General features: G+C 38.5%; 54 protein-coding genes (2 of these 54 cut by a window edge). 53 read left to right on the top strand and 1 reads right to left on the bottom strand.

Translation table 11 applies throughout. The features are described 5' to 3' along the window. The 52 genes from AC6BKE_RS12670 to AC6BKE_RS12925 form a co-directional block, all read left to right on the top strand. Positions 1 to 372, top strand: the 3' portion of a protein-coding gene (locus AC6BKE_RS12670) for a GntR family transcriptional regulator (protein ID WP_036121324.1). 357 nt of this gene lie to the left of the window's left edge; only the last 372 of its 729 coding nucleotides appear in the window; its start codon lies beyond the left edge, outside the window; the stop codon is at positions 370 to 372. Between the two features lie 54 nt (positions 373 to 426). Then, the gene (locus tag AC6BKE_RS12675; protein WP_058843929.1) at positions 427 to 1,509 is read left to right on the top strand and encodes a BMP family lipoprotein; all 1,083 of its coding nucleotides are present in this window, start codon (positions 427 to 429) and stop codon (positions 1,507 to 1,509) included. 357 nt (positions 1,510 to 1,866) lie between these two features. Beyond that, a complete protein-coding gene (locus AC6BKE_RS12680) occupies positions 1,867 to 3,414 on the top strand; it encodes an ABC transporter ATP-binding protein (protein WP_089932014.1) in 1,548 nt (515 codons plus the stop codon). Next, positions 3,414 to 4,460: an ABC transporter permease gene (locus AC6BKE_RS12685; protein WP_036121315.1), complete on the top strand. Its 1,047-nt coding sequence runs from the start codon at positions 3,414 to 3,416 to the stop codon at positions 4,458 to 4,460. The genes AC6BKE_RS12680 and AC6BKE_RS12685 overlap by 1 nt, the downstream gene beginning before the upstream one ends. A 1-nt stretch (position 4,461) precedes the next feature. Next, complete coding sequence (locus AC6BKE_RS12690) at positions 4,462 to 5,421, top strand: ABC transporter permease (RefSeq protein ID WP_036121312.1); 960 nt, start codon at positions 4,462 to 4,464, stop codon at positions 5,419 to 5,421. A 175-nt stretch (positions 5,422 to 5,596) separates the two neighbouring features. After that, complete coding sequence (yfmF, locus tag AC6BKE_RS12695) at positions 5,597 to 6,868, top strand: EF-P 5-aminopentanol modification-associated protein YfmF (RefSeq protein WP_058843927.1); 1,272 nt, start codon at positions 5,597 to 5,599, stop codon at positions 6,866 to 6,868. Next, complete coding sequence (gene yfmH, locus AC6BKE_RS12700) at positions 6,865 to 8,166, top strand: EF-P 5-aminopentanol modification-associated protein YfmH (RefSeq protein WP_058843926.1); 1,302 nt, start codon at positions 6,865 to 6,867, stop codon at positions 8,164 to 8,166. The genes yfmF and yfmH overlap by 4 nt, the downstream gene beginning before the upstream one ends. Further along, entirely contained in the window at positions 8,163 to 8,891 is a 729-nt protein-coding gene (gene ymfI / locus AC6BKE_RS12705) for an elongation factor P 5-aminopentanone reductase (protein WP_036121304.1), read from the top strand. The genes yfmH and ymfI overlap by 4 nt, the downstream gene beginning before the upstream one ends. A 43-nt stretch (positions 8,892 to 8,934) precedes the next feature. Further along, complete coding sequence (locus AC6BKE_RS12710; protein ID WP_004224939.1) at positions 8,935 to 9,192, top strand: DUF3243 domain-containing protein; 258 nt, start codon at positions 8,935 to 8,937, stop codon at positions 9,190 to 9,192. A gap of 218 nt (positions 9,193 to 9,410) precedes the next feature. Further along, a complete protein-coding gene (locus AC6BKE_RS12715; RefSeq protein ID WP_008178931.1) occupies positions 9,411 to 10,196 on the top strand; it encodes a DUF3388 domain-containing protein in 786 nt (261 codons plus the stop codon). A gap of 16 nt (positions 10,197 to 10,212) precedes the next feature. Continuing rightward, the gene (locus AC6BKE_RS12720) at positions 10,213 to 11,142 is read left to right on the top strand and encodes a helix-turn-helix domain-containing protein (protein ID WP_170829781.1); all 930 of its coding nucleotides are present in this window, start codon (positions 10,213 to 10,215) and stop codon (positions 11,140 to 11,142) included. Between the two features lie 47 nt (positions 11,143 to 11,189). Continuing rightward, positions 11,190 to 11,768 carry a CDP-diacylglycerol--glycerol-3-phosphate 3-phosphatidyltransferase gene (gene pgsA / locus AC6BKE_RS12725; RefSeq protein ID WP_330493462.1) on the top strand — a complete coding sequence of 193 codons (579 nt, stop codon included), beginning with the start codon at positions 11,190 to 11,192 and terminating at the stop codon, positions 11,766 to 11,768. A 17-nt stretch (positions 11,769 to 11,785) separates the two neighbouring features. Beyond that, a complete protein-coding gene (locus tag AC6BKE_RS12730) occupies positions 11,786 to 13,045 on the top strand; it encodes a competence/damage-inducible protein A (protein ID WP_499856882.1) in 1,260 nt (419 codons plus the stop codon). Between the two features lie 158 nt (positions 13,046 to 13,203). Beyond that, a complete protein-coding gene (gene recA, locus AC6BKE_RS12735) occupies positions 13,204 to 14,268 on the top strand; it encodes a recombinase RecA (RefSeq protein ID WP_036121272.1) in 1,065 nt (354 codons plus the stop codon). A 560-nt stretch (positions 14,269 to 14,828) separates the two neighbouring features. Further along, positions 14,829 to 16,388, top strand: coding sequence for a ribonuclease Y (gene rny / locus AC6BKE_RS12740; protein WP_036121270.1), 1,560 nt, complete (start codon positions 14,829 to 14,831; stop codon positions 16,386 to 16,388). Positions 16,389 to 16,519: 131 nt separating this feature from the next. Continuing rightward, positions 16,520 to 17,302 (top strand): tyrosine-protein phosphatase, encoded by a 783-nt coding sequence (locus AC6BKE_RS12745; protein WP_499856883.1) that lies wholly within the window; start codon positions 16,520 to 16,522, stop codon positions 17,300 to 17,302. A gap of 20 nt (positions 17,303 to 17,322) precedes the next feature. Beyond that, a complete protein-coding gene (locus AC6BKE_RS12750; protein ID WP_101966486.1) occupies positions 17,323 to 18,480 on the top strand; it encodes an O-antigen ligase family protein in 1,158 nt (385 codons plus the stop codon). 68 nt (positions 18,481 to 18,548) lie between these two features. Next, a complete protein-coding gene (locus tag AC6BKE_RS12755) occupies positions 18,549 to 19,265 on the top strand; it encodes a YveK family protein (RefSeq protein WP_499856884.1) in 717 nt (238 codons plus the stop codon). After that, on the top strand, positions 19,265 to 19,963 hold the full coding sequence (locus AC6BKE_RS12760) for a CpsD/CapB family tyrosine-protein kinase (protein WP_036121265.1): 699 nt from the start codon (positions 19,265 to 19,267) through the stop codon (positions 19,961 to 19,963). Before AC6BKE_RS12755 ends, AC6BKE_RS12760 begins: the two co-directional genes overlap by 1 nt. A gap of 15 nt (positions 19,964 to 19,978) precedes the next feature. Next, entirely contained in the window at positions 19,979 to 21,058 is a 1,080-nt protein-coding gene (locus tag AC6BKE_RS12765; RefSeq protein WP_230593792.1) for a glycosyltransferase, read from the top strand. Continuing rightward, a complete protein-coding gene (locus tag AC6BKE_RS12770; protein WP_342535388.1) occupies positions 21,015 to 22,214 on the top strand; it encodes a glycosyltransferase in 1,200 nt (399 codons plus the stop codon). Before AC6BKE_RS12765 ends, AC6BKE_RS12770 begins: the two co-directional genes overlap by 44 nt. 19 nt (positions 22,215 to 22,233) lie before the next feature. After that, positions 22,234 to 23,763 (top strand): oligosaccharide flippase family protein, encoded by a 1,530-nt coding sequence (locus AC6BKE_RS12775; RefSeq protein ID WP_499856885.1) that lies wholly within the window; start codon positions 22,234 to 22,236, stop codon positions 23,761 to 23,763. Beyond that, complete coding sequence (locus AC6BKE_RS12780; RefSeq protein ID WP_231745012.1) at positions 23,745 to 24,755, top strand: glycosyltransferase family 2 protein; 1,011 nt, start codon at positions 23,745 to 23,747, stop codon at positions 24,753 to 24,755. The genes AC6BKE_RS12775 and AC6BKE_RS12780 overlap by 19 nt, the downstream gene beginning before the upstream one ends. Positions 24,756 to 25,160: 405 nt before the next feature. Continuing rightward, the gene (locus AC6BKE_RS12785; protein ID WP_058843922.1) at positions 25,161 to 25,958 is read left to right on the top strand and encodes a TIGR00282 family metallophosphoesterase; all 798 of its coding nucleotides are present in this window, start codon (positions 25,161 to 25,163) and stop codon (positions 25,956 to 25,958) included. 178 nt (positions 25,959 to 26,136) lie between these two features. Further along, the gene (locus AC6BKE_RS12790) at positions 26,137 to 26,403 is read left to right on the top strand and encodes a stage V sporulation protein S (RefSeq protein ID WP_004224903.1); all 267 of its coding nucleotides are present in this window, start codon (positions 26,137 to 26,139) and stop codon (positions 26,401 to 26,403) included. Positions 26,404 to 26,665: 262 nt separating this feature from the next. Beyond that, entirely contained in the window at positions 26,666 to 28,405 is a 1,740-nt protein-coding gene (locus AC6BKE_RS12795; RefSeq protein WP_036121251.1) for a 2-oxoacid:acceptor oxidoreductase subunit alpha, read from the top strand. After that, positions 28,405 to 29,271, top strand: coding sequence for a 2-oxoacid:ferredoxin oxidoreductase subunit beta (locus AC6BKE_RS12800; RefSeq protein WP_058843921.1), 867 nt, complete (start codon positions 28,405 to 28,407; stop codon positions 29,269 to 29,271). Before AC6BKE_RS12795 ends, AC6BKE_RS12800 begins: the two co-directional genes overlap by 1 nt. Positions 29,272 to 29,488: 217 nt before the next feature. Then, positions 29,489 to 30,196, top strand: coding sequence for a lantibiotic protection ABC transporter ATP-binding protein (locus AC6BKE_RS12805; RefSeq protein WP_499858307.1), 708 nt, complete (start codon positions 29,489 to 29,491; stop codon positions 30,194 to 30,196). A 1-nt stretch (position 30,197) separates the two neighbouring features. Next, positions 30,198 to 30,926, top strand: coding sequence for a lantibiotic immunity ABC transporter MutE/EpiE family permease subunit (locus tag AC6BKE_RS12810; RefSeq protein ID WP_330493467.1), 729 nt, complete (start codon positions 30,198 to 30,200; stop codon positions 30,924 to 30,926). A 3-nt stretch (positions 30,927 to 30,929) separates the two neighbouring features. After that, on the top strand, positions 30,930 to 31,685 hold the full coding sequence (locus AC6BKE_RS12815; protein WP_499856886.1) for a lantibiotic immunity ABC transporter MutG family permease subunit: 756 nt from the start codon (positions 30,930 to 30,932) through the stop codon (positions 31,683 to 31,685). 10 nt (positions 31,686 to 31,695) lie between these two features. After that, positions 31,696 to 32,355: a response regulator transcription factor gene (locus AC6BKE_RS12820; protein ID WP_058843918.1), complete on the top strand. Its 660-nt coding sequence runs from the start codon at positions 31,696 to 31,698 to the stop codon at positions 32,353 to 32,355. Further along, positions 32,346 to 33,719, top strand: coding sequence for a sensor histidine kinase (locus AC6BKE_RS12825; RefSeq protein WP_499856887.1), 1,374 nt, complete (start codon positions 32,346 to 32,348; stop codon positions 33,717 to 33,719). The genes AC6BKE_RS12820 and AC6BKE_RS12825 overlap by 10 nt, the downstream gene beginning before the upstream one ends. A 199-nt stretch (positions 33,720 to 33,918) precedes the next feature. Next, the gene (locus AC6BKE_RS12830) at positions 33,919 to 34,296 is read left to right on the top strand and encodes a 2-oxoglutarate ferredoxin oxidoreductase subunit beta (RefSeq protein WP_230593789.1); all 378 of its coding nucleotides are present in this window, start codon (positions 33,919 to 33,921) and stop codon (positions 34,294 to 34,296) included. A 241-nt stretch (positions 34,297 to 34,537) separates the two neighbouring features. Continuing rightward, a complete protein-coding gene (locus AC6BKE_RS12835) occupies positions 34,538 to 35,626 on the top strand; it encodes an ABC transporter substrate-binding protein (protein ID WP_499856888.1) in 1,089 nt (362 codons plus the stop codon). Further along, positions 35,616 to 36,452 carry an alkaline phosphatase family protein gene (locus AC6BKE_RS12840; RefSeq protein WP_036121228.1) on the top strand — a complete coding sequence of 279 codons (837 nt, stop codon included), beginning with the start codon at positions 35,616 to 35,618 and terminating at the stop codon, positions 36,450 to 36,452. Before AC6BKE_RS12835 ends, AC6BKE_RS12840 begins: the two co-directional genes overlap by 11 nt. A 72-nt stretch (positions 36,453 to 36,524) precedes the next feature. After that, on the top strand, positions 36,525 to 37,370 hold the full coding sequence (locus AC6BKE_RS12845; RefSeq protein WP_170829782.1) for an ABC transporter permease: 846 nt from the start codon (positions 36,525 to 36,527) through the stop codon (positions 37,368 to 37,370). Further along, the gene (locus AC6BKE_RS12850; protein ID WP_141903508.1) at positions 37,367 to 38,152 is read left to right on the top strand and encodes an ABC transporter permease; all 786 of its coding nucleotides are present in this window, start codon (positions 37,367 to 37,369) and stop codon (positions 38,150 to 38,152) included. Before AC6BKE_RS12845 ends, AC6BKE_RS12850 begins: the two co-directional genes overlap by 4 nt. After that, entirely contained in the window at positions 38,149 to 39,150 is a 1,002-nt protein-coding gene (locus tag AC6BKE_RS12855; RefSeq protein WP_036121224.1) for an ABC transporter ATP-binding protein, read from the top strand. The genes AC6BKE_RS12850 and AC6BKE_RS12855 overlap by 4 nt, the downstream gene beginning before the upstream one ends. After that, on the top strand, positions 39,147 to 39,929 hold the full coding sequence (locus tag AC6BKE_RS12860) for a DeoR/GlpR family DNA-binding transcription regulator (RefSeq protein ID WP_036121221.1): 783 nt from the start codon (positions 39,147 to 39,149) through the stop codon (positions 39,927 to 39,929). Before AC6BKE_RS12855 ends, AC6BKE_RS12860 begins: the two co-directional genes overlap by 4 nt. Then, positions 39,929 to 40,942 (top strand): histidinol phosphate phosphatase domain-containing protein, encoded by a 1,014-nt coding sequence (locus tag AC6BKE_RS12865; protein WP_036121217.1) that lies wholly within the window; start codon positions 39,929 to 39,931, stop codon positions 40,940 to 40,942. The genes AC6BKE_RS12860 and AC6BKE_RS12865 overlap by 1 nt, the downstream gene beginning before the upstream one ends. Before the next feature lie 568 nt (positions 40,943 to 41,510). Continuing rightward, positions 41,511 to 42,779: a carboxylate--amine ligase gene (locus AC6BKE_RS12870; RefSeq protein WP_342535391.1), complete on the top strand. Its 1,269-nt coding sequence runs from the start codon at positions 41,511 to 41,513 to the stop codon at positions 42,777 to 42,779. Between the two features lie 203 nt (positions 42,780 to 42,982). Then, on the top strand, positions 42,983 to 44,527 hold the full coding sequence (gene miaB, locus AC6BKE_RS12875; protein WP_058844647.1) for a tRNA (N6-isopentenyl adenosine(37)-C2)-methylthiotransferase MiaB: 1,545 nt from the start codon (positions 42,983 to 42,985) through the stop codon (positions 44,525 to 44,527). Beyond that, on the top strand, positions 44,528 to 44,965 hold the full coding sequence (locus AC6BKE_RS12880) for a YlbF/YmcA family competence regulator (protein WP_058844648.1): 438 nt from the start codon (positions 44,528 to 44,530) through the stop codon (positions 44,963 to 44,965). A 135-nt stretch (positions 44,966 to 45,100) separates the two neighbouring features. Then, entirely contained in the window at positions 45,101 to 45,748 is a 648-nt protein-coding gene (gene cotE / locus AC6BKE_RS12885) for an outer spore coat protein CotE (RefSeq protein WP_170829783.1), read from the top strand. 128 nt (positions 45,749 to 45,876) lie between these two features. Then, entirely contained in the window at positions 45,877 to 48,447 is a 2,571-nt protein-coding gene (mutS, locus tag AC6BKE_RS12890) for a DNA mismatch repair protein MutS (RefSeq protein WP_499856889.1), read from the top strand. Positions 48,448 to 48,466: 19 nt separating this feature from the next. Next, a complete protein-coding gene (gene mutL, locus AC6BKE_RS12895; RefSeq protein WP_499856890.1) occupies positions 48,467 to 50,329 on the top strand; it encodes a DNA mismatch repair endonuclease MutL in 1,863 nt (620 codons plus the stop codon). Positions 50,330 to 50,347: 18 nt separating this feature from the next. Beyond that, a complete protein-coding gene (gene glpK, locus AC6BKE_RS12900; protein ID WP_271912546.1) occupies positions 50,348 to 51,841 on the top strand; it encodes a glycerol kinase GlpK in 1,494 nt (497 codons plus the stop codon). Positions 51,842 to 51,859: 18 nt separating this feature from the next. Beyond that, positions 51,860 to 53,506 (top strand): glycerol-3-phosphate dehydrogenase/oxidase, encoded by a 1,647-nt coding sequence (locus tag AC6BKE_RS12905; RefSeq protein WP_036124680.1) that lies wholly within the window; start codon positions 51,860 to 51,862, stop codon positions 53,504 to 53,506. 3 nt (positions 53,507 to 53,509) lie between these two features. Beyond that, a complete protein-coding gene (locus tag AC6BKE_RS12910) occupies positions 53,510 to 54,427 on the top strand; it encodes an alpha/beta fold hydrolase (RefSeq protein ID WP_141903518.1) in 918 nt (305 codons plus the stop codon). Further along, positions 54,414 to 55,316 carry a tRNA (adenosine(37)-N6)-dimethylallyltransferase MiaA gene (gene miaA, locus AC6BKE_RS12915; RefSeq protein ID WP_342504047.1) on the top strand — a complete coding sequence of 301 codons (903 nt, stop codon included), beginning with the start codon at positions 54,414 to 54,416 and terminating at the stop codon, positions 55,314 to 55,316. Before AC6BKE_RS12910 ends, miaA begins: the two co-directional genes overlap by 14 nt. Positions 55,317 to 55,413: 97 nt before the next feature. Next, positions 55,414 to 55,644: an RNA chaperone Hfq gene (hfq, locus tag AC6BKE_RS12920; protein WP_036124674.1), complete on the top strand. Its 231-nt coding sequence runs from the start codon at positions 55,414 to 55,416 to the stop codon at positions 55,642 to 55,644. A 95-nt stretch (positions 55,645 to 55,739) separates the two neighbouring features. Next, complete coding sequence (locus tag AC6BKE_RS12925) at positions 55,740 to 56,042, top strand: rhodanese-like domain-containing protein (RefSeq protein WP_036124673.1); 303 nt, start codon at positions 55,740 to 55,742, stop codon at positions 56,040 to 56,042. A gap of 545 nt (positions 56,043 to 56,587) precedes the next feature. Here AC6BKE_RS12925 and AC6BKE_RS12930 read toward each other — a convergent pair. Further along, on the bottom strand, positions 56,588 to 56,983 hold the full coding sequence (locus tag AC6BKE_RS12930; protein WP_499856891.1) for a hypothetical protein: 396 nt from the start codon (positions 56,981 to 56,983) through the stop codon (positions 56,588 to 56,590). A 288-nt stretch (positions 56,984 to 57,271) separates the two neighbouring features. Here AC6BKE_RS12930 and AC6BKE_RS12935 point away from each other — a divergent pair, with 288 nt between their 5' ends. After that, positions 57,272 to 57,671, top strand: the 5' portion of a protein-coding gene (locus tag AC6BKE_RS12935) for a DMT family transporter (RefSeq protein ID WP_499856892.1). Its footprint extends 455 nt past the window's final position; the window shows 400 of its 855 coding nt (coding positions 1–400); it begins with the start codon at positions 57,272 to 57,274; the stop codon falls past the right edge of the window.

The raw sequence follows: 57,671 nt of genomic DNA on the forward strand, positions 1-57,671 counted from the left end.
TTCCAATGTGATGGCGACGATAAAATACTCACGATTGAACGTGTCAGAACAGCGGATGGTGAGCCAGTAGTTTACTGCATAGACAGGCTACCCGCAAGCTTCCTGCCAACTGACTTTGTCGAAAAAAAAGAAGTTTCACTGTTCTCTGCTTTAGAGCAATCAGGCAAAATTCATGTAGCCTATGCTGTAACTTATATTGATCCAATTGGGTATCATGAACAAGCCTCACCGATTTTAAATTGCGGACGTGAAACAGCTCTTTTAGTGTTAAAGCAGTTGCATTACGATGACCATGATCAAGTAGTGCTCTATTCAAAAAATTATTTCCGAGCTGATAAATTCAGCTTCCATGTAGTTCGTAAACGGGTGTAGAACATTTCTAAATTTTTTTCCTGCTAATTACAATACCTTTGGGGGGTTAATTAAATGAAAAAACGTAAATTTGGTTTAGTATTAACATCAGTATTAGCGGCAAGTGCTATTTTAGGTGCTTGTGGTACGAAAGACGACGAAAAACCTGCAAAAGACAATGACAATGCTTCAGGCGGCGACAAAACAGAAGAAACTTTCTCAGTAGCAATGGTTACTGATGTAGGTGGCGTTGATGACAAATCATTCAACCAATCTGCATGGGAAGGTGTACAAGCTTACGGTAAAGAGCACGGCTTATCAAAAGGTGATGGTTTTGATTACCTACAATCAAAATCAGATGCAGACTATGATTCAAATTTAAATGCATTACTACGTCGTGACTTCAATTTAATTTTCGGTATTGGTTATATGATGGAAGATGCAATGGCTGCAATTTCTGAGGAAAATCCAGATGGCCAATTTGCAATCATTGATGCTGAAGTAAAAGCAGACAACGTAGTATCAGTAATGTTCAAAGAGCAAGAAGGTGCTTTCTTAGCGGGTGTAGCGGCAGCGAAAATGTCTAAATCAGGTAAAATCGGCTTCGTAGGTGGCGTAGATATCCCAGTTATTAATCGCTTTGAAGCTGGATTCCTTGAAGGGGCAAAAGCTGTAAACCCAGATATCATCATCGAAGATAAATACACAGGTGCATTTGATAAAGCGGATGTTGGTAAAATTACAGCAAGCGGTATGTTCTCATCAGGTGTCGATGTAATCTTCCACGCTGCTGGTGCAACTGGTAACGGTGTATTCTCTGAAGCAAAAGAACGTAAGAAAAAAGATCCAGAGGCAAACATTTGGGTAATTGGTGTAGATGCTGACCAATACGAAGAAGGTAAAGTAGACGATAAAACAAACGTAACATTAACTTCAATGTTAAAAGGTGTTAATACAGCAGTAGTAGATATTTCAAATAGAGCAAAAAATGGTGATTTCCCAGGCGGAGAAACACTTACTTATGGTTTAGCTGAAGACGGTGTTAAACTTGCAGATTCACGCGGTGCGATTCCAGAAGATGTACAAAAAGTAATTGATGAATATAAAGAGAAGATTGCTAAGGGTGAAATCAAAGTTCCAGAAAAAGTGGAAAAATAATTCAACTCTTGATCATCATAAGGGACTTTTAGAAGGACCTTATGATGATTTTTCAATCTATCGTTATATTTAGATTATTCGCAATACTCTATTTAACTAGATTTATAGGAATCTTATAGAGGTAAATCATGATGGTAATAAGTTAATAGAAGAAAGGTTTCTAACGATGACCTTTCCTGTATTAATTTAGCAAAACAACTACCTCTATAGGTGGGTTTAGATCAAGCAATAATTCTAGCCTCTGGTAGAAATTGACTACTGGACGTATGGCTTATCTGTACCATCAATCATGTAGCAGCAGATACTATACGCTAAGGCAAAAATACTTAATAAGTGCCTATTAAGGGAGTGACAATTTTGGAATATGTGATTGAGATGCTTGGAATCCGTAAAGAATTCGGGAGTTTCGTGGCGAATAATAACATCACCCTCCAACTGAAACAAGGCGAAATCCATGCATTGCTTGGTGAAAATGGTGCAGGTAAATCGACTTTGATGAACGTCCTTTTTGGTTTATATCAACCAGAGGGTGGCGAAATTCATGTTCGTGGGAAGGCTGTAAAAATTACAAACCCGAATGTTGCCAATGATTTAGGAATTGGCATGGTGCATCAGCACTTTATGTTGGTAGAAAACTTTACGGTTACAGAAAACATTATTTTAGGCACGGAGCCTACTAAAATGGGGATTGTCAATATAAAAGATGCGGCGAAGAAAGTACACGCACTTTCTGAAAAATATGGATTGGATGTTGATCCAAATGCCAAAATCGAAGACATCACAGTTGGTATGCAACAACGTGTTGAAATATTAAAAACATTGTATCGTGGTGCCGAAATTTTAATTTTTGATGAACCCACGGCTTCATTAACACCACAAGAGATTACAGAATTAATTCAAATTATGCGTCGACTGATTGCAGAAGGTAAATCTATTATTTTAATTACGCATAAGCTAAAAGAAATTATGGAAGTTTCAGATCGTGTGACGATTATCCGTAAAGGAGAAGGGATTGGCACTGTTGTAACCGCTGCCACAAATCCTGATCAATTGGCTGAAATGATGGTTGGCCGTCAAGTTGAATTTAAAACAGAAAAAATTGACGCAAACCCAACTGAAGAAGTGCTATCGATTGAAAAGTTGGTAGTAACGGATTACCGAGATATTGATAAGGTAAAAGGTTTGAACTTAAATGTTCGCAGAGGTGAAATCGTAGGTATAGCTGGTATCGATGGTAACGGTCAGTCCGAATTAATCGAAGCCATTACAGGACTACGTAAAATCAAAAGTGGGACAGTTAAGTTAAATGGCAAAGATATTACCAATATGAAGCCTCGTAAAATTACAGAGGAAGGCGTCGGTCATATCCCACAAGACCGTCATAAGCATGGTTTAGTGTTAGATTTCCCGATTGGTCATAATATTGCACTGCAAACGTATTACCAATCTCCAATTGCAAAGGGCTTTGTCATGGATTATAAAAAAGTGTCGGAGAAAGCTCGTCAAATCATTGAAGAGTATGATGTGCGTACAGGTAATGGTGAAATGACACCGGCTCGTGCATTATCTGGAGGTAACCAACAAAAAGCTATTATCGGTCGTGAAATCGACCGTAATCCAGATTTATTAATTGCTGCTCTACCAACACGTGGACTTGACGTAGGGGCTATTGAATTCATTCACTCTCGCCTCATTGAGCAACGTGATAAAGGAAAAGCCGTTCTGTTAATCTCATTTGAATTAGATGAGGTCATGAATGTATCGGATCGTATTGCTGTTATTTATGATGGACAAATAGTAGATGAGTTAAATCCAAAAGAAACAACAGAACAAGAGCTAGGCTTACTTATGGCAGGGCAAAGTAAAAAAAATAATAAGCATGATGCGAAGGAGGGGAACGACTAATGTCAAATCGTGTCATTAATCTACTCGTTCCTATCATCTCTATCATTATCGGTTTAATTGTAGGGGCTATCGTTATGGTAGTCAGTGGCTATGACCCAGTAGAAGGTTATATTGCTCTTTGGACAGGTATTTTTGGAGATTCATATTCAATTGGGAACACAATTCGTCAAATAACACCTTATATTTTGGCAGGTCTTGCAGTAGCATTTGCATTCCGCACAGGACTGTTCAATATTGGGGTTGAGGGTCAGCTGATTTTAGGTTGGCTAGCAGCAGCTTGGGTAGGATACGCATTTGAGCTACCTAAAGTCATTCACTTACCATTGGCATTACTTGCTGCTGCAGCTGCAGGTGCATTTTGGGCCTTTATTGCAGGTTTCTTAAAAGCGAAATTTAAAGTCCATGAAGTTATTGCGACAATTATGCTCAACTATACTGCGCTTTATATTGCCAACGCAGTGATTAAAAAATTGTCCGATGGAAGCTTTAAAACAGAACGTATCCATGAATCAGCTTCTTTACGTTCTCCGTTTTTAAGAGAGCTTACAGACAATTCAAGTCTTCACTATGGGATCATTGTTGCACTATTAATGGTAGTAGTTATGTGGTTCATTTTAGAAAAAACAACACGTGGATACGAGCTAAAAGCAGTAGGCTTTAACAAAAATGCTGCCGATTATGCAGGTATGAGTGTTAATAAAAATATTATTTTAGCGATGACGATTTCAGGAATGTTTGCAGGTCTTGGTGGTGCGATGGAAGCTTTAGGTACATTCCAAAACGCATCTATTAAACCTGGCTTTACAGGAATCGGTTTTGACGGTATCGCCGTTGCGCTACTTGGTGCGAATACACCACTTGGGGTAGTGTTTGGAGCATCACTATTCGGTTCATTAAAATATGGTGCATTAAATATGCCAAATGCTGCGGGTATTCCAGAAGAAATCGTATCAATTATCATCGCATTGATTATCTTCTTCGTCGCATCAGGCTATATTATTCGAGTAGGCTTGCAAAAGCTGAGCAAGAAAAAGGAGGGACAATAACATGAGCTTTTTAGAAATGTTATATTTCATCATCCCTTCAGCGATTCTTTATGCAACACCTTTGATTTTTACTGCTATCGGTGGAGTATTCTCTGAACGCTCTGGTGTAGTCAACATCGGGCTAGAAGGCTTAATGATTGTTGGTGCTTTTGTTGGTATTTTTGTCAATTTAGAATTCGCTTCGTCATTAGGTGTGGCAACGATTTGGGTAGCGATGTTAGCAGCTATGATTATTGGTGGGATTTTCTCTCTTTTCCATGCTGTTGCTTCGATCTCTTTCCGTGCCGATCAAACAGTTTCAGGTGTAGCCATTAACTTACTTGGCTTAGCTGCTACAGTTTTCTTAGTTAAAATGATTTATGATAAAGGTCAAACGGATATGATTACACGTCCAATCGACCGTTTCGGTATTCCTTATTTAGAGGATATTCCATTCTTTGGTCCTTTATTGTTCCATGATGTTTACAGCACATCTATTTTAGCATTTGCGGTAGCCATTGGTGCTTGGTTTATTATCTATAAAACACCATTCGGCTTGCGTTTACGTGCTGTAGGTGAACACCCAATGGCGGCGGATACAATGGGGATTAATGTTAATAAAATGCGCTATATTGCCGTTGTTATTTCTGGGGCATTAGGTGGTCTTGGTGGTGCAGTCTATGCACAAACAATTACACATGACTTCTCGCATGCAACAATTGCTGGACAAGGTTTCATGGCCATTGCCGCTATGATTTTCGGGAAATGGCATCCAATTGGTGCATTAGGAGCAGCCTTATTCTTCGGTTTAGCGCAAACATTAAGTATTGCAGGAAGTCAAATTCCATTCATCGAGAATGTACCAGCCGTTTATCTGCAAATTTTACCATACGTCTTAACAATCCTTGCATTAGCAGGCTTTATTGGTAAAGCGAATGCTCCAAAAGCAAGTGGACAGCCTTATATTAAAGGTAAACGTTAAGAAAAATGAATCAAAAAGACTGAGTGAACGATGCTCAGTCTTTTTTTACATATGAAATTGGTGTATTTTTTAATTTTTCCCATACATACTTTGGATTCTTTTTGCAATTATAGACAATAGACATGTATAGTATGTGTAGTACATCGTTATATTAAGAAGGATAGGAGGGTTTCATATGTTTAAAACAATACCTTTTGCAAAAGGTGTCAATTTGCATATCCGACAAACAACCCAATTTAAAACCGTAAATTTTTCGATTAAATGGAGAAGAGCATTAACTGCTAAAAGTGCATCGGAACGTACAGTGTTAACCAATGTACTACAGCATAGTAATGCTAAATATAAAACAACTGCTGCTTTCCGTAGCTTTTTAGATGATTTATATGGTACTGTTTTATATTTTGATACATCAAAACGAGGTAATGAACATACGGTGCTAATGAATGTGGAGACTGTGAATGATCATTATCTAGCAAATACAAGTGTCTTAAACGACGTACTTGGTTTATTGCACACAGCTATTTTTGAGCCTAATTTAGAAAACGGTGTCTTTAAGGAATCGATTGTAGAACGGGAGAAGAAAACAGTCATTCAACGGATTGAATCTATTTTTGATGATAAATCTCGTTTTGCTCAGTTCCGTTTACAACAAATCTTGAGACCAAACGAGCCTGCATCGATTTCGGCTAATGGTAGCGTAGAAGAAATTCAAAAAATTACGCCTGCTTCTTTATTTGAGGCATACCAATCCATGCTCGCTAACGATAAAATAGATATTTATGTTGCTGGAGACATTAATGAAGAGGAACTTGTAGCGAAATTAAAAAAAGCGCTACCATTTAATGATCGCACACCAGAGGAAGTGCCAGCAGTATTACCACAACAGCATCCTGACAATGATTACGTAAGAGAACAGCATGAAATGAAACAAGGTAAGCTTCATATTGGCTTTAGCACGCCTATTCGATTTGGAGATGCTGATTTTGCTAAAATGCAGATTTTTAATGGCATTTTTGGAGGCTATCCTCATGCTAAATTATTTATGAATGTGCGTGAGAAAGAGAGTCTTGCTTATTACGCATCAAGCTCCTATGCATCGCATTACGGTCTTCTGTTTGTTGTTTCTGGGATTGAAGCTAAAAATGAAGAAAAAGCATTGTCTTTAATTAAAGAACAACTTGCTGTCATGCAGGCTGGAGACATTACAGATTTAGAGCTGGAGCAAACAAAGGCTATGCTGACAAATCAGCTAAAAGAGTCCTTGGATTCTGCGCGTGGACAAATTGAAATTTTTGACCAATATAAAGATTTACCTGAGGAATTCTCTGTTGAAGCCTGGGCAAATAAGTGGAAAGCTGTAACAAAGGAAGACGTTGTTGCAATGGCTAAGCAAGTGCAGCTTGAAGCGGTCTATTTCTTATGTGGAAAGGAGCAAGCCGCACAATGAAAACAATTGAATTTAAACAACTAGATGAAACACTTTACTATGAAAAACTAGACAATGGCTTAGATGTATATATTTTACCAAAAAAGGGCTTTTCCAAAACATTTGTAACATTTACAACAAAGTACGGCTCTGTTGATCGTACGTTTGTACCAATCGGTGAAACGGAAAGTATTACAGTGCCAGATGGTATTGCACACTTTTTAGAGCATAAAATGTTCGAAAAAGAAGATGGTGATGTTTTTCAAAAATTTAGCGAATATGGTGCTTCGGCGAATGCCTTTACGTCGTTCACACGCACAGCTTATTTATTTTCATCTACTGACAATATATATAAGAGCACAGAAACTTTATTGAATTTTGTGCAAGAGCCATACTTTACAGAAGCTACTGTCAACAAAGAAAAAGGAATTATTGGGCAAGAAATTACGATGTATGATGATCAACCAGACTGGCGTCTATATTTTGGTACGATTGAAAATATGTATCATCAACATCCTGTAAAAATTGATATAGCAGGAACGATTGAATCGATTGACGGCATTACAGCAGAGCATTTATATACGTGCTACAATACGTTTTATCATCCTTCAAATATGTTATTATTTGTCATTGGCGCTGTAGAGCCAGAGGAAATGATGACTTTTATTCGTGACAATCAAGGTAAAAAAGAGTTCCCAGAGCCAACACCAATTCAACGTTTCTTTGATACAGAACCAACAGACGTAGCGATTAAAGAACGTACATTAAATATGGATGTACAAAAGCCGAAAATTTATGTTGGTTTGAAAGCAAAGGATACGAATTTATCAGGACAGGATATGTTAAAGCATGAGCTGTCTGTTCAAATCGCGCTTGAACTTATTTTTGGCCGTACATCTAATTTTTATGAACGTGTCTATGAAGAAGGTTTAATCGATGAGACATATGCATTTGATTTTACGTTAGAAAATGGCTTTGGTTTTGCCATGATTGGTTCGGATTCAGCAGAGCCTGATAAATTGGCCCAAGCGATAAAAGAAGAATTAGTGAAATATGAGGGGAATAGCCAATTGGATAGTGCTGGTTTGGAACGTATAAAACGTAAAAAAATTGGCTTCTTCCTACGAGCATTAAATTCGATTGAGTTCATCGCAAACCAATTTACACGTTATTCCTTTAATGATATGAATTTGTTTGATGTGGTACCAGTTCTTGAAACATTAACAATAGAGGATTTACACAAAGCCTTTACTTCTATTCAAGGAGAATCCCAACAAACAGTCTTTAAAATTTTGCCAAGCAAGCAGGGAGCACAGTGAAAAAATTTGCCCTTGTTTTAGGCGCATCAGGTGAGATTGGTCGTGCCATTTGTCAAAGTCTTGCAGAAGATGGATGGTCCATCTATGTGCATTATTCGAATAATAAAAATGCGGCACATAAATTATGTGATTCGCTTTCTAAAACCTTCCCTGCACAAGAGTTTATGCTTGTGCAGGGGGATTTTTCTATTTTAACAGGAGCGGAAATGGTAGCCGCGCAAATTTTTAATGTGCAGGCCATTGTCTTTGCAAATGGGCAGGCACATTATTCGCTGCTCGAAGATACAACAGTGGAGGATATGGATGCTTTATGGCGTGTCCACGTTCAAAATCCAATGCGACTGACAGCTTTACTATCTGAGAAACTGCGTAAGCATGAGGTGAGCTATGTATTATTCATTGGCTCCATTTGGGGAGAGGCTGGCTCAGCGGGTGAGGCACTTTATGCAACCGTTAAGGGAGCACAACATGCTTTTGTCAAATCCTATGCAAAAGAAGCGGCACTATCCCGTATTCGAGTAAATGCTGTTGCTCCAGGGTTTATAAATACGTCAATGAACAGCCATTTAAATCAAGAAGAACTTAATTATATTTTAGAAGATATTCCTTTAGGTACCATTGGTCAGACAAAGGATGTAGCTGAAATGGTACGTTTTTATTTGTCTGGTAAAGCAGATTATGTGACAGGACAAATCATACGATTAAATGGCGGTTGGTACATATAATATTCTTTTTTGCACATACTACATGTGTAAAGGAGGAGGAAATATGACCATTTTAGAAAACTGGCAAAAATGGACATCGTTTTTAGGACAAAACGTTATGCAAGCTGAATCGAGTGGTATGCCGAAGAAAATGATTCAAACGGCTGCTGTCCAAATTGGGGAATATTTAGCGACAAATGTCGATCCTAAAAACGAACAAGAGCGAGTGCTGTCGGATTTATGGGGCGTTGCCTCTGAAGATGAGAAGCATGCATTAGCGAATTGTGTCATTAAGCTTGTACAAAATAAGCATGTGCAGTAAATAAAAGAGGAGAGCCAATCTCCTCTTTTTTTCTATATAAAAAAGCTATTTATCTACGAAAAAGGGAACGTATGTAAGCCTAATCTACATGCATCAAAAAAAATTAGTAAATAACGCCGTAATTCCATGTATTCTAACTTTCCATTACATAAAAAATCAGCTATGATGGAACTTATAAAGGATTTTTTACGTTAACTAATAGGAAGGGAACGAGTGTGTTGAGCGATTGGTACTTTGAATATGAAATTCAGGTGAATCGCCCTGGATTATTAGGAGATATTGCTTCACTTTTAGGGATGCTTCGTGTCAATATTATATCAATAAATGGTGTCGATGAGGACCGACGTGGTATGTTAGTGCATACAGACAATGATGAGGCGATTGAACGTTTTCGTACAATTGTTTCGACAATGGAACATATTAACGTAACCAAATTTCGACAACCAAAACTTCGTGACCGCCTAGCTATTCGGCATGGTCGTTATATTCCTCGAGATGCAGACGAAAAAAACACTTTCCACTTCGTAAGAGACGAACTTGGTATTTTAGTCGATTTTATGGCAGAGCTTTTTAAAAAAGAAGGACATAAGCTAATTGGTATTCGTGGTATGCCACGCGTTGGAAAAACTGAATCCATTGTAGCTGCAAGTGTTTGTGCCAATAAAAAATGGATTTTCTTATCGTCTACAATGATTAAACAAACTGTTCGTAATAAACTTGTGGGAGACGAATTTAGTCGTAACAATATTTTTATTTTAGATGGTATTGTGACTCGGCGTTCATCTGATGAGCGACATTTGCAATTAGTGCGTGAAATGATGAATATGCCTTGCATTAAAGTTGTTGAGCATCCAGATATGTTTGTGCAGCATTCAGAATATAAAATAGAGGATTTTGATTATATCATTGAATTACGTCATCACACGGATGAAGAAATTACTTATGAAATAATGGAAAAAAATCACATGTCCGAATCCGATTCATTTGGAGGATTTAATTTTTAATTTGATGTTAAAGTAGGTGTTATTAGTGGCAGAATTAGGTACTCGACTGAAAGAGGCGAGACTGTCTAAAGGCTACAGCTTAGACGATTTACAAGAAATAACGAAAATTCAAAAGCGTTATTTAGTAGGAATTGAAGAAGGCAATTATTCCATTATGCCTGGTTCGTTTTATGTACGAGCTTTTATTAAGCAGTATGCAGAAGCTGTTGGTTTGAACGCAGAGGAAATTTTAGAGACTTATAAAAAAGAACTACCGAGTACTCCAAATGACCAAGTAAGTCAATCGATGACGAATAGTCCAAGTAGAAGAAAAGTTACGAAAGGCCCTTCGAATAAAATGATGGAGGCTATGCCAAAAATCATTGTAGCTTTATTTATCGTTGTAATCATTGTGGCCATATGGATACTATGGCAATCTAAAAATAGTTCAGGGACAAGCGAAGTAGAAAATACTACTCCTGAAATGGAATATGATACTAATATTCAACCAATTGATAGTGAAAAGGATAAAAAAGACAAAGAAAATAAAGATGCACAGAAAAAAGATAAAGAAGATACAAACTCTACAGAGGAAACACCAACTGATGAAGATCAAACTGATCAAACAGAAGAGATGAAGCAAACAATTTCCGCGGGGACGGTTGAGGCGGATGGGGCGACGACTTCTTATACCTTAACAGGTACAGATACAATGAAAATTAAAATCGAAGTATCAGGTCCTACATTTGTGGGTATTCGCAACCAACAGCAACAAGAATTATTAACGGACACACGTGTCTATAATGCTGGAGAAGTAGTTGAGTTTGATGCTACAACACAAAACTATGTACGTGTCCGTCTTGGTAATTCAACGCAGGCTAAAATCTATATTAATGACGAACTTCTACCGTATGCACAGCAGATTGTAACGCAAAATATCGTCATCAATTTCAATAAAGAACAGTAGTCATCAGGTGATGGCTACTTTCTTTCATCATGAAAGGTGTTAGAAAAATGAACATTCCAAATAAAATTACCATCTCTCGAATTTTGCTTATTCCATTTTTTGTCATTGTGATGATGTTTGATTTCCACTGGGGAACTTTGACACTATTTGGCGCTGAGATGCCGATCCACCATTTTATAGGTGCACTTATTTTTATCTTTGCTTCAACAACAGATTGGGTGGATGGTTATTATGCACGTAAGTATAATCTTGTGACAACATTTGGGAAATTTTTAGATCCCTTAGCTGATAAATTACTGGTTTCAGCAGCCTTCATTTTAATGGTAGAACTTGATATGGCACCTGCCTGGGTAATCATCATTATTATTAGCCGTGAATTTGCCGTAACTGGCTTACGTTTGATTTTGGCAGGTGAGGGAGAAGTTGTTGCTGCTAATCAGCTCGGTAAAATCAAAACTTGGGCACAAATTGTAGCGATTGCAGCTGCTCTTTTACACAATACAATCTTTACACTGTTTGGTATTCCATTTGATACGATCATGCTCTATATTGCATTGTTCTTTACGCTTTGGTCTGGGTGGGATTATTTCTATCTAAATCGACGTGTTTTACTTGAGTCTAAATAAGAAAGGTCTTGTGAATCATGAATGCTGAAATTCTTGCGGTTGGCTCAGAACTATTATTAGGTCAAATTACGAATACAAATGCGAGATTTATCTCAAGTCAATTATCCGAGCTTGGTATCAACGTTTTTTATCATACTGTAGTAGGCGATAATACGAAACGTTTAGAACAGGCTATTGAAGTGGCGGAGACTCGTGCCGATTTAATTATTTTTTCGGGAGGACTTGGACCTACGAAAGATGATTTAACGAAGGAAACGATTGCTCGTCATCTTGGTGTTTCGCTTGAGTCTGATGATGTAGCATTAACGTATATTGAGCAATTTTTTGCCAAACGAGGACGTCCAATGACGGAGAATAATCGGAAACAGGCATTAATTTTAGCTGGCAGTGAAGTGCTAGCCAACCACCATGGAATGGCGCCAGGTATGATTTTCACAAAAAATGACCGCACCTATATTTTACTTCCAGGACCACCAAAAGAGCTGGAACCTATGTTTCAATTTGAAGCGAAACCAAAGCTTGCTGCGATGCTTAATGATGGAGGGATCATTGCATCACATGTGATGCGTTTCTATGGGATTGGTGAAGCAGAGCTTGAAGTACGAGTTCAAGATATTCTAGATGCCCAAACAAATCCTACAGTTGCCCCACTTGCCTCTGATGGAGAAGTAACATTACGTGTTACAACTAAAGCGGCTACAGAGCAGGAAGCTCAACAGCTTATAGCTACAAAGGTTGCTGAGATACAGGCACTTGTGGGAGATTATCAATATGGTGTAGATGACGACTCTCTTGCCTCTAAAACGGTAGAAATGCTACTTGATAATCAGTTAACCATTGCTGCCGCAGAAAGTTTAACAGCTGGGTTATTTCAATCTGAGCTTGCGGAAATTCCTGGGGTAGGCAATGCACTGATTGGTGGCGTTGTTACCTATGCTGCTGATGCAAAGATAAAACAGCTTGGCATTTCAAAAGAATTAATTGATACACATGGTGTCGTTAGCAGTGAGTGTGCGGCGGCAATGGCAAGTGCTGTTCGCGAAAAGTTTGCTACTAATATTGGAATTGGTCTTACAGGAGAGGCTGGTCCGACAGCGCATGATCACCAGCCAGTAGGTACGGTTTGGATTGGTATTGCTATCAATGATGAGGAGCCACTTACTTATTTACTGCATTTATCAGGCATGCGAAATACAAATCGACTACGTGCGGTGAAATTTACATGTCATTATTTAATGCAGTTTTTAGAAGAACGCGGTTATACAAAACGATATTAAATAGAGTGAAATAGAAATTTGGGTAGAGGAAAACTATCCAAATTTTTATTTTGAAGAAAAATCGAATAAATGTTCGCTTTTTTCTTGCGCGTTTTCTTAAAAACAAGTATAGTAGAGATAGATAAAAACAGTGAACAGTTTTCGAAGGAGGAAAATGAATGAGTGATCGTAAAGCAGCCTTAGAACAGGCTCTAAAACAAATTGAAAAGAATTTTGGTAAAGGTTCCATCATGAAACTTGGTGAAAGAACCGATTTAGAAATTGCGACATCTTCAAGTGGTTCGCTAGCACTTGATGCAGCATTAGGCGTAGGTGGTTATCCACGTGGACGTATTATCGAAGTATATGGTCCTGAATCATCTGGTAAAACAACAGTTGCTCTACATGCTATTGCAGAAGTGCAGGCAACAGGTGGACAAGCAGCATTTATCGATGCAGAGCATGCATTAGACCCAATCTATGCACAAAAATTAGGTGTTAATATTGATGAGCTATTATTATCACAGCCAGATACAGGGGAGCAAGCACTTGAAATTGCAGAAGCATTAGTGCGTAGTGGTGCTATTGATATTATTGTTATTGACTCTGTCGCTGCCTTAGTGCCAAAAGCAGAAATTGAAGGCGATATGGGTGACTCTCATGTCGGCTTACAAGCACGTTTGATGTCCCAAGCATTACGTAAGCTTTCAGGTTCGATTAATAAATCAAAAACGATTGCTATTTTCATTAACCAAATTCGTGAAAAAATTGGTGTCATGTTCGGAAACCCAGAAACAACACCAGGTGGACGTGCGCTGAAATTCTATAGCTCTGTCCGTTTAGAAGTGCGTCGTGCAGAAGCAATTAAACAAGGTAATGATATTGTTGGTAACCGTACAAAAATTAAAATTGTTAAAAATAAAGTAGCGCCACCTTTCCGTACAGCTGAGGTAGATATTATGTATGGAGAAGGAATTTCTAAAGAAGGCGAAACAGTTGATTTAGGTGTAGAATTAGATATTGTGCAAAAAAGTGGTTCTTGGTATGCATATGGTGACGAACGTCTAGGTCAAGGTCGAGAAAATGCTAAACAGTATTTAAAAGAAAATGTCGCTGTTTTAGAAGAAATCGCTAATAAAATTCGAGCTTCTTATGGTATCGCGGCTTCTTCTTATACAATTGCAGCACATGATGAAGAAGAGATGGATGACGAATTAATGTTGCTTCTTGAAGAAGAAAAATAAACGATTGCATTGTTCCCGCTTTATTTAAGGGGACAATGCATTTTTTTGTCTATAATCTTCAATTTTTACACATAATAAGAGAGAGGCTCTAAGCCTTAGACGTGTTATTTCTAATGTACTGTTTTTATGGTAATTGTTTTGAAGGTGAATTTTTTTCTAGTGTAAAAGTAATAGGGAAAAAATTCACTGAATGGATAGGACTTACTTTTTTTTATCCGATGGGGCGAGCAGACGCCTGACTAACCTTGACAGAGTTTGAGGCTAGCTATACAATTAAATATGTATAATTTCTGAATTATGACTTTAAATAGGCAGTACATTTTGTCTTCATTTAGCAAATGTTTATAGTGAAATGGACATTACACTTTTTAAGATTTCCTTGTTATGGGTGGTTGTTGTTCCTTTTCAATAGATGTCTAAACACCTACTGAATGAAGCGAAAGCTTTGGCTAATAAAACGGATTTTGCACAAGTAAAATCTAGCACATTTTTGCCAAAGTGACATAGATGTATGCGCCGACTGAAACTGTAATACCCAAATAGCAAGAGGAGGTGTTCATATGGATGGAATTACTATCATCTCCGCTTTGCTTGGACTCATCGTTGGTGCCGCTGTTAGCTATATCTACATGAAAAAAGTGAATGACTCAAAAATCACTGGTGCTAAACATGTCGCTGAAACAATCGTTGAAGAAGGAAAACGAGAAGCGGAGGCAATGAAGAAAGAAGCACTACTTGAAGCCAAAGATGAAACTCACAAATTTCGTACTGAAGCCGAAAATGACATTCGTGAACGTCGTTTAGAACTTCAAAAACAAGAGAACCGTTTATTGCAAAGAGAAGAGAATCTTGATCGCAAGGATGATGCTCTAAATAAGAGAGAAGCAAGCTTAGAGCGTAAAGAACAAGCTCTAGCTGAAAGACAACAGCATATTGAACAGATGGAGAGCAAAGTGGATGAGCTCGTTGCATCACAGAAAACAGAGTTAGAACGTATTTCTGCTTTAACTAGAGAAGAAGCTAAATCAATTATCCTCAATGAAGTAGAAAAAGAACTGACAACTGATATAGCTGTGATGACGAAGGAAGCTGAAACACGTGCAAAAGAAGACTCAGATAAAAAAGCACGTGAAATTTTATCATTAGCACTACAACGCTTTGCTGCAGATCACGTAGCAGAAACAACTGTCTCTGTTGTGAACTTGCCGAATGATGAAATGAAAGGTCGTATTATTGGTCGAGAAGGCCGTAATATCCGTACTTTGGAAACGTTAACAGGCATTGATTTAATTATTGATGATACGCCAGAAGCCGTTATTTTATCAGGCTTTGACCCAATTCGCCGTGAAACGGCTCGACTTGCACTTGAAAAACTTGTACAAGATGGTCGCATTCACCCAGCTCGCATTGAGGAAATGGTGGAAAAAGCTCGTCGTGAAGTGGATGAACAAATTCGCGAAACAGGTGAGCAAACTACATTTGAAATTGGTATTCATAACTTACATCCGGATTTAATGAAAATTTTAGGCCGCATGAAATATCGTACAAGCTATGGACAAAACGTCCTAAAACATTCAATTGAAGTCGCACATTTAGCAGGATTACTTGCTGCTGAACTTGGTGAAGATGTAGCATTAGCTCGTCGCGCAGGTTTATTACATGATATTGGGAAAGCAATTGACCATGAAGTTGAAGGTAGCCACGTTGAAATCGGTGTGGAATTAGCAACGAAATATAAGGAACATCCAGTCGTTATTAACAGTATTGCTTCGCATCATGGTGATACAGAAGCAACATCTGTCATTGCGGTATTAGTCGCAGCAGCTGATGCATTATCAGCAGCTCGTCCAGGAGCACGTAGTGAAACACTTGAAAACTATATCCGCAGACTTGAAAAGTTAGAGGAAATTTCAGAAAGCTATGATGGCGTAGAAAAATCTTATGCAATTCAAGCTGGACGCGAAATTCGAATTATTGTACAACCTGAAAAAATTGATGATTTAGCCTCCCATCGTCTTGCGCGAGATATCCGCAAACGTATTGAGGAAGAATTAGACTATCCAGGTCATATTAAAGTAACAGTCATTCGCGAAACACGTGCTGTGGAGTACGCGAAATAATATTGAAAGTTAGAGGTTTCTTTAGATTCATATCTAGAGAGCCTCTTTTTTACTTTCAGTAGAGTCATGTTTAAGGAGCCCTTATCATAAAAAAGAACAAGGCTATATTTTGATTAACGATGAAAGATGTGATGATCCTGATTGATCTCCATGCACATGTATTATACGGTGTAGATGATGGACCCCAAAATGAAAGAGATTCCTTGAATATGTTAAGGCAAGCTGCTAAAGAAGGAATTACAGAAATCATTTGTACATCCCATGCCATGCACCCACAATATCATGTCCCATATAAAAAAGTCGAAGAGCGAGTCAAGAGTTTACAACAATTGTTACAGCATGAGCAAATACCAATTACACTCCATACTGGCCACGAAATACGCTTACATGATGAGCTTCCTACACTACTTCAGCAACAACAGCTCCATACATTAGCAAAGTCCAACTATATTTTATTGGAACTTCCTTCTAGCACTATCCCCGCCTATACGGTAGAGATGATAAGACAATTAAAAATAGCGGGTTATAAACCCATTTTGGCCCATCCTGAACGAAATATGGCTATTAGAGAAAATCCAAAAAAGCTGAATGCCCTCATTCAACAAGGGGTGTTTACACAATTGACGGCGGGTAGTTTAACCGGATTGTATGGTAAGGAAGTACAGCGATTATCACTTGCTTTAGTGAGGGCCAATTACATTCATATGATAGGCTCTGATGCCCACGATCTACGCACAAGATGCTTTTATTATCAAGCAGCACTGCAATATCTGGAGAGAAAGAAAGAGGGAGATTCGATCAATCGCCTCTTAACGAATAATGCAAGCATTTTAGCAAATAAGCCAATTTTGCCACTCGAATTGGATGATATGGCTTTAAGGAAACGATGGTATTTCTTTCATATGTCTTTGTAGGATTTGAGCGTGACAATCACATGAAAATATTCTACACATTAATGTTTAGCACACTTATTTTTATGAGTCTCATGCAGCCAGTCGCTGGTATTTATCATAAATTATCTTTAGTAATCGGCTTGTTCATCATAGTGATATCTGTACTCCTGCATAAAAAAATACATATTCACAATGTACAAGCCTGTGTTTTCTTTAGTCTGTATACATTTTTTTGTGTCATAGCAGCAGGTATGAATCAGGACATGATTTTATTGAAAAACAGTTTACAATTGATGTGCCTGTTTATAGCTGTTTCTATTTTTTTTAATGATCTTGTGAAAGCACAAGTATTAGAAATCGTGTTAAATAGTGTGCTAATCGCCTATATCCCATTTTTAATGCTATGTTTTCAGCAAGCACATTATATGTTTGAAGCTTTTGCTGGTGTATTTGAAAATCCAAATACAATGGGGTTTTCTATGATTGGTTTAGTGATAGTAGTATTAATGAAACTGTATAACGTGACAATACAGATGTTACATGGGCAACAAAAGGTAAAATACATGCTGTCTTTTATACTTTATACGGTCGTCTATTTAATTAGTTTGTATGTTATTTTGCTATCAAATGCGCGTACATCATTATTAACCGTTGCTCTTGCCACAGTTGTTGTCATGGTTTGGATTGTTAAAAGCATGAACAAAACCTTCCTGCCCTTCATAAAGTTGGTCACATTGTTTACATGTTTAGGTGTAGTTGTAGTAATGGTGATGATGAAAATGGACATGATGCAAGAGGCGGTACAAAGTATTCTATTAAAAATGGAGAAAAAATCTACGAACATAACAGATGGTCGCCTTGAAATTTGGCAATATGTTTTTGAGCATTTTCATTTTTGGGGACACGGTGTTGAATCATTGTGGTCTATAGGTGTTTCCCATGCACATAATACATTGATTAATATTTTACAGGAGGCAGGCTTGCTGGCACTGGTTAGCTACTGTTTGTTTCTTTTTGCCATTGCCAAGGGTTATCGTCAGATGAATGAACAGCTTATCGTTTTTACAGCCTTGGTCGTGGTTGCCGTATTAGGGGTTTCTACATTTGAAATACTTTATTTTAATATGCTTCATCTCCTTGTATTTGTTGTAAGTGGAAGTATGAGGGATAGGGGCAAAAGCGCGACTTTGTCCGAATAACCAGTAGGCTTGTTTAATATACTTTATTAATATTGTGCACGATTTGCCTATTAGGAGGGGATCCATTTGTGAATGAAGAAATGACAATACAAAGTCTCATAAAAGTATTGCTAAAACGCTGGTTCTTCATCCTCATGCTCATGATTCTATCTATGGGCATCGCTATATTGATAAGTTATTATATTCAAACGCCGATATATGAAGCGGAAACGCAATTATTGGTCAATCAAAAAAGCTATGAAAATCAGCAACTAGTAGGTGCACAAAATGTTGATACGGATCTGCGACTCATTAATACGTACAATGTGATTATTAAAAGTCCTGTTATTTTAGCGAAGGTTATTGATGTACTGTCACTTGATACGACACCAAATGAATTAATGAAGCAAATTGAGGTTTCAAGCGCCAATAATTCTCAGGTGGTGAATATTCGCGTACAGGATAAAGATGAAGAGAATGCAGTGAAAATCGCCAATTCAATTGCCGAAGTGTTTAAAGAGGAAATTCCTGTCTTGATGCATGTAGACAATATTAATATTCTTTTTGTTGCCCAAAACAGTGAGCAGCCAGTACCAGTAAAGCCAAATAAAATGCTGAATCTTATTATAGCTGCTATTTGCGGCTTCGCTTTGGCTATTGTGCTAGCGTATTTTTTAGAAACGATTGATAGGACCATTAAAACAGAGCAAGATATCGAGGAGATTTTATCATTACCAGTGATTGGGGTCGTCAGTAATATCGAATTACAGACGAGAAAAAAACTGAGGGTCAGGGGGCCATCCTAATGTTTTTTAAGAGAAAAACAAAGAAAATACCAATGGCTCGAAAGCTGATCACCGTTTCCGATATGTCGTCGATTCCATCAGAGCAATATCGAACAATTCGCGCAAATATTAAGTTTTCACAGCCTAATCGAGATGTGAAGACGATTTTAGTAACCTCTTCCATTGCTGGCGAGGGAAAATCTACAAATGCGGCGAATATTGGTGTGGTATTTTCGCAAGAGGGTAAAAGCGTGCTGATTGTAGATGCTGATATGCGTAAACCTACTTTGCACCATACGTTCTATCTAGACAATATTTTAGGGCTTTCCTCAGTATTATCACGGCAATCTGCACTACAAGAGGTGATTCAAGAAACTTTCGTCGAAGGAGTAGATATCATTTCGAGTGGGCCAATTCCTCCCAATCCGACAGAGTTATTAGCTTCAGAAACAATGACCTCCCTTCTGGCTGAAGTGAAAAATATATACGATATCATTATTTTGGACGCACCACCGTTACTTTTTTTATCGGACGCACAAATTTTATCGAATAAATGTGATGGCACCCTTTTAATTGTCAATACAGGGGCGGTTGGGCAAGCAGACGTTATCAAATCGAAGTCAATCTTAACAGTTTCTAAGGCCAATATTTTAGGTGTTATCTTGAATAACTATAAGATCAAGGGCAATACGTACGAGCATTATTATGGCAAAGAATAAGGATGGAAAATAGCTTTGAAAAAAATTTTGCATATTATTCCAACAACAGATTTCGGCGGTATTACATCGATGGTTGTCGACATTTGGACGAATACGAATAAATCAATGTACCATTTTGATTTTCTATCGTTTAATAAAGGGCAATACCATGAGACATTAGTTCAACAGGGCTCCAAGATATTTTACGAAACATACATTACCCAGCAAGGACCACTTGCTTATATGAGGAAACTTTATCGAATCCTAAAGCAGCAACAATATGACGCAGTTCACGATCATACAGGCTATCGAGCAATCTTTACATTGCTGGCAGCTCGTTTAGCGGGTGTTCAATGCCGTGTTTTACACAGCCATACGAATGTTGCTGAGGAGTGGAACAATAAGATTATGTTAGCATTGTTGAAAAGACTAAGTGTTTACAATGCAACGAAATTGGTGGCATGTAGTCAAAAGGCGGGGGAATTTTGCTTTAGTAAAAGGCCTTTTGAAGTAATAGCAAACCCAATTGAACTTCAAAAAGTAAAATGTATATCATTTGAAGAGAGAAAAAAATGGAGAGAAGAACTAGGGATAAAAGATGATGAATTAGTGTTAGGGCATATTGGACGCTTTGTACCAGTGAAAAATCATTCTTTTTTAATTGAACTCTCCGTCTATTTAAAACAGCGGGGTATCCCTTTTCAACTATTTTTGATAGGGGATGGGCCTTTAGAGCAAGAAATTCACCAGCTCGTCCAACAAAAAAATGTAGAGGACTGTGTACGATTTTTAGGACAGCGTGCAGATATACTCACGCTCCTTCAACTCTTTGATAAATTTCTCCTGCCATCACACTTTGAGGGCTTTGGGATTGTCCTTTTAGAGGCACAAGTTTGCGGGACACCTGCTATTGTTTCTTCCTCTTTACCGAGAGAAGTAGATTTACATATTGGTTTAGTGCATTATCTAGATCTACATGGAGAGATTGATAGTTGGCTTCAGGCCATTGTAACTCAGAATGGTCAAGTGGATCACCAAATGATTCATGACCATATCAAAATGAAAGGACTTGATGCACAAGCGATTGCAAGCAAATTATGCACGCTCTACATATAACGAAACTACATCGAAGGATGAGACTATTCAAAAGAAGATTAAAATTACGCATATCATCACGACCATTGGCCTTGGTGGAGCAGAGGCCATGCTTTATCGTCTCTTAGAAAACATGGATCGGGATAGTTATGAGGTAGAAGTCATCTGTTTAACGGAGATGGGAACGTATGGTGAGTTAATAAAAAAGCAATTAAATATTAAGGTAACGATATGCGATCTGCGTAGCAATCGTGTCAACGCATTTATGAATTGCTATCGTTTATGTCAAGAAAGCGACATTATTCAAACATGGATGTATCATGCTAATTTACTAGGATATATCCTAGCGATATTGCTAAAAAAGAAATTAATTTGGGGAATTCACCATAGTAATCTCAATAAACAAGATAATAAACGCCGGACAATTTTTATTGCCAAGCTTTGTGCAAAATTGTCAAAACGTGTAGATGCTATTATTTCATGTGGACCAAAAGTAAAAGAAATCCATGAAGCGATTGGCTACAGTGGTAAGCAGCATCGTGTCATTGTTAATGGCATCAACACAGATCAATATCAGCCAAGCACGAAGAGGCAATATTTTGTAGAACAATTTGACATCATCAATCAACCCATTTTATTGCATGTTGGCAGATGGGACCCATTAAAGGATTATGAAAATTTGATGGCTAGTGTAAAAAAGCTAAGGCAGCAACGGCAAGATTTTTATTTGTTTTTAGTAGGCTTTGAAATTGATGATGCCAATAGGGATTTACTACAACTGATTGAGTCGGCCCAGTTAGAGGAAGTGACGTTCTTATTAGGCAGTAGAGAGGATATTCCACAATTAATGGCAGCAGCTGATGTATTCGTTTTATCCTCAGTAGGAGAGGGGCTACCGAATGTGCTAGTGGAGGCATTGGCAAGCGGCACATGCTGTGTCACAACGAATGTTGGAGATTGTGCTTATTTGGTCGGGAATAGTGGTGAGGTTGTAGCTGCCAAGGATGCAGAGGCTTTAGCAAGTGGAATTAATACGGCTTTAAATTACAGTTCACGGCAATATGCACAAAAAGCGAACCTTGGTCGTGAACATGTGTTAGCAAATTTTCAAATTCAACAGGTTGTTGCGCAATATCAATCATTATATCCAGCAATTCTAAAGGAAAGTCCATCCTAACTAATAGAAAGGTGTGCTCATGAAAGAAATAAAGATTGGAGCCATTCTTTCTTATATAACAATCGGCTGTACAATGCTCTCTTCACTCATTTTCACACCTATTATGATATCACTCCTTGGTCAGAAAGAATTTGGTCTATATTCCTTAATGATTGTACTTGTAGGTTATCTCTCCATTTTAGATTTGGGGTTAGGTAATGCTATTGTACGCTATATTGCTAGAAATCGAGCAGCAGCAGATCCAACATTAGAAGCAGCATTAAATGGATTTTTTCTGAAATTATTTGTTGGTATCGGCTGTCTTACTTTATTAATAGGATTTTTCTTATTTTCTCATGTGGATATTATTTTTGGGCAAAGCTTATCTGGGGAACAATTAGAAAAGGCCAGGTTAATGGGCTTTATAATGACGATTAGTTTAGCAATGCAATTTCCGCTAGGTGTCTTCACTTCCATCTTACAAGCATATGAAAAATTTATTTTTATTAAATTAACGACATTATTACAGGTGATTGTGCAGCCCCTGACAATGTTGTTTTTTCTTTTACAGGGAACAGATGCGGTGACATTGATCTATATTATTGCTATTTACAACATACTTTTTTTACTGTTAGATGCCATTTATTGCATGAAGGTGCTGTCCATCCAATTCACATTTAGTCTCCAAAATACAACTCTCATAAAGGAAATTTTCATCTATTCATTTTTTATTTTTATTACTGTGATAGTTGATAAAATTTATTGGCAAACAGATCAAGTGTTATTAGGCATATTTAAGGGGACCGAGGATGTTGCCATCTATGCAGTAGCGATTCAAATTGTGTTGATCTTTATGTCACTGGCTTTAGCGATTAGCGGATTGTTTTTACCTCGTATTTCTATGCTAGTGACAAAAGAAGATGGCTTAGTAGAAATAAATCAGCTATTCGTAAAAGTTGGCGCGATTCAATTTTTAGTTGTGGGCTATATATTAGGGGGCTTTTTTCTTTTTGGTCAAGAGTTTCTAGTATTATGGCTAGGTCAAGAGTTTATTGCCATTTATGCGATTGTCCTCATTATTATGGTGCCGTTTAGTATTGATCTCATACAAAATCTAGGTCTTAATGTGTTGAAGGCAAAAAATTTGTTTAAATTTAGAACCATTTTATTAATCATTGTTGCCGTTGTAAATATTTTTGTATCAATACCGGCTATTTACTTTTATGGCAAAATCGGTACCGCGATTGTTACAGCTTGTTCATTATTTATTGGAAATGTAGTGATTATGAATACGTATTACCACAAGAAAATTGGCTTGGATATCTTTAGGTTTTGGCGAACTATTGGCAGGCTAGTACTGGCCTTTGTTGTTGCTATTTGCTGTAGTGAACTTTTATGGGAACTAACAAAACCTTCAGTTACTTGGCTATCTATTAGCCTATCTATTTTTTACTACACGCTACTGGCAGGTATCAGTCTATTTTGTATTGCTTTGACGAAAAAACAAAAATCAAAGTGGCTAGAGCTTTTTCGTAAAGGAGGCGCAATATTTTGGCGTCCAAAATCTTAGTGAGCGTTATTGTACCTGTTTACAATGCTGAGCCCTATTTGGAGAAATGTTTAACAAGCATTTGTCAGCAAACATTAAAGGATATTGAGATAATTGTCATTAATGATGGCAGTGAAGATCAATCATTAACGATCTTACAAAAGTTTGCACAAATTGATGCACGTATGACCATTTTTACGAATGCCAATAGTGGTGTTAGTAAAGCAAGAAATGTTGGAATAGACCATGCCAACGGTCAATATGTTACCTTTGTTGATGCAGATGATTGGCTAGAGCTAACGATGCTTGAAGAATTGTATCAAGCATGTAAGCTGACAGGCTCTGCTATTGCAAAATGTGATTTATTTTGGCAAGCAGCGGAGGGCAGCAGGTCGTTATATTATCCATCCAACAGCTACTGTACTTACAGTGCCATTGATTGTTTACACAAATTATTTACTGAAATAGGGGAAACACATTTTGGTTTTGCCAGCTGTAAATTGTATAAAAAATCCTTTTTAGATTTCCATAGGCTACGGTTTGATGAAGCGATGAGCTTTGCAGAGGATACAGTGTTTCTGACAAGGGCTGTCATACAAAATCAGTCCATCTGTTATGTTCCAAGACAGCTTTATTATTATAATGTGACGAATGAAAGCTCCTTAACAAAAAAAGCCATGGTCCATTTACGACACAATTATGATGTATTGTATAAAAAGCTTTTGAAGGAATTACAGGATGGCGAGGTTTATGCGGAAGTGAAAAATAGCTTTCTGAATTACCAATTGGAGGGGCTATTGATTATTCTTCATCAAAGTGCTACTGCACAAGAGATGAAGTATGAGATTCAATCCTTTTTAAAGGCTTATCCAGACGTATTAAAGGTTAAGTTAATGAAACGAAAGATGAAACAAATTGTTTTTTTAAAGCTTATCAAAAACAATTGGCTTACACTATCTTCAACACTAATTTATTTAAATGTGAAAAAGCATCAAGTGATTTCGCGTTGTTAGATTGATCTTGATTTAGCCGATGTTTTTTGCAATGAAGACGCCAACTGAAATAGGGAGACACCAAAAGGAGCAATAACGGTGTGACCAATATCATGTTGCTCCAAGGATACTGGCGGAGGTTATTGATATTGAAGAAAGCCTGCACGATGCAGGTCAGTTAATTGTTGTCACAGGTCGTGACGGTCTTAGGTTAACTTCTACTTGTTAGCTCGAAAAAATCTGGAAGCATTGTTTATCTGCGCAAAAGCGAAGTATCAGCGGCAATTACGCGGAGGCGTAATTGATATTTTATTTTGCGTAATCCTCCTCCTAGCGTTACAATTAGTGATGGTATTCAGGTGCGAAGTTAAAGTCTCTGAAGCATAATGATATAGAGGCGTAATGGAAAGAAAGAGTGGTTAAAAAATGAAGGTTTTATTTATTGGCGATATTGTAGGTTCAATTGGTCGAGATGCGGTGGAAAAATATTTACCTCGCTTAAAAAAGAAATATAATCCAGACGTTGTCATTGCCAATGGTGAAAATGCTGCGGCAGGACGTGGCATTACTCATAATATTTATAATAGCCTGCTACAAATAGGTGTAGATGTAATTACAATGGGTAATCACACATGGGACAATAAAGATATTTTCGATTTTATCGATGATGCGGATTATTTAATTCGTCCTGCTAACTTTTCAAGTGAGGCACCTGGTAAAGGTATGGTGCAAATTTCTAAAAACGGTGTGACATTATCTGTCATTAATTTACATGGTCGTGTATTTTTACCTCCTCATGAGGACCCATTCGCAATGGCAGATAAGCTAATTGAGGAAGCCCGTCAAACGTCACCACTTGTTTTCGTAGATTTTCATGCGGAAGCGACTAGTGAAAAGATTGCCCTTGGCTGGCATTTAGATGGCAAGGCTTCTGCGGTTGTGGGGACACATACACATGTACAAACGGCCGATGCAAGAATTTACCCGAACGGCACAGCCTATATTACGGATGTAGGTATGACAGGTCCATATGATGAGGTTTTAGGCATGACGAAGGATAGTGTCATTTATAAATTCCAAACAAATATGCCATCCCGTTTTGAAGTACCAAAAAAAGGACGAGAGGTTTTAAGTGGTTTCTTTGTAGAGATGGATGATCGAACAGGGAAAGCTACTGCCTGTGAACGCATTTATATAAATGAAGATTATCCGTTTCAAGGATAAATAAGTCGAAGTATGTTGGTTTACGACTCTTTTGCTGTGGATACAGGTTTATTTGTGAAACTAGTCTATTTCCGTTTTGCGGAGCATAAAATGTGCTACGGACAATAACTTGAGGTCCAAAAAGGGGGACATGAGTTGTTGAGCGTAAACACTATTCGCGAAACGGGGAGGAATAATTGTGGATTCATTAAAAGTATCATCACGCTCTAATCCAAATTCAGTTGCAGGTGCATTAGTCGCGGTAATCAGAGAAAAAGGGCAGGCAGAAATGCAAGCAGTTGGGGCAGGTGCACTTAACCAAGCCGTAAAAGCAGTGGCCATTGCACGCGGATTTGTAGCGCCAAGTGGCACAGATTTAATTTGCGCACCGGCGTTTGCCGATATTTTAATTGCTGGTGAAGAACGTACAGCCTTGAAGCTGCTCGTGGAAAAACGTATTCGATAAAAAAGTAATGAACTAAAATGCCTTGTCACATAATAACGTGGCAAGGCATTTTTTCGTTTTCCTGTTTACATATGATACATGTCACTTGAAATAAGGGTGTGGTTTTGCTTGGATTTGAAAATTACAACTTTATGAACAGGATTTTCAGTCAAAGGTCTGATTTTCGCCTAAATCGTTGAGAAACAATAGTGCAGAAGGTTTCTTCGTGTTAAACTTATGAAGGAAAAATAATAGTACACATTGGATTTAAGGAGTTGTTGACATGTTACATCAGCTTTCATGGAAAGTCGGTGGGCAACAGGGTGAAGGGATTGAGAGTACAGGTGAGATTTTCTCAATGGCAATGAATCGTCTAGGCTATTTCCTATACGGTTATCGTCACTTCTCTTCTCGAATTAAAGGTGGCCATACGAATAATAAAATTACAGTTCGTCCAACAGAAGTGCGTGCGATTGCGGATGATTTAGATATTTTAGTGGCATTCGATCAGGAAACAATCGATGTCAATTATAAAGAGCTCACAGAAAACGGTGTTATTTTAGCGGATGCAAAATTTGACCCAGTCAAACCAGAAGATTCAAAGGCACCATTATTTGCTGTTCCATTTACAGAAATAGCAGCAGAGCTTGGTACATCGTTAATGAAAAACATGGTAGCCATCGGAGCAACAGCGTCATTGCTTAACCTAGAGGATGCAGTGTTCCAAAATGTTGTCGATGATATTTTTGGGAAAAAGGGCGAAGAGGTCGTTCAAAAAAATATGGAAGCTATTACACGTGGTCGTCAAATTATGAATGAGCTTTTGGGTGAACGTGTAGGCCAATGGGAGCTTGCACCTGCAGATGGCAAACGTCGTATGTTTATGATTGGTAACGATGCAGTGGCACTTGGTGCATTAGCTGCTGGGACACGCTTTATGGCAGCATACCCAATTACGCCAGCTTCTGAAATTATGGAATACTTAATTAAGAAGCTACCAAAATTCGGTGGGACAGTTATCCAAACGGAGGATGAGATTGCTGCGGCAACAATGGCAATCGGAGCTAACTTTGGTGGTGTACGTTCCTTTACTGCTTCAGCAGGCCCTGGTCTTTCATTGATGATGGAGGCAATTGGTCTTTCAGGTATGACAGAGCAACCATTAGTAGTAGTAGACACGCAACGTGGAGGCCCTTCAACTGGACTACCAACAAAGCAAGAACAATCGGACTTAATGGCTATGCTTTACGGAACACATGGAGAAATCCCTAAAGTAGTCATTGCGCCTTCAACAATGGAGGAAGCATTTTTTGATACAATCCAAGCATTTAATATTGCAGAGGAATTGCAATTACCAGTTATTTTAATGACAGATTTACAATTGTCTCTAGGAAAACAATCGGTAGAACCGTTTGATTACGATAAAATTGAAATCCGTCGAGGTAAAATTGTGATTGATGACCTTGATGAAGCTGTCGATAAAGCCTACTTCAAACGCTATGAAGATACTGAAGATGGGATTTCACCTCGTGTTTTACCAGGTACATTGCACGGTATTCACCACGTTACAGGTGTTGAACATGATGAAACGGGGAAGCCATCTGAGGCAACGGGCAATCGTCAAACACAAATGGATAAACGCTTCCGTAAATTAGAGAGTTTGAAATTTGATAACCCTGTCTTTGTCAATGCACCACATGAGGAAGCGGATATCTTATTAGTAGGCTTTAACTCAACAAGAGGAGCTATCGAGGAAGTGCAAGAACGACTTAATGCGCAAGGAATGAAAGTGAATCATGCGCATATTCGTTTAATTCACCCATTCCCATCTGCGGAAATGGCACCTCTTGTAGCACAAGCGAAAAAAGTGATCGTTGTAGAAAATAACTATACGGGTCAATTGGCTAATATTATGAAGATGAATATTGGTGGTCACGATAAAATCGCGACAATCACTAAATATAATGGTACGCCATTCTTGCCAGGTGAATTAGAAAATCGTGTGAAGGAGTTGACTCGCTAATGGCAACATTTAAGGATTTTCGTAATACAGTGAAACCAAATTGGTGCCCAGGTTGTGGAGACTTCTCTGTACAAGCAGCTATTCAACGTGCTGCAGCAAATGTCGGAATTGAGCCAAATGAACTTGCTGTGATTTCAGGAATTGGTTGTTCAGGACGTATTTCGGGCTATATTAATTCTTATGGATTCCATGGTATTCATGGTCGTGCACTACCGATTGCTCAAGGATTAAAAATGGCCAATCGTGATTTACATGTCATCGCTTCTGGTGGTGATGGTGATGGATTTGCTATCGGTATGGGGCATACAATTCATGCAATCCGTCGTAATATTGATATTACGTATATTGTAATGGATAACCAAATTTATGGTTTAACAAAAGGTCAAACATCGCCACGTTCTGCTGCTGGATTTATTACAAAATCTACACCAGGTGGAGCGATTGAACCATCGTTGAAACCATTAGAGGTAGCATTAACAAGCGGTGCAACATTTGTGGCACAAGGCTTCTCTACTGACATTAAAGAGTTAACAGCTTTAATCGAAGCTGGTATCAACCATAAAGGCTTCTCATTTATCAATGTCTTTTCACCTTGTGTAACGTATAACAAAGTGAACACATACGATTGGTTTAAAGAGAATTTAACAAAACTAGCGGATGTAGAAGGCTATGATCACAATGATCGTGGTATGGCAATGCGTACAGTGATGGAGCATGAGGGCTTAGTAACAGGTGTTATTTATCATGATACGGAAACAACATCGTATCAAGAAAAAGTACCTGGCTACTCAGAGCTACCATTAACAGATATCGATATTAAAATGAGCGAAAATGATTTCAATGATTTAGTAAAAGAATTTATGTAAAAATGATAGAATCAAAGCATTTGGAATGAGAGGACATTCCAAATGCTTTTTTTATATGCTTTAGTAAGGAATCGCGAGTAAAAGCCTAGCTACGGCGAGTATTTAGAGATGAATCGCGAGTAAAAGCACAGCCACCGCGAGTATTTGATATTGAATCCTTATAAAATCCTTATAATTGTTTTTTACACTAAGGTCATCGAAAGGATGATGACTAATGATGAAAGATTTAATATTGAAGACTGAAAATCTTAATAAGTCGTTTAAAGGGCAAAAAATTGTGGATAATGTATCGTTAGAAATCCAACGTAATACAGTCTACGGTTTACTTGGACCAAACGGAGCGGGGAAATCCACAACATTAAAAATGATGACAGGTATGTTACGACCAAATGCTGGAAATATCATTTTTAATGGACATACATGGACACGAAATGATTTACAGGACATCGGCGTGTTAATTGAAACACCTCCCCTGTATGACAATTTAACAGCAACGGAAAATTTACAAGTTCGCACGATAGCGTTAGGTCTACCGCAAAGTCGTATTGAAGAAGTATTAAAAATTGTAGATTTAACGAATACAGGAAAAAAACGGGCGGGGCAGTTTTCCTTAGGTATGAAGCAACGATTAGGTATAGCGATTGCGCTGCTAAACAAGCCAAAGCTGTTAATTTTAGATGAACCTACAAATGGACTGGATCCGATTGGTATACAGGAGCTTCGTCAGCTTATTCGCTCATTTCCAGAGCAAGGTATCACCGTTATTTTATCTAGTCATATTTTGTCTGAGGTGGAACAGGTCGTGGATGACATTGGCATTATTGCTGATGGCAAGCTTGGCTATCAGGGACCGGCACCACAAGGTCAGGAATTAGAATCACTGTTTATGCAGGTTGTAGCTACCAATAGAAAGGTAGGTTACTAGCATGATAGCCATAATGAAAGCGGAAAAATTAAAATGGAAACGAACATTTATTGCCAAACTACTTTGGCTTACGCCCCTTGTGACCTTACTGATAAGTGCCGTGCTGATGGGTGGCGTGTATTTTCAAACAGGTGCTTATAACTGGTGGTATACTATGCTACTGCCAGGTGCACTGACGATTTGCTGTGCCTTAGTGGTCGAAAAGGATAAAAAAATAAAATACCATAGTATTCTTGCTTTACCACTGGATCTTAAAAAGATTTGGCTAGGAAAAATAGTATCATTAAGCATATGGCTTCTTTTGATTACGATTATTTTCTTTGGGGGAATCACGGCTGGGGGCAGGCTATTCGGTCATAGTTTACCAATAGCGAGCAGTTTACTAAGTACTTTTGTTATTTTCCTGACGTTTTTGTGGCAAATACCTTTATGTCTTTTCCTAGCAGCTAAATTAGGCACCTATTTAACCATCTTACTCAATGTAGTAGCCAATATCTTAGGGATTGTTGCCTTTGCGGATGGGGAACTATGGTATTACTATCCATTTGCAATTGGTGCACGTTTATTATGTTCAACACTTGGCATATTACCAAACGGTCTACCAGTACCACAAGGCAGTCCTTTATTGGATAAAGGCGTTATACTTCCGGGCTTACTGATAGCACTAGCTTGGTTTATGATGATTAGCTTTCTTACTGCGAAGTGGTTCCAAAAAAGGGAGGCGAACTAGCGGATGGACATGTTACGATTATTGAGAGTGGAATGCCTTAAAACAAAACGAACACCTTTTTTGCTGACACATATACTTGTCCCCCTTGCTATTTCTGGGCTATTTCTAGCCTACTACTCCTATTCGCCATGGGATTTTCAAGGAAAAGTAACTGCCTATTTTCAGGGGGTAGCTTGTGGGCTACCGATTATTATAGGATTAGTATGTGCTATGGCATCTGAGCAAGAAGCAAACGCTGGTCGTTTCCAAGGCATGCTAGCTACAACAAACATAAAAATAAAGGCATACATGAGCAAGCTCATCTTATTATTATTGTTTAGCTTTGGAGCCATCTTTCTATCTATAGCTATTTTTAGTTTTGGCTTTAGAGAATTATTACATGAAGTAGATTTGAGCTATTCATTTTATAGTATGGCTGCTTGTATTCTATTCGGCAGTCATGTGATTTTCTATATGTTACATTTATTTGTAAGCCTCCAATTTGGTAAAGGCGCTTCGATTGGTTTAGGTATTGTAGAAGCGCTGTTGGTCGCCCTATTGCTTACAGGCTTAGGGGATCGTATTTGGCCCTTTTTACCTTATGGATGGAGCGGTCATTTTGTTTCATTATGGATTTTAACATCGATGGGAACCGATTTAACATTGCTCGAAACAAGTATCCAAACTGGCATAATGGCGTGCTTAGGGGGTATCCTATTGACTTTTGCGCTGTCTTGTTTATGGTTTTGGAGATGGGAAGGTAGAGCATCTGAAAATTAGAGGGTGAATTATGGCAAATATATTAGTAGTGGATGATGAAGTAGATATTTTAATGTTGATAAAAAATGCACTTTATAAAGATAATCACTTAGTAACCATTGTGTCCAAACCGACAGAAGTAGGAAAGATGGATTTAGGTTCCTTTGATTTAATTTTGCTTGATGTGATGATGCCTATTATGGATGGCTTTACATTATGTGGGCAAATTCGGCATGCTGTAGATTGTCCGATTCTTTTTCTTACAGCTAAATCCTTAGAAGAAGATGTGATGTATGGTTTAGGCTTAGGTGCAGATGATTATTTGATTAAACCATTTGGTATTGGAGAGCTACGGGCAAGGGTGAATGCGCATATCCGACGGGAAAGCAGAGAGAAGCGGAACATCCTTTATAGTGATAAAGTTCATTTTAATCTTTCTGGTAAAGAACTGTTTGTTCAGAATGAGCGCGTCCTGCTAACTAAAAGTGAGTATGAAATATGTGAATTTTTAGCACGGCATCGTGGGCAAGTTTTCTCAAAAGAACAGATATACGAATCAATTTTTGGATTTGATGGCAAAAGTGACAGTACAGCGATAACAGAACATGTCAAAAATATTCGGTCAAAGCTACATGCGTTTGACATAGATGTTATTGATACGGTTTGGGGGATCGGCTATAAATGGAGATGATAAAACCGAGGAAAGGAACACACCTTCATACATTTTTCCTGAGATATTTATTCTTTCTTTGCTTAAGTATCATTTTATTAGGGGCACTATTAATCGGTTTATTTATGTTTGCTTTTTCAGCTACTATTATTTTGCCAGCCAATTATGCTGAAACACAAATCACTTTAGCGAAAGACCGTATTGCTACAAGCAGTGCGGTCACAGATGATATGATTCCTGATCTTGTAGACTACGCAGTGATTTCTAATAAGGGGGAATTTCTTTCTGGTACTTTAACAGAAAAAGAGGCTTCCCATGCATGGCGTTTAAAGCAAAAGGGAGAGACGAAAAGTAATGTTCGATTTTATGCATTTGTTGAGCGAGAACAGGAAGTGTGTATTTTACGCTATGGTTTAGTCCCTGAGTATCGCTCACCTGTTATGAGAAAATATTTACCTAATCCCCAATTAACGGCTTTACTATTGTTTATTATAGGCGTTATCGTACAGGCAACGGTACTTGCTGTGCATTTCGGCAGAAGACTTAAACGAAAAATGTTGGGCCTACAAGAAGCCATTGAAAAAATCCAACATCAAAATTTAGATTTTCATATAAAACCATCTGGGATTCGAGAAATTGATGATATTGCACTCTCCTTTGAGCAGATGAAGGAGGCATTAAATACTTCATTGACACAACAATGGCAGGCAGAAAGAGCACGCAGAGAACAAATTTCTGCACTTGCTCATGATTTGAAAACACCTCTTACGATTATTAGAGGAAATGCGGAACTTTTATTGGATACTGTTCAAGATGAAGTACAAAAAGAATACAACACTTATATATTAAAAAATACGCTAGAAATTGAAAAATTCACAAAGCAATTAATGGATATATCCAATATGGAGCAAAGTGTTGGTGGTGTAAAAACAACTGTAGAGCTGGCTTCATTTATACAACAGCTAGAACAGCAAATGAAGGCGCTTGCTTTAGAAAAAAATCTTGAAGTTAGTGTAGAAAAGGATAAACTGCCTGATGCCTTTATGATAGAGGAGGAGCTTTTTTATCGAGCTTTATTAAATTTGATTGTTAATGCTATAGAGCACACGCCACATAATAGCAAAGTCACTTTATCTGTTCAGGGAGAGGCCGATATTATTCATTTTACTGTGATGGATAGTGGGGCTGGTTTTTCATCGCAAGATTTAAAGAGAGCCACAAAGCAATTTTATCAGGGAGATCCAAGTAGAAATGCAGCAGACCATCATGGCATGGGGCTTTATATTGCCGAGTCCATCATTCAAAAACATGGTGGAACACTAACGTTGGCTAATGATTCAATAACGGGAGGAGGAAAAGTGATAATCACTATTGCGACGTCTTAATTATAAGATGTCTTTTTTTATTGTTAGCGATCAATCGCGAGTAAAAGTACTGCTACCGTGAGTAAAGACACTGCAATCACGAGTATTCAATGTACAATCGTGAGTAAAAATACAATTAAAGGTTTCATGTAAAAATTGTAGGGGGCGGTGCGGGCAATGTTCTTTTAAAAAATGCTACAATAAAAGAAAAAAAGAGGCGATGCACGTGAATAACGTCATTGATTTTATTGCAAAGAAAAAGGAACGTGAAGATCGAAAGCGTGCTCAGGATTTAGAGCGTTATGTAGCTACACAGTGTAATTTTCAGCAACCTGAAAATATTGATGCTCTTGTAGATGACAAACTGATTGAAGTGAAGGATCATACGTTGTTTCTGGGCTTTCTATCTATTTTAAAAGATGAGCAAATCGAGCCGCTCACGATTTTTCAAGATGTCTTTACGTTAGAACCTTCTCGTTTTGAGATGTCCTACAATATGAGATGGTGGTCAGTTGTGCAACTGGCGTTTACATTTTTAACAATTCTAAAGGAAAATGAGCCGCATACATATGCAGATTTTTTAGGTCTCTCCAAATAATCTAGGTATGTGTACGTCTGGTAAAGCCAACGTACACATACAAAACTAGATTTCTTCTTCATCTCCTCCATTCAGCTTTACAATGTTCCTTCACTTATTAAGTATTTTCATAGATATTTATAATTTCTCAATAATTTTTACTAAATATTTTTAAGACCTCCATACTTGCTTAATGTTTGTTTTATACCATTAGGGTTGTAAGCAAATAAAAATAAACCAAAACAAATGGAGGGTCCAACACATGGCAATTCAAAAATTGTGGAAAAAAGGTCTAATCGGTGCATTAGCCATTTCCATGTTGGCAGCTTGTTCTGACAGTTCATCTAGTGCAAATGAGGTAAACAAGGATTTATCGCTTGAAGAAATTACAGAAAAAGCAAAGGAAGAGGGCATTGTTAACTCTGTTGGTATGCCAGATACATGGGCGAACTGGGTGGAAACTTGGGAAGAGCTAGGAACCGAATATAGCATCAAACACAAGGATACGGATATGTCGAGTGCTGAGGAATTAGCGAAGTTTGAAGCAGAGAAAGATGATGCGACAGCCGATATTGGGGATGTTGGAATTGCTTTTGGACCAATCGCCAAGGACAAGGGCTTAACATTACCATATAAAACTTCCTACTGGGATGAAATACCGGATTGGGCAAAAGACGATGAAGGGAACTGGATTGTTGGCTATACTGGAACAATTTCATTTTTAACAGATACAAATAATGTAAAGAATGCCCCGACCTCATGGGAGGATCTGAAAAATGGGGATTATACAGTCAGTATTGGAGATGCATTAACAGCTAACCAAGCGCAGTTTGCTATTTTAGCAGCAGCTATGGCCTTTGGTGGAGATGAATCAAACATCCAGCCAGGCGTTGATTTCTTTGCTGAATTAGCGAAACAAGGTCGTTTACAGGGGGATCCATCAGTAGCGAACTTAGAAAAAGGTGAAATCGATGTAGCGATTTTATGGGATTTTAATGCATTAGGCTATCGTCACCAAATCGATGAGGAGCGCTTCGATGTAGTGATACCAAAGGAAGGATCTGTTACTTCTGGTTATGCAACAATTATTAATAAATATGCCAAAAACCCTCATGCTGCCATGCTAGCACGTGAATACATTCTATCTGACGCTGGTCAAGAAAATTTAGCAAAAGGCTATGCGCGTCCGATTCGAGACAACGTAGAACTTCCACAAGATGTAATGGATTTATTATTACCAGCAGATATGTATACGAATGCACAGCCAGTAAAAGATCAAAAGAAATGGGAAGAAACAACAAAGCAAATCCCTCAACTCTATCAAGAGCAGGTGTTAATCCATGCAAAATAACAAAGTGGTTCTTATTGTCATCGATGCATTGCGCTTTGATACAGCCTGTACACATATGGGATTCTTGCACCATTTAGTGGAGCGTCAGGTGGCTGCTCGCTATAAGATTTGCGCAGAGGTGCCATCATTATCAAGGCCATTATATGAGACGATTTTAACGGGGACACCCCCCATTGTTCATGGCGTTACTAGCAATATGACGGTACGCTTATCGACGCAGAAAAGTGTCTTTCATGTCGCGAAGGAGCATGGTTTATCCACGGCAGCCTCCGCCTATTATTGGGTGAGTGAGCTTTATAATAGAGCACCATTTAACTATATGGAGGACAGGCTACAGCTTGATACGCAATTACCGATTGACAATGGCTTGTTCTATTTTGAGGATCATTATCCAGATAGTCATGTATTTGCTGATGCAGCTTGGTTAATGGATCAAAAGCAGCCTGATTTCCTTTATATTCATCCTATGAATGTTGATGATGATGGTCACAAATTTACGGCGGATTCTGCACAATACCGCAATCGTGTGTTAGCGATGGATGCTCTGCTCTCATTATTTATTCCAAAGTGTATGGCACAGGGCTATGAGGTAATTGTGACGGCTGACCATGGTATGACAAGTGATGGTAATCATGGTGGAACAACGCATGAGGATCGTCATGTCCCACTGTTTGTCATTTCGGATTCCGTCAAGGCTGGTATAAAAGAAGAGATTATTTCGCAATTACAAATTGCACCACTGTGCTGTCATTTATTAAATATGGAGCCTGCGGATGATATGGAGCCCCTTTTGCTAGAAGGTGTGTATACAGCAAAAGAGGTGTAACTAATAGTAGTCGCTCCTTTTAGGTTGGAGCGACTACTATCCTTCTTGAGCCGCAAGTAATTATAGAAAGAAGTGGTTGTGTTGATATCGAAGCGGCAGTCCATTGCCTGGCTTTCGCCTTTTCTTGTACTACTCTTATTATTTTTCCTAGTGCCTTTACTGTATATGCTTATTACGAGCTTTCAAAATAGTGAGGGCTTTACATTAACGCAATACGAGTCCATTTTTACGAACGACTATATATTGCAAGGCTTTAAAAATAGTATTACATTGTCTGTTGTATCGGCTGTTATTGCATTAGTAGTCACATTGTTCGCTGTTTATGCCATGATGAAGTTGACTGAGCCAGTACGGGAGAAAATTTTAATACTAACGAACTTAACATCCAATTTTTCAGGTATACCGCTAGCATTTGCTTTTATCGTTTTACTTGGTAATAGTGGTCTATTTACATTGTTATTTGAAAAATGGGACATTGATGCTTTGACATCCTTTTCTCTTTATAGCTGGGGTGGTTTATTACTTATTTATATTTACTTCCAGCTGCCATTATCGCTAATGTTGTTATATCCCATTTATGATGGGATTCAGCAACAGTGGAAGGAGGCAGCAGCTTTATTAGGAGCGTCTAGTTGGCAATTTTGGCTGAAGATTGGTTTACCAGTTATGTTACCTGGGATTGTAGGAACGTTTAGTGTGTTATTTGCTAATGCAATGGGAGCGTATGCCTCTGCCTATGCTCTAACAAGCAGTAATTATAATTTAGTGGCCATTCGTATAGGTTCCTTAATAAAAGGTGATATTTTTGCTCAGCCAGAGCTAGCTAGTGCCATTGCTGTTATATTAGCAGTGACAATGGTGACAGCCATGCTAATTAGTGAGTGGAGTATCTCTAAAACAAGGAGGAAAGTAAAATGAAAAAGCGAGGCTTGGCTGATTTCTTTTTCCTCTTGTTAGTGGGGTATTTACTATTGCCAGTATTGGCAACGACGCTTTATGCATTTGCATCGAAATGGAATAAAACAATATTACCAGAAGGACTTACATTAAAATGGCTTGCCACATTGTTTCAGGATACCGATTTTATCCAGGCATTTGGCCGTTCTGTGTTATTAGCAAGTGGTGCGGTTAGTATTGCACTCCTTGTCATTGTGCCAGCCATTTTCGTTATTGTTTTGTATTTTCCTACATACGAAAAATGGATACAGATAGCAGTGGTCATGGTCTATTCTTTCCCTGGAATCATTTTAGCTGTAGGGCTCATTCGAGTGTATAGCCAAATAGGTATACCAATGATATTCGTTGTTCTAGGAGCCTATGTGGTGGGGATTCTTCCTTATATCTATCAAGGAACAAGAAATAGTTTAAGAAATATAGATGCAAGGCAGCTACTTGATGCGGCCCAATTGCTTGGTGCATCAAAAAGGCAGGCTTTCACAAAAATTTTACTGCCTACCGTTTATCCAGGCTTATTTGCAGGTGCTTTGTTATCATTCTCCGTCTTATTTGGTGAATTTGTTTTGATTAACCTTGTGGTTGGTTCTCGCTTTGAAACAGTTCAAATTTACTTAATGAAAAAGCTTAGCACAAGTGGACATATTGCAAGTGCAGTTGTTTTTATCTATATCGTGCTAATGGGTCTATTAACATTTGTCATTGCCATTGTAACAAAACGATCGAAAGGTGCTACAAATCTATGAGTTATCTTATTATTGAAGGGCTTCATAAAAAATATGGACAAGCAACGGTTTTAAGCAATATTCAGATGAATATCCAAAAGGGTGAATTTATTACATTGTTAGGTCCTAGCGGCTGTGGCAAGAGCACCATTTTGCGCATTGTGGCAGGCTTAACAGATGCATCGTCTGGTAAAATTACAATTGAAGGAAAAGATATGAGTGGCGTACAGCCAAAGGATCGTCAAGTGGGCATGGTCTTTCAATCCTATGCACTCTTTCCTAATATGACTGTGCAAGAAAATGTTGCCTTTGGTTTGCGCATGCAAAAAGTCAATGCGGCAGACATCGAGCAGCGTGTTCAAGAAATGCTAGCCCTCGTTCATCTAAGTGAGAAAGCCAATGCTTACCCGAACGAATTATCGGGGGGGCAACAGCAGCGTGTTGCTCTGGCACGTGCGTTAATCGTCCGTCCTAAAGTGCTGCTATTAGATGAACCCCTTAGTGCACTCGATGCTCAAATTCGCAAGAAGCTACAAGCAGATTTACGAGCTATTCAACGTAAGCTCAATATGACAATGATTTTGGTAACGCACGATCAGGAAGAGGCTATGGCCGTTTCAGACAGAATATTTGTCATGAATAATGGGAGCATTGCTCAAAACGGTACACCAACAGAGATTTATACAAGACCGAATAATGAATTTATTGCAAACTTTATTGGGCATTATAATGTCTTTACACGCGAGACTTTAGAAAACATGCTTGGAGAATCTTTAGTCGAGCAAGCCTCTAAATTTGCCATTCGACCAGAAGCACTGCATCTCAATCAACGAGAAGGAGATATGTGTCTAGTAGGAATCGCTAAACAATCATTAATGAGTGGCAATATTATTCGTACTACATTTGATGGTGAAACGGTGTTTACAATGGAACAACTACATCAACAAGGCTATTCGATTGAAATGGGCAAACCCTATAACTGTTATGTCGCAAAAGAAGATGTGATTGCACTATCATGACGTACGCCAAACTTGAAAGATTTGATTTTATATTAAAGCAATTAGAGAGAGACGGGAAAATCATTGTTGCCAATATTGCCGATGCCCTTCAGGTAGCACCAGAAACAATTCGCCGAGATTTTGATGAATTAGAGCAGCAGCATTTATTATCGAGAGTCCATGGTGGGGCTATTAAATATACGAACGTGCGCAACGAGCCTGTATTTTTACGCAAGCTGCAAATGCAAAAAGAGGCAAAGCGCCAAATTGCTCGTATGGCAGCAAAACGTATTTGTGATGGTGATACCATTGCAATTGATACAGGTACGACAACGGTCCATATGGCCGATTTTTTACTAGCGGTTGATGATATAACGGTTGTAACGAACTCGATTGCAGCAGCAATACAATTTAATTTAGCCATAGAAGAACGACGTATGACAGGCAAGGTCATATTACTAGGAGGCACTGCGAATCCAAAACAATCTTCAGTTGCAGGTGCTATGACTTTAGAGATGCTTGATAATATGAATTTTGATAAGACATTTTTATCGTGCGGTGGCATTAGTGAGGGCATTGTTTATGATTACGATTTGGATGAATCCCTTATTTCTAAGAAGATGCTCAAGCATAGTAAAGTGAGTTATTTATTAGCCGATGCAACCAAAATAAATGGCAAATCATTTTTTCAAATTTGTCATCTTGATGAATGTACAGAAATTCTTTGTGAAAGTACTTGTCCATTAGAATGGCAAGCCTATGAGGAAAAATGGACGGTATGTAATGGAGGGAAAAGCTGATGACAATTGATTATCATGTACATTTAGAAGAGGGACCTTATTCATTTCGCTGGCTAGAGCGTACATCACAGGCACTGGAGTTTTTCCAGCATGAGGATGAGGCGAAAAAAGGCTCCAAGCAACAAATGTCCTGTCAAGTACAGCGGTTAGTACAGCGAGTGCAAAAGGGGTGTTATAGTGAGGAATGGTTGGATTTATATCTCGAACAGGCCAAGCAGCTTGGCTTGCGTGAGGTAGGCATTGTTGATCATTTATATCGTTTTCAAGAAACGCGTGCCTATTTCGAACGCTTTATGAGGTTGGATGATAGTGAGATTGGTCAAGTACAGCGCTATTGGCTAGATCGCGTGATGACAGAGAACATAGATGCCTTTGTGTCGACCATTCAGCAGGCGAAGGAAAAATGGCGTCAACATGGCATTACTTTGAGACTGGGTATAGAGGCAGATTATTTTATTGGCGGGGAAGAGCAATTAGCTGCTTTATTAGCTGGTTATCCTTGGGATTATGTGATTGGTTCTGTCCATTTTGTTGACGGCTGGGGCTTTGATAATCCTCAAACACAACATCTTTTTGAGCAAATGGATCAGTCTGCTTTACAACAAAGTTATGAGCAATTTTTTAAGGTTGTCGAGCAAATGATTCATTCCAATATGTTTGATTTTGTTGCACATTTAGATAATTTTAAAGTATTTAATTATCAGGTGGAGAATCATGCTTTTCTTGATGCCTGGTATAAACGGATTGCCCAGGCCCTAACGACAACTCAAACTGCCACTGAAATCAATGCTGGGCTGTATTATCGTTACCCTGTAAAGGAAATGTGCCCAGGCCCTCGTTTTTTACAAACCTTACTTGACCATGGAGTGGCTTTTACTATATCCTCTGATGCGCATTTCCCTGATGATCTAGGTAAATATACAAGTGCTAATACCGAGCTACTAAAAAATCACGGTGTTCAAGCTATTGTTGCTTTTGAGCAGCGAGTCAAAAAAATGATAGCATTAACGTGATGGAAAAAAGGTGATGTCAACAGCAGAAACAGCCATTTTGAAAGGCGAGGGGTTGATTTCCGTTCTGCCAGCGTCCTTTCCAGGGGGCGTCCGACGAGCTGCTTCACTCACTCCGTTCGCTCCAATGTCTCAACTGTGACGCTAATCCCCTAGGAGTGACGTTGGCTCCGCTCCAATCAACCATTCTGCAAAAGTGTCTTTTCCTGAACAAAATAGCCCATTATTTATATTATAAGAGAGGAGATAGCCTCTTATTTTCAATGTGGAGAAGTGATGTGTGACAACATCCTCCACTTGAACCTTTGCAAAAAAAGTTAACATTTTTATGGAGTGGAAGGCTACTTGACTCCCGTGGGATAGCGAGACAGGCGAGCCGACAGGAAAGTAAGTAATCTGCAACGGAAATCCATTTTCACCTTTCACAAAAATTCTATGGATAGTTTTGTTTTTCAACACTATGAAAAGGCACTAAAGTTACATAATAGTGCCTTTTCATTCTGTTACATAAGTATAATGTAGCTGGCATACAAATGATTAAATTCATTTTTATAATGTGAGGCGAGTCAAATTGACATGTATAAAAGAACAACCCTTTTTACCTATTATTATACAATCGGGTCAGTATGCCTACGGGGTTGCCCGCTCTTTTTATGAAGCGTATCGTATCAAGAGTCTTGTTATTGAGCCCACTGTAAAAGGGGCAACAATGCGTTCACTCTTTTTGGGAGGCTCACAGGGAATTGCTACGCAAAATAGTAGCATTCTGGATTTTCACTATGTAGAGCGTCTAGATGACCCTGCCCATTTTGTACAAGCTTTAATCGAGGTTGCCATGCAGTGCCAACAGAATAAATTGATTTTAATCGTTTGTGACTGCTATTATGCAGAGCTTATCATTGAAAATAAAGAACGGCTTGAAAAATATTTTATTTTACCTTATATAGATCAAGCTTTACTAAAGAAGGTGCAAACGAAGGAAAAATTTTATCAGCTTTGTGATCAGTATAAGTTAAACTACCCCAAAACCATGATCATAACTAATGAGCATCACGCAGTCAGCGAACTCCCTTTCCAGTATCCCATTATCATTAAACCTTCCAATGCAGTGACATATACGCACTGTTCATTTCCCGAAAAGAAAAAAATATTTCTTGCAAATAATGCCAGTGAGATGCAATACATTATTCGCAGTATTTATCGTTCTAGCTATGAAGATTCCTTGATTGTTCAAGAATTTATTCCAGGTGATGATTCTTCTATTCGTGTACTAGATGTATTTGTAGGAAGAGATCATAAAGTCAAATTGATGTGTGTCAGCAATAAACTGCTTGAAGATCCTTCTCCGCAAAATAAAGGTATTTCTTTAGCTGTTATGACAGACTACGATGAACAGCTAATGGATTCTATTCGATACTTTTTAGAGGACATTGGCTATACAGGTTTTGCTAATTTTGATATGAAATATGATGCTCGAGACGGGATCTATAAGCTATTTGAAATGAATTTGCGAGCAGGGGCTTCCAGCTACTATGTGACGGCGAGCGGTCATAATTTAATGCAGTATATGGTGGATGATTATTTGCTTGGCGTTTATCATGAACGAACGTATGTCCAAACTAAGCATCTATGGTCACTACTTCCGCTAAAAACTTTATTTAAACACATGAACAATGAAAAATTAAAATTAGAAGCAAAGCGATTAGTGAAAGAAGGACAATACACAGATGCATTACTGTATAAAGAAGATATGAATATTAAACGTTGGATGAAGCTGAAATTGTATAATCAGTACTTACATGTAAAGTACAGCAAGTATTTTAATGAAAGCGATGGTTAGCATATGTAAACGAAAGGATAGCGCTTCAAAACTGAAGGATAGAACGCTAAAGCTGATGGATAATTACTCCTATCATCATGTAATTAAGTCGAAACCACGACATTTGAGGCGCAAACCTTGTAGGAAGTATCAACTATTCAGTATAATAATAAAATGGGAATTCAAGTGCATGGATTTCGTTTGAAAGGAGTTACCTGATTGCGATGAATGAGGAACAACGCTTAGCTAATCAACAGGTCAATCAACCAAAAAAAGAAGACAAGCCTGAAAAGGATTATAGTAAATATTTTGAGAAGGTCTTTACAGCACCTTCCTTAAAAGATGCTAAAAAACGTGGCAAAGAAGATGTCAAGTATCATAAGGATTTTAGCATTGCAGAAGAGTTCGCAGGAATGGGCAAAGATCGCACCTTCTATATTCGTACTTATGGCTGCCAAATGAATGAGCATGACACAGAAGTGATGGCCGGGATTTTTATGCAGCTTGGTTACACACCAACAGAGATGATTGAAGAGGCTGACGTTGTCTTGCTGAATACATGTGCTATTCGTGAAAATGCAGAAAACAAAGTATTTGGAGAACTGGGTTTCCTGCTGAAATATAAACGAAAAAACCCTGAGATGCTTATCGGGGTTTGTGGCTGTATGTCCCAAGAGGAATCTGTTGTTAATAAAATTTTAAGAAGTTATCCACACGTCGATATGGTATTTGGTACGCACAATATTCACCGTTTACCAAACATTTTAAAAGAAGCCTATATGTCGAAGGAAATGGTGATTGAGGTTTGGTCTAAAGAAGGCGATGTCATTGAAAATCTGCCGAAAAAACGCCTTGGCTCCATTAAGGCTTGGGTTAATATTATGTATGGTTGCGATAAATTCTGTACGTATTGTATCGTTCCATATACTCGTGGTAAAGAGCGCAGTCGTCGTCCAGAGGAAATCATTGCCGAAGTTCGTGAGTTAGCGGCTGCGGGCTATAAAGAAATTATGCTGCTGGGACAAAATGTCAACGCTTACGGGAAGGATTTTGAGGATATCGACTATCGTCTTGGCGATTTAATGGATGAATTAAGAAAGATCGATATTCCACGTATCCGTTTTACTACGAGTCATCCGCGTGATTTTGATGATCATTTAATCGAAATCCTTGCAAAGCGTGGCAACTTAGTGGAGCATATCCATTTACCAGTTCAATCTGGCTCGAATGACGTCCTAAAAATTATGGCGCGTAAATACACACGTGAGCATTTCCTTGGTTTAGTAGACAGAATTAAAGCCGCAATACCTGAAGTAACATTAACAACAGATATTATCGTTGGCTATCCGAATGAAACAGAGGAGCAATTTGAGGAAACATTGTCCTTATATCGTGAAGTTGGCTTTGAGGCTGCATTTACGTATATTTATTCTCCTCGTGAAGGAACACCAGCTGCCAAAATGGTCGACAATGTACCTGAAGAGGTGAAAAAAGAGCGTCTTCAACGTTTAAATGAAGTGGTGGGTGAATACTCACGCAAAGCATTAGAACGGTTAAATGGTGAGGTTGTCGAAGTATTAGTTGAAGGTACAAGTAAACGACGAGACGATGTGCTAGCGGGCTATACGCGGAAAAATCGTTTAGTTAACTTTAAAGCACCAGCAGAAGTAATTGGTCAATTAGTAAAAGTAAAAATAATAGAGACTACATCTTATTCACTTACGGGTGAATTTGTGGAAGTCGTAAAAAATGAAAAGGTGGAAGCGTAAATGACACAAGTGTTATATACAAAAGAAGATTTAATTAAAAAATCACATGAAATTGCACATATGATTGCAAATACACCAGAGGTTGAATTTTTCAAAAAGGCAGAAGCACAGATTAATGAAAATCAACAAGTACGTGAACGTATTGCAAGCTTAAAAAGCTTACAAAAACAGGCGGTTAATTTCCAACACTTAGGGAAAGAAAAAGCATTAAAAATGATTGAAGATAAAATTGCTAAAATCGAGGAAGAAATTAATGCTATTCCAGTTGTGCAACAATTTAAAGAATCACAAGGCGATGTCAATGATTTATTGCAACTGGTATCGAATACCATCGCAAATAATGTTACAAATGAAATTGTTCGCTCAACTGGTGGCGATGTTCTTCGTGGTGAAACGGGTTCATACGTAGAAAATACTCAGCCAGGTAGCTGCTCTTAATAAATCCTCGAAATCAAAGCTCGAATGACAGCATTCGAGCTTTTTTCATGTCTTCTTCTATTGAAGCATTCCCATGCTATAGCAGACCTCTCACGGAAAAAGATTTGGACGATACTTTTCATTCTCTAAAAATATATGTTCACCCAATGGGCGCTACCTGCATATGATGGAGTGAAAAGAGTCGAAGGAGGAATTGCGCTGAAACGTTTACGACAAATCGTGACGAAAGCAGTAGTTGCCAAAGGGAAGAAGAGAACGGAAGAACGTGTAACATTATCACCAACAAATAAACCGACAAGTATTTTAGGATGCTGGGTAATCAATCATACTTGCTCTGCGAAAAGAGTCGGGAAATTTGTAGAAGTAACTGGGAAATTTGATGTCAATGTGTGGTATGCCTATAGTAACCATTCGAAAACAGCTGTGTTTTCCGAAACGGTTCACTATAAAGACAAAGTGAAGCTTCATTATCGTGAAGGTGAAATTAGCGTTGGTGATGATGTTCGTGTACGTGTGATACAAGAACCAAATTGTATTGAAGCGATTATCTCTCCATGTGGTACGAAGTTTGAAATTGTTGTAGAACGTGAAGTAGTTGTCGAAGTAATGGGTGAAACAACAATTTGTATTAGTGTCCATCCATTAGACTATGAAGAAGATTGGAGCTTTAATGATGAAAGTTCTTCATCCTCCTCATCAAGCTCCAGCTCATCTTCCAGCTCTGATGGAGAAAGCAGGTATGTGTTAGAGTCCTCATCGTTTCCTGATGAACGACCAAGATAAGTCTAAAAAACATCATTTTTTGATACATGCGAAATGCTAGCATCTTAAAAAAGGTGAAGGAAGCGTTTCGCATGTATCTTTTGTTATAATAAAAATATCTATATGGTAAGAGCGAGGTAAATAATTATATGACAACATATACACCAATGATGCAACAGTATCTACAGGTAAAGGAAGACTACAAAGATGCCTTTTTATTTTTTAGATTAGGTGACTTTTATGAGATGTTTTTTGAGGATGCCATCAATGCCTCACAAATTTTAGAGATTACATTAACGAGCCGAGATGCAGGCGCAAAAGAGCGAATACCAATGTGCGGTGTGCCGCATCATTCGGCTAAAAATTATATTGAAACACTTGTGCAAAAGGGCTATAAAGTGGCGATTTGTGAACAAACAGAAGATCCAAAGCAAGCAAAAGGTGTGGTCAAACGTGAAGTGGTTCAGCTTATCACACCCGGAACCATTATGGAAGGTAAGGCGCTTGACGGTAAAACCAACCATTTTATTGGGGCAGCAGAGCAATTAGATGACACGACATTTGGCTATGCCTATTTAGATTTATCGACAGGTGAAGCAGTGGCTTCTTCTATTGAAGGCGATGGAAAAGCCCTCTTAATGCAAATGCAGGCTTATGGTATTCGAGAGCTTATTGTAACGGATAGTTTACAGCTACTATTAGCAGAGCATGCCGTTCATGCTGGGATTGTGCTATCAGTTGAAGTGGATGAAATGCCTATGGACAAAGCAGCAAGCTATTTAGAAGCCGTACCCCAGCCATTACAAGTTGCCTGTCTTCGTTTGTTAGCGTATATCGATCAAACACAAATGCGCTCTTTATCGCATATTCAAGCTTTCACGTTTAATGAAATTAAAAATTATTTACGCATTGATTCTAGCTCCAAACGAAACTTAGAGTTGATTCAATCGATTCGTGGTGGAGACCAAAAAGGAACACTTTTATGGCTATTAGATGATACCGTGACAGCAATGGGTGGGCGAAAATTAAAACAATGGCTACATCAGCCGCTGGCTACTCGTACAGCGATTGAGGACAGGCTGGCGATTGTCACGGATTTATTGGAAGAATATTTTGTGCGCACTGAGCTACAAGCTTCCTTAAAACAAGTCTATGATTTAGAGCGTTTGGCTGGTCGTGTTGCGTTTGGCAATGTAGGCGGACGTGATTTAGCCCAATTACGTGATTCATTGCGCCAAGTGCCAGCTATTCAGCAGCAGCTGATGGGGGCAAATAAAGAGACGTTACAGCAATTAGGTGCAGTACTTGATACATGCACAGATGTCGAGGCTTTATTAGCAATGGCGATCACTGATAATCCGCCTATTACCATTAAAGAAGGGGATGTCATCCGTGATGGCTACAATGAGCGCTTAGACGAACTACGCTATGCTGCTCGCAACGGTAAAGATTGGATTGCCCAACTTGAACAAGAAGAGCGAATGAAAACAGGCATTAAAAATTTAAAAATAGGCTATAATCGAATTTTTGGTTACTATATTGAAATTACAAAATCGAATATTCATTTAGCTGACTTAACACGCTATGAGCGCAAACAAACGTTGGCGAATGCAGAGCGCTATATTACACACGAACTAAAAGAAAAAGAAGCATTAATTTTAAATGCAGAGGAAGAAAGCTTAACATTAGAGTACAATCTGTTTGTGGAAATTCGAGAGGCATTAAAGGCATATATCCCACGTGTACAAGCACTTGCAGCAAGTATTAGTGAGCTAGATGTTTTACTAAGCTTTGCAAGTGTTTCAGAAAAATATCGTTTTACAAAACCAGAATTTCATGGTGGACGTGCGCTCGAAATTATAGAGGGACGACATCCAGTTGTTGAAAAAATGTTAAATAAGCAAATGTATGTACCAAATGATTGTGTGCTAGAAGAGCAGCATAATATGATGCTTATTACAGGGCCGAATATGTCTGGTAAAAGTACTTATATGCGCCAAGTAGCCTTAATTGTTGTTATGGCGCAAATGGGCTGTTATGTACCTGCTGAAAAGGCGAGACTGCCTATTACCGATCAAATTTTTACGCGCATTGGAGCGGCTGATGATTTAGCAGCAGGACAATCCACATTTATGGTAGAAATGCTTGAATCACAACATGCTATTATGCATGCAACAAAAAATAGCTTGATGCTATTTGATGAAATCGGACGTGGCACATCGACTTATGACGGCATGAGTTTGGCACAATCGATGATGGAATATATTCATGATAAAATCGGTGCAAATACGTTGTTTTCTACGCATTATCATGAATTAACGGCACTGGAAAAGGATTTACCTCGCTTACAAAATGTCCATGTATCGGCTACGGAAAAAAATGGAACGGTTGTGTTCTTGCATAAGGTGAAAAAAGGAGCCGCTGATAAATCCTATGGTATTCATGTAGCACAGCTCGCACAATTGCCAGAAGAAATTTTAGCGAGAGCGCGTGTTTTACTGGAGAATTTTGAGGCTGGGAAAGAAGTAGTTGCTGAAACACAAGTAATGGCTGAACAACCCGTGCAAATGTCTTTGTTTGCAGAGGAAGAGCCGATTTCACCAGCCGAGGCAGAGGTGCTAAAAAAATTAGAAAAAGTCAATATTTTAGGCACTTCACCTATGCAGGCAATGAATATTTTATATGAGCTACAGCAAGAGCTAATCAACGTAAAAAAATAGATAAAGGAGTGATACGTTAGTGGGAAACATACAAATTATGGACGAGTGGCTATCCAATAAAATCGCAGCAGGAGAGGTAGTAGAAAGACCAGCTTCTGTTGTCAAAGAGCTAGTGGAAAATGCCATTGATGCGGGGAGTACGTCCATTGATGTTTTTTTACTAGAAGCGGGTCTCACTTCCATTCAAGTAATAGATAATGGTAATGGTATGGATGAAGAGGATGCATTGATGTCATTCTCTCGCCATGCTACTAGTAAAATTCATCAGGAACATGATTTATTCCGCATTCGTACACTTGGTTTCCGTGGGGAAGCATTGGCATCCATTGCTTCTGTTTCTAAAATGACGCTGATAACATCAAATGGTGAATCTGGAACGTATTTAGAGCTTGAAGGTGGACATATCCTAACACATAAGCCTGGCCCTTTGCGTAAAGGTACGGATTTAACGGTATCTCAGCTATTTTTTAACACGCCCGCACGCTTAAAATATATGAAAACTATTCAAACTGAACTTGGGCATACGATAGACCTAATGAATCGCCTAGCACTTAGCAATCCACAAATTGCATTCAGATTACTGCATAATGGTCAACAATTATTGCAAACCAATGGGCGAGGAGATGTGCAACAAGTACTGGCCGCTATTTACGGTGTACATAATGCCAAGAAGATGGTGCCGTTCCAAGGCGAATCATATGATTATCGAATTTCTGGCTTTGTGTCCTTGCCTGAGGTGACACGTGCTTCCAAAAATTATATGTCTCTGTTTGTTAATGGTCGCTGGGTCAAGCATTATTTAGTGCAAAAAGTGGTTGTGGATGCCTACCATACGTATTTACCCATCGAACGCTATCCGATAGTTGTCCTTTATATAGAGGGAGATCCTTATTTAACAGATGTCAATGTGCATCCTGCGAAACATCAAATTCGTTTAAGTAAAGAGCCAGAGCTTTTGAAATTAATCGAGGAAACCATCCGTGAAAAAATACGCAGCGTTATTCGCGTACCTCAGATGGAGAAGAAAGAAAAAAGTGTCAAACCTACTAATGAGCAACTTAATATTTGGAAGCCTGCTCCCAAAATAGATGTAGAGAAGATGCATGCAATTGTTGAGAAACTATATGATGTCCAAACCATTCAAGAGAGCAATCGTGAACAGTTGGTCGTGCCAGAGCCTGTACCTACTATGATAGAGGATAGCTGGCAGCCCGATCTGCGATTGGAGACTGAGACAGTTGAACAAGTAAGCAGTGTAGAACAACAAGAAGTAATTGAGAATGAGTCTACGAAAGAGCCATTTCCTGAACTAGAAGTAGTTGGGCAAATCCATGGCACATACATTGTTGCACAAATGGAAGATGGTTTTTATTTAATTGATCAACATGCTGCACAAGAACGCATTAAATATGAATTTTTCCGTGAAAAGGTCGGTCAAGTCAATCCGCATGAACGTCAAGCATTATTGCTTCCACTAACTTTCCACTATGCGGCCGATGAAGCACTTATTTTACGAGAATACAAGCATGAGCTAGAAGCTGTAGGTGTATTTTTAGAGGAATTTGGTCAGTCATCTTTTGTTGTACGTGAGCACCCAAGTTGGTTCCCACAAGGGGAAGAGCAGGAAATCATTGAGGATTTAATTGAACAGGTGCTAACAACGAAAAAGGCCGATGTCAAAAAATTACGTGAAGCAGCGGCGATTATGATGAGCTGTAAAAAATCGATCAAAGCCAATCATTATTTAACAAAAGAACAAATGGAAACATTACTACGAGATTTACGTAATGCAGATAATCCATTTACATGCCCTCATGGACGTCCAGTGCTTATTCATTTTACATCGTATGAAGTGGAAAAAATGTTCAAACGGGTTATGTAGTGACAAGGGGGAAGTTGAATGGGCGAATTTATTTTAGCGATTGATCAAGGAACGACAAGTTCAAGGGCTATTTTATTTAATAAAAAAGGTGAAATTGTTCATGTCGCACAAAAAGAATTTCAGCAAATTTTTCCGAAGGCTGGCTGGGTAGAGCATAATGCAAATGAAATTTGGGGTTCTATTCTAGCCGTTATTGCGGCGGTCTTAACCGAAAGTGGGCACGAAGCAAGTGAGGTACATGCCATTGGCATTACCAATCAACGCGAAACGACAGTTGTATGGGATAAAAAGACAGGTCAGCCCATTTACAATGCGATTGTCTGGCAATCGCGCCAAACACAGGACATTGTGAATACCTTAAAAGATCAAGGCCATGAAGAGCTTTTTCAGCAAAAAACAGGGCTACGCCTAGATGCTTATTTTTCTGCAACAAAAATTAAATGGATTTTAGATAATGTGGATGGCGCACGCGCAATGGCAAACAATGGAGATTTGCTATTTGGGACGATTGATTCTTGGATTGTTTGGCGATTATCAAAAGGAAAGGCTCATGTAACCGACTATTCAAATGCAGCTCGAACATTGCTTTACAATATTCATGAATTGCAATGGGATGATGAGCTTTGTCAGCTTTTAGCTATTCCAATGTCAATGTTACCTGAAGTGAAAAATTCATCTGAAATATACACGGAAACAGCACCAAGTATTTTCTTTGGTGAAAAAATTCCGATTGCAGGGATTGCAGGTGATCAACAAGCCGCTCTTTTTGGTCAAACTTGCTTTACAAAAGGAATGGCTAAAAACACTTACGGTACTGGCTGTTTTATGCTATTAAATACAGGCCAGCAAGCAGTGACCTCTGAAAATGGTTTACTGACGACTATTGCTTGGGGGATAGATGGAAAAGTGACCTATGCATTAGAAGGTAGTGTTTTTGTAGCAGGGTCAGCAATCCAATGGCTACGAGATGGGCTACGTATGATTCGTACTGCTGAGGATTCCGAAACCTATGCTAAAAAGGTGAAGAACACGGATGGTGTCTACATTGTCCCTGCCTTTGTTGGTCTAGGAACTCCTTATTGGGATACAGATGCTCGTGGTGCCATTTTTGGCTTAACACGAGGAACATCAAAAGAGCATTTCATCCGGGCAACACTTGAATCATTAGCCTATCAAACAAAGGATGTACTGGATGCAATGGAAGAAGCAGCGGGTACCCCGATTGAAGTACTCCGTGTCGATGGTGGGGCTGTTAAAAATCAGTTTTTAATGCAGTTCCAAAGTGATGTTTTACAGCTACAAGTTGAGCTAGCACAGCTTAATGAATCAACAGCACTAGGTGCAGCCTATTTAGCAGGTCTTGCCACAAACTTTTGGCCAAACCAAGAGACCTTATCTGCATTATGGATGAGTGGCCAAACCTACCAACCACAAATGGAGGACGAGCAAGCCACAGCTCTTTATACTGGCTGGCAAAAGGCTGTAGAGGCCACACGAATTTTTAAATCATAGCTATTGGGGGAGAAAGGTATGTTTTCATTTGAGCATCGTCCAAAAATTTTATATTATCTAGAGCACTATAGCTTTGACGTATTAGTCATTGGTGGTGGTATTACAGGTGCAGGAATTGCATTAGATGCCGCATCAAGAGGCCTTTCTGTCGCATTAATTGACATGCAGGATTTTTCAGCTGGTACGTCGAGCCGTTCAACCAAGCTGATTCACGGTGGCCTACGTTATTTAAAGCAATTTGATGTGGGTGTCGTAGCGGAAGTGGGGCGTGAACGTGAAATCGTTTATGATAATGCGGTTCATGTCACAACGCCTGAAAAAATGCTATTACCTTTATATAAGAAGGGCTCACTTAGTCCGTTTACAACATCTATAGCATTAAAGGTTTATGACCGCTTGGCGGGTGTCAAAAAACATGAACGTAGAACAATGTTAAACGTCCAAGAAACCCTAGCATTAGAACCTTTACTTAATGAAGATGGACTTGTGGGTGGAGGGTATTATGTTGAATATCGTACGGATGATGCACGTCTGACGATTGAAGTATTGAAAAAGGCTGCAGAATATGGAGCATTGTGTCTCAATTATGCAGAGATGACGGAATTTATCTACAAAAAGAAAAAGCTTGTTGGCATTAAAGTGAAGGATCATGTTACGGGAACAATACTCGATGTACATGCAGCACAAATTGTCAATGCTACAGGCCCTTGGGTAGATGACGTACGACACAAGGATAAAGTAACAGATAACAAGCAATTACGTCTGACAAAAGGCGTTCATATTGTCCTCAACCAAAAGGATTTTCCACTGAAGCAAGCTGTTTATTTTGATATTCCTGATGGACGTATGGCTTTTGCAATTCCGCGAGATGACAAAACCTATATAGGGACAACGGATACAGTCTTTGAGGGAAATCTTGTACACCCTGTTGCTACACAGCAAGATGTAGATTATTTAATTGAGGCTGCTAAAAAAGTCTTTCCAACTGCTACTATTACAAGAGAAACGATTGAATCATCCTGGGCAGGAGTACGCCCGCTCATTTATGAAAAAGGAAAGGACCCTTCTGAAATTTCAAGGAAAGATGAAATATGGACAGCGCCAAGTGGTTTAATGACAATCGCTGGCGGTAAGCTCACAGGCTATCGTCAAATGGCTGAAACAATTGTCGATAAAATTGTAAAAGCTCGTCGCTATAAGCATGCAAGTGCTTGTTTAACACGTGAGCTCTCACTGTCTGGTGCAAAAGGAATCAACGCGATTAATTTCCCTGACTATATGGCTTATAAAGCACGAGAAGGTGTACAATACGGCTTAAATTATGATGAAGCCAAACAGCTTGTACAAAAGTATGGCACAAATGTAGATGGATTATTTAATCGTGTTAAATTTTTACATGAACATGGCAGTACAATGCCTCTAGCTTTACACGCTATGCTACTGTATGGCATGGAAGAGGAAATGGTCTATACACCGAGCGACTTCTTTATTCGTCGTACAGGCTTGCTTTACTTTGATATTGAGGCCGTCAAGCTTTATAAGCAGCAAGTAATTCAAGTGATGCAACAACACTTGAATTATACGGAGGAACAGAAACACAAGTATATGGCTGAATTAGAGCAAGCCATTAAGGATGCAACAAATTTTGTGAAAAAAGGGGAGTAAGGGATGGAGCGTTATATTCAAATGTCGGATGGACATTTTGTCTTTACTCGAACATTGGAGCCCACAACGCCATGTATTGGTCATATTCACATTTTGCATGGTATGGCAGAGCACAGTGGTCGCTATTTAACATTTGCTAAAACACTCAATACGGCAGGCTATGTAGTGACGATGCACGATCATCGTGGTCACGGTGAAACGGCAGCCTATAATGGCACGTTAGGTTTTTTTGCTGAAAAGAACGGCTTTGAGCGTGTGGTAAAAGATGCCCATGAAGTGGTCACGCAATTACATGCGCCTTACGCAAATGTACCATTCATTATTTTTGGTCATAGTATGGGGTCATTCATTACTAGACGATATATTCAACTGTATGGTGAACAAGTAGACAATGTTATTCTCTGTGGTACGGGAAATGTGACAGCCCTGCATGCTGTTGGAAATATCGTAGCCAAGGTATTAGCTAAGGGGCTAGGGAAAGAAACTGAAAGTAAGTTGCTAAATCAATTGAGTTTTGGTAGCTTTAATAAACAGTTTCCAAATCCAAAGACGGCCTATGACTGGCTATGTTCTGTCCAACAAGAGGTGCAGAAGTATATAGATGACCCATATTGTGGCTTTATTCCAACCAATCAATTTTTTGTCGATTTAACAACGGGCTTTGCAACACTTAATCGTAAAAAAGAATTAGCAAAAATGAGAAAAAATCTTCCTATTCTCTTGATAAGTGGAAGTAAAGACCCGGTTGGCGAACAGGGGCTGGGCGTTTACACAGTTGCTGAACAATTGGCAACAGTAGGAGTAAAAGATGTAACGGTTTATTTATTTGAGGACAAACGGCATGAAATTTTAAATGAAGACAATCAAGAAGCGGTCTTTCAAGTATTATTACGGTGGTTAGAAAAATATGATAGAAACTAAATTACAGCAGGCAGAGGTCGTAGCGATTGTAGGACCAACTGCCTCTGGTAAAACAGCTTTAAGCATTGAACTGGCGAAAAAATATAACGGTGAAGTCATTAATGGCGACTCCATGCAAATTTATAAAGGACTCGATATTGGGACTGCTAAAATTAAGGAAGAAGAGATGGAGGGCGTACCACACCATCTACTCAGTTTTTTAGAGCCGACAGAATCTTTTTCAGTAGCGGATTATCAAAAATTAGTCCGAGCAAAAATTGCAGAAATCCAATCTCGACAAAAATTACCCATTATAGTAGGTGGCTCAGGCTTATATGTACAAGCGGTCCTCTATGATTTCCAATTTACTGATGAGAAAGTTGATGAGGAAGCACGAAAAGCCTACTATGATGAATTAGCAAAGCTTGGCCCTGAGGCAATGCATAATAAATTAAAACAACTAGACCCTCAAACAGCGGAGACGATTCATCCAAACAATACGCGTCGTGTCATTCGTGCATTAGAAATGCTGGAATTAAGCGGTGTATCCAAAGCAGCTGAAGCACAAAACCGAGGGGAAGTACCTCTTTATAAGCATGTCATTTTGGGGTTAGGTCAAAATATGACCCGTGAAGTGCTTTATGACCGCATTAACCGTCGTGTTGATTTAATGATGGACAATGGCCTTTTAGAAGAAGTCAAAGGTTTATGGCAGCAAAATATTCGAAATGTGCAGTCCATACAAGCAATTGGCTATAAGGAATTGTATGATTATTTGGATGGCAAATGTACCCTCGAAGAAGCTATTGATAGCTTAAAACAAAATTCACGCCGCTATGCAAAAAGACAACTTACCTATTTTCGCAATAAAATGGATGTCCATTTTATTACGACGGATGAACAATTATAATAATTAAGAAAAATTTCTAAAAATTACTAATTGATAAATTGGTAGAACATGCTACTATAGGAGTGAAGAGGTAGAAAGTTAGTGGGGAGGCTATTTGATGAAATCAATCAACTTGCAAGATACGTTCTTGAACCAACTACGTAAAAACAGTGTTTTTGTAACTGTATTTCTGTTAAATGGATTTCAGTTAAAAGGGACTGTGAAATCATATGACAATTTTACAGTTTTATTAATGGATGCTGAAAATAAGCAGCACCTAATCTACAAGCACGCCATTTCTACATTCGTTCCAGCAAAACAAATAGAGTTTTTAGAGACAGAAGGATAAAAAATTGTTAAACAGCTTGTGTTCACCACACTGGCTGTTTTTTTGTTACAAGCTATAATGTAAGTGGAATTTGAAATTTTGGAGGAAAAAAGTTCATGAAATCAATGGAAACAACACAATTACTAGAACGATTAGATGCAAATGAGGACCTATATATTATTGATGTACGTGAAGAGGATGAAGTAGCACACGGCATGATTCCTGGTGCCAAGCACATTGCCCTTGGGACAATCCCAGAACGTTTAGAGGAATTAGACGTAGAAAAGCCATATATTGTTGTTTGTAAGGCTGGTGCTCGTTCTGCTAATGCATGTGCTTATTTAGAAGCGCAAGGATTTGATGTAACAAATCTTGAAGGCGGCATGCTAGCTTACGATGGAGAATTAGAATTTAAATAAATGACATAATGAAAAATAAAACCATCCATAGCATTTTTGTGACAGGTGAAAATGGATTTCCGTTGCAGGCTACTTGCTTTCCTGGTAGCGAGCGCCGAGCCGCTTCCTCTGCTACCGCTCCGTTTAGAGGCTCGCCTGTCTCACTATCCCACGGGAGTCAAGTAACCTTCCATTCCAATGCATAAAAATGGTACCTTTTTAGCAAAGGTGTTCACTACTCTTTATGGAGGGGTGTTGTTACTTACCACTTCTTCACATTGAAAATAAAGGGCTATCCTTTCTCTCATTAGACAAATAATGGGCTATTTTGTTCACTACGGTTCGTATGAAAGAGAAGGAAAAGCCACTTTTACATATGGTTGATTGGAGTGGAGCCAGTGTCACTCCTAGGGGATTTAGCGTCACAGAGGGGACCTTGGAGCGAACGCAGTGAGTGAAGCGGCTCATCATCGGACGCCCCCTGAAAGGACGCTGGTGGAACGGAAATCAACCTCTCGCTTTTCAAAGTGGCTGTTTCTATCATTGACATCACCTTTTTTATATACTTATTTTCGGAGTGTGTTCATGATGAGGCTGAAATTTTTTTCAAAGTTAATATACGGATTCACATTTTTTTGCCCACGAACCTTTAAAGCATAACTGGAAAAATTTAAACCAGCACCATATATTTGTAAAGCACCATTCGCAAGATCCCCATTTTGAAGAAGTTCAAGACCATCTTTTAAGAAATTTTCACTCTCATCGAAGTGACATTCCGTCATGTATTTATCCCCGCTATAATATAACTTCAAATTTTCGATGATTATATTCGCTGTTTCGTTACTTATACTAGCATCGACATTCATTAATAACTGATTGATTGGTTTCACTAACTGAGCGTAGTGACTATCATAATTTTCACAAGTCTCCGCAATAGCATTTCTCAATTCTCTTGCATTCATCCTAACTCCTCCTCAAAGAAAATTTATGACTTACCTTATATTGTACATACTCATAATAGTATGAAGGGATTAGTGACCCCTTTCTTTATAAAACTTACTCTTTAATTTTCAGAAATATGTTACAATTATGTAGGTGAAGGAGGGATTTTGTATGTTTTGTTCAATAGCACCCCCAACAATGTCTTTACAGTAGAATCTACTGTTTAGGCATACAATAACAGTTTGCTCATTTTCAATAGATTCTACTGTATAGGTTAATACTTTATACGTAGAAAGTAGGTATTTGTAATGAGCGGAAAATTAGCATTTGTATTATCCATGATTATTTTTGGAGCAGTTGGTGTTTTTGCCAAGTATATTCCGTTATCTTCAAGTGAAATCGCTTTTTGGATGAGTTTAATAGGTGCTTGTTTTTTAGTAGTGATTTTTATTTATAAAAAGAAAAGTTTTTCGAAATTAGAGATTATAAAAAATAAGTGGAAATTAATACTTTCTAGTATCGCCTTGTGTGGGAACTGGATTTTTTTATTTCAGGCTTATAAAGCAACAACGATTGCCAATGCTGCATTGAGTTATTATTTTGCACCAGTACTCGTTATCTGCTTATCTCCAATTATTTTAAAAGAGAAGCTAGTTGGCAGAAAAATAATGTATGTCTGTGTGGCTCTTATCGGACTATATTTGATTG

This window comes from Lysinibacillus sp. COL-1, from assembly GCF_059814265.1.

Excerpts from the sequence above, each read along its gene's own strand:
- yfmF (WP_058843927.1), top strand. The coding sequence starts at position 5,597 with ATGTTTAAAACAATACCTTTTGCAAAAGGTGTCAATTTGCATATCCGA.
- AC6BKE_RS12770 (WP_342535388.1), top strand. The coding sequence starts at position 21,015 with ATGCACAAGCGATTGCAAGCAAATTATGCACGCTCTACATATAACGAA.
- glpK (WP_271912546.1), top strand. The coding sequence starts at position 50,348 with ATGGGCGAATTTATTTTAGCGATTGATCAAGGAACGACAAGTTCAAGG.
- AC6BKE_RS12775 (WP_499856885.1), top strand. The coding sequence starts at position 22,234 with ATGAAAGAAATAAAGATTGGAGCCATTCTTTCTTATATAACAATCGGC.
- AC6BKE_RS12685 (WP_036121315.1), top strand. The coding sequence starts at position 3,414 with ATGTCAAATCGTGTCATTAATCTACTCGTTCCTATCATCTCTATCATT.
- AC6BKE_RS12690 (WP_036121312.1), top strand. The coding sequence starts at position 4,462 with ATGAGCTTTTTAGAAATGTTATATTTCATCATCCCTTCAGCGATTCTT.
- miaA (WP_342504047.1), top strand. The coding sequence starts at position 54,414 with ATGATAGAAACTAAATTACAGCAGGCAGAGGTCGTAGCGATTGTAGGA.
- yfmH (WP_058843926.1), top strand. The coding sequence starts at position 6,865 with ATGAAAACAATTGAATTTAAACAACTAGATGAAACACTTTACTATGAA.
- AC6BKE_RS12855 (WP_036121224.1), top strand. The coding sequence starts at position 38,149 with ATGAGTTATCTTATTATTGAAGGGCTTCATAAAAAATATGGACAAGCA.
- AC6BKE_RS12730 (WP_499856882.1), top strand. The coding sequence starts at position 11,786 with ATGAATGCTGAAATTCTTGCGGTTGGCTCAGAACTATTATTAGGTCAA.
- AC6BKE_RS12750 (WP_101966486.1), top strand. The coding sequence starts at position 17,323 with ATGAAAATATTCTACACATTAATGTTTAGCACACTTATTTTTATGAGT.
- AC6BKE_RS12930 (WP_499856891.1), bottom strand. The coding sequence starts at position 56,983 with ATGAATGCAAGAGAATTGAGAAATGCTATTGCGGAGACTTGTGAAAAT.
- hfq (WP_036124674.1), top strand. The coding sequence starts at position 55,414 with ATGAAATCAATCAACTTGCAAGATACGTTCTTGAACCAACTACGTAAA.
- cotE (WP_170829783.1), top strand. The coding sequence starts at position 45,101 with ATGTTCACCCAATGGGCGCTACCTGCATATGATGGAGTGAAAAGAGTC.
- AC6BKE_RS12795 (WP_036121251.1), top strand. The coding sequence starts at position 26,666 with ATGTTACATCAGCTTTCATGGAAAGTCGGTGGGCAACAGGGTGAAGGG.
- AC6BKE_RS12905 (WP_036124680.1), top strand. The coding sequence starts at position 51,860 with ATGTTTTCATTTGAGCATCGTCCAAAAATTTTATATTATCTAGAGCAC.
- AC6BKE_RS12815 (WP_499856886.1), top strand. The coding sequence starts at position 30,930 with ATGGACATGTTACGATTATTGAGAGTGGAATGCCTTAAAACAAAACGA.
- AC6BKE_RS12925 (WP_036124673.1), top strand. The coding sequence starts at position 55,740 with ATGAAATCAATGGAAACAACACAATTACTAGAACGATTAGATGCAAAT.
- rny (WP_036121270.1), top strand. The coding sequence starts at position 14,829 with ATGGATGGAATTACTATCATCTCCGCTTTGCTTGGACTCATCGTTGGT.
- mutS (WP_499856889.1), top strand. The coding sequence starts at position 45,877 with ATGACAACATATACACCAATGATGCAACAGTATCTACAGGTAAAGGAA.
- AC6BKE_RS12830 (WP_230593789.1), top strand. The coding sequence starts at position 33,919 with ATGCACGTGAATAACGTCATTGATTTTATTGCAAAGAAAAAGGAACGT.
- AC6BKE_RS12675 (WP_058843929.1), top strand. The coding sequence starts at position 427 with ATGAAAAAACGTAAATTTGGTTTAGTATTAACATCAGTATTAGCGGCA.
- miaB (WP_058844647.1), top strand. The coding sequence starts at position 42,983 with ATGAATGAGGAACAACGCTTAGCTAATCAACAGGTCAATCAACCAAAA.
- recA (WP_036121272.1), top strand. The coding sequence starts at position 13,204 with ATGAGTGATCGTAAAGCAGCCTTAGAACAGGCTCTAAAACAAATTGAA.
- AC6BKE_RS12860 (WP_036121221.1), top strand. The coding sequence starts at position 39,147 with ATGACGTACGCCAAACTTGAAAGATTTGATTTTATATTAAAGCAATTA.
- AC6BKE_RS12810 (WP_330493467.1), top strand. The coding sequence starts at position 30,198 with ATGATAGCCATAATGAAAGCGGAAAAATTAAAATGGAAACGAACATTT.
- AC6BKE_RS12820 (WP_058843918.1), top strand. The coding sequence starts at position 31,696 with ATGGCAAATATATTAGTAGTGGATGATGAAGTAGATATTTTAATGTTG.
- AC6BKE_RS12710 (WP_004224939.1), top strand. The coding sequence starts at position 8,935 with ATGACCATTTTAGAAAACTGGCAAAAATGGACATCGTTTTTAGGACAA.
- AC6BKE_RS12880 (WP_058844648.1), top strand. The coding sequence starts at position 44,528 with ATGACACAAGTGTTATATACAAAAGAAGATTTAATTAAAAAATCACAT.
- AC6BKE_RS12785 (WP_058843922.1), top strand. The coding sequence starts at position 25,161 with ATGAAGGTTTTATTTATTGGCGATATTGTAGGTTCAATTGGTCGAGAT.
- AC6BKE_RS12805 (WP_499858307.1), top strand. The coding sequence starts at position 29,489 with ATGAAAGATTTAATATTGAAGACTGAAAATCTTAATAAGTCGTTTAAA.
- pgsA (WP_330493462.1), top strand. The coding sequence starts at position 11,190 with ATGAACATTCCAAATAAAATTACCATCTCTCGAATTTTGCTTATTCCA.
- AC6BKE_RS12825 (WP_499856887.1), top strand. The coding sequence starts at position 32,346 with ATGGAGATGATAAAACCGAGGAAAGGAACACACCTTCATACATTTTTC.
- AC6BKE_RS12835 (WP_499856888.1), top strand. The coding sequence starts at position 34,538 with ATGGCAATTCAAAAATTGTGGAAAAAAGGTCTAATCGGTGCATTAGCC.
- AC6BKE_RS12840 (WP_036121228.1), top strand. The coding sequence starts at position 35,616 with ATGCAAAATAACAAAGTGGTTCTTATTGTCATCGATGCATTGCGCTTT.
- AC6BKE_RS12910 (WP_141903518.1), top strand. The coding sequence starts at position 53,510 with ATGGAGCGTTATATTCAAATGTCGGATGGACATTTTGTCTTTACTCGA.
- AC6BKE_RS12800 (WP_058843921.1), top strand. The coding sequence starts at position 28,405 with ATGGCAACATTTAAGGATTTTCGTAATACAGTGAAACCAAATTGGTGC.
- AC6BKE_RS12865 (WP_036121217.1), top strand. The coding sequence starts at position 39,929 with ATGACAATTGATTATCATGTACATTTAGAAGAGGGACCTTATTCATTT.
- AC6BKE_RS12850 (WP_141903508.1), top strand. The coding sequence starts at position 37,367 with ATGAAAAAGCGAGGCTTGGCTGATTTCTTTTTCCTCTTGTTAGTGGGG.
- AC6BKE_RS12745 (WP_499856883.1), top strand. The coding sequence starts at position 16,520 with ATGATCCTGATTGATCTCCATGCACATGTATTATACGGTGTAGATGAT.
- AC6BKE_RS12760 (WP_036121265.1), top strand. The coding sequence starts at position 19,265 with ATGTTTTTTAAGAGAAAAACAAAGAAAATACCAATGGCTCGAAAGCTG.